The sequence below is a fragment of the Streptomyces sp. NPDC004788 genome, from assembly GCF_053601115.1.
This window is the reverse complement of sequence record NZ_JBSGBF010000011.1, coordinates 57,404-109,966: the sequence shown is the minus strand read 5'-3', so window position 1 is coordinate 109,966 and position 52,563 is coordinate 57,404. Positions and strand designations below refer to the sequence as shown.

Annotated in this window: 39 protein-coding genes and 1 pseudogene (1 of these 40 running past the window's edge); 8 read left to right on the top strand and 32 right to left on the bottom strand. The window is 73.4% G+C overall.

Translation table 11 applies throughout. The features are described 5' to 3' along the window. Nucleotides 1-284 precede the first annotated feature (284 nt). Nucleotides 285-2,597, top strand: a complete 2,313-nt coding sequence (locus ACWEJX_RS08160; RefSeq protein WP_451606702.1) for a SpoIIE family protein phosphatase — start codon at nt 285-287, stop codon at nt 2,595-2,597. On the opposite strand, the gene ACWEJX_RS08155 is transcribed toward ACWEJX_RS08160, so the two are convergent. Then, nucleotides 2,569-5,565, bottom strand: a complete 2,997-nt coding sequence (locus tag ACWEJX_RS08155) for a HAMP domain-containing protein (RefSeq protein WP_451606701.1) — start codon at nt 5,563-5,565, stop codon at nt 2,569-2,571. The two genes, ACWEJX_RS08160 and ACWEJX_RS08155, sit on opposite strands and share 29 nt — an antisense overlap. A 50-nt stretch (nt 5,566-5,615) precedes the next feature. Next, nucleotides 5,616-6,035, bottom strand: a complete 420-nt coding sequence (locus ACWEJX_RS08150; RefSeq protein WP_451606700.1) for an ATP-binding protein — start codon at nt 6,033-6,035, stop codon at nt 5,616-5,618. Between the two features lie 141 nt (nt 6,036-6,176). Here ACWEJX_RS08150 and ACWEJX_RS08145 point away from each other — a divergent pair, with 141 nt between their 5' ends. Further along, entirely contained in the window at nt 6,177-7,067 is an 891-nt protein-coding gene (locus ACWEJX_RS08145; protein ID WP_451606699.1) for a SigB/SigF/SigG family RNA polymerase sigma factor, read from the top strand. On the opposite strand, the gene ACWEJX_RS08140 is transcribed toward ACWEJX_RS08145, so the two are convergent. The 16 genes from ACWEJX_RS08140 to ACWEJX_RS08065 all read right to left on the bottom strand — a co-directional run bounded on the left by ACWEJX_RS08140 (nt 7,003) and on the right by ACWEJX_RS08065 (nt 21,756). After that, nucleotides 7,003-7,491, bottom strand: a complete 489-nt coding sequence (locus ACWEJX_RS08140) for an ATP-binding protein (RefSeq protein WP_451606698.1) — start codon at nt 7,489-7,491, stop codon at nt 7,003-7,005. The two genes, ACWEJX_RS08145 and ACWEJX_RS08140, sit on opposite strands and share 65 nt — an antisense overlap. Beyond that, the gene (locus ACWEJX_RS08135) at nt 7,488-7,892 is read right to left on the bottom strand and encodes an STAS domain-containing protein (RefSeq protein ID WP_451606697.1); all 405 of its coding nucleotides are present in this window, start codon (nt 7,890-7,892) and stop codon (nt 7,488-7,490) included. The genes ACWEJX_RS08140 and ACWEJX_RS08135 overlap by 4 nt, the downstream gene beginning before the upstream one ends. Before the next feature lie 154 nt (nt 7,893-8,046). Further along, entirely contained in the window at nt 8,047-9,081 is a 1,035-nt protein-coding gene (locus ACWEJX_RS08130) for a questin oxidase family protein (protein ID WP_451606696.1), read from the bottom strand. Nucleotides 9,082-9,214: 133 nt separating this feature from the next. Further along, the gene (locus ACWEJX_RS08125) at nt 9,215-9,997 is read right to left on the bottom strand and encodes a discoidin domain-containing protein (protein WP_451606695.1); all 783 of its coding nucleotides are present in this window, start codon (nt 9,995-9,997) and stop codon (nt 9,215-9,217) included. A gap of 335 nt (nt 9,998-10,332) precedes the next feature. Further along, complete coding sequence (locus ACWEJX_RS08120; protein WP_451606694.1) at nt 10,333-10,896, bottom strand: phage tail protein; 564 nt, start codon at nt 10,894-10,896, stop codon at nt 10,333-10,335. A gap of 6 nt (nt 10,897-10,902) precedes the next feature. Beyond that, on the bottom strand, nt 10,903-12,915 hold the full coding sequence (locus ACWEJX_RS08115; RefSeq protein WP_451606693.1) for a putative baseplate assembly protein: 2,013 nt from the start codon (nt 12,913-12,915) through the stop codon (nt 10,903-10,905). Beyond that, entirely contained in the window at nt 12,912-13,316 is a 405-nt protein-coding gene (locus ACWEJX_RS08110; protein ID WP_403789454.1) for a GPW/gp25 family protein, read from the bottom strand. Before ACWEJX_RS08110 ends, ACWEJX_RS08115 begins: the two co-directional genes overlap by 4 nt. A 20-nt stretch (nt 13,317-13,336) precedes the next feature. After that, entirely contained in the window at nt 13,337-13,624 is a 288-nt protein-coding gene (locus tag ACWEJX_RS08105) for a PAAR domain-containing protein (RefSeq protein ID WP_451606692.1), read from the bottom strand. Between the two features lie 36 nt (nt 13,625-13,660). After that, nucleotides 13,661-15,523 (bottom strand): VgrG-related protein, encoded by a 1,863-nt coding sequence (locus ACWEJX_RS08100; RefSeq protein WP_451606691.1) that lies wholly within the window; start codon nt 15,521-15,523, stop codon nt 13,661-13,663. Then, on the bottom strand, nt 15,523-16,323 hold the full coding sequence (locus ACWEJX_RS08095) for a CIS tube protein (protein ID WP_451606690.1): 801 nt from the start codon (nt 16,321-16,323) through the stop codon (nt 15,523-15,525). Before ACWEJX_RS08095 ends, ACWEJX_RS08100 begins: the two co-directional genes overlap by 1 nt. Before the next feature lie 5 nt (nt 16,324-16,328). Next, nucleotides 16,329-16,769, bottom strand: a complete 441-nt coding sequence (locus ACWEJX_RS08090) for a phage tail protein (protein ID WP_389207363.1) — start codon at nt 16,767-16,769, stop codon at nt 16,329-16,331. A 10-nt stretch (nt 16,770-16,779) separates the two neighbouring features. After that, on the bottom strand, nt 16,780-17,901 hold the full coding sequence (locus tag ACWEJX_RS08085; protein WP_451606689.1) for a hypothetical protein: 1,122 nt from the start codon (nt 17,899-17,901) through the stop codon (nt 16,780-16,782). Nucleotides 17,902-19,120: 1,219 nt separating this feature from the next. After that, entirely contained in the window at nt 19,121-19,264 is a 144-nt protein-coding gene (locus tag ACWEJX_RS08080) for a DUF6760 family protein (protein WP_403789459.1), read from the bottom strand. After that, entirely contained in the window at nt 19,261-19,719 is a 459-nt protein-coding gene (locus ACWEJX_RS08075) for a hypothetical protein (RefSeq protein ID WP_451606688.1), read from the bottom strand. The genes ACWEJX_RS08080 and ACWEJX_RS08075 overlap by 4 nt, the downstream gene beginning before the upstream one ends. Next, nucleotides 19,719-20,162 carry a phage tail protein gene (locus ACWEJX_RS08070; RefSeq protein WP_451606687.1) on the bottom strand — a complete coding sequence of 148 codons (444 nt, stop codon included), beginning with the start codon at nt 20,160-20,162 and terminating at the stop codon, nt 19,719-19,721. The genes ACWEJX_RS08075 and ACWEJX_RS08070 overlap by 1 nt, the downstream gene beginning before the upstream one ends. Nucleotides 20,163-20,175: 13 nt before the next feature. Then, nucleotides 20,176-21,756: a phage tail sheath subtilisin-like domain-containing protein gene (locus ACWEJX_RS08065; RefSeq protein WP_451606686.1), complete on the bottom strand. Its 1,581-nt coding sequence runs from the start codon at nt 21,754-21,756 to the stop codon at nt 20,176-20,178. 212 nt (nt 21,757-21,968) lie between these two features. Between ACWEJX_RS08065 and ACWEJX_RS08060 the strand changes: the two genes are divergently transcribed. Together ACWEJX_RS08060 and ACWEJX_RS08055 are read left to right on the top strand one after the other, a co-directional pair. After that, nucleotides 21,969-26,033 carry a hypothetical protein gene (locus ACWEJX_RS08060; protein ID WP_451606685.1) on the top strand — a complete coding sequence of 1,355 codons (4,065 nt, stop codon included), beginning with the start codon at nt 21,969-21,971 and terminating at the stop codon, nt 26,031-26,033. Between the two features lie 49 nt (nt 26,034-26,082). Continuing rightward, nucleotides 26,083-26,760 carry a hypothetical protein gene (locus ACWEJX_RS08055; RefSeq protein WP_451606684.1) on the top strand — a complete coding sequence of 226 codons (678 nt, stop codon included), beginning with the start codon at nt 26,083-26,085 and terminating at the stop codon, nt 26,758-26,760. Nucleotides 26,761-26,765: 5 nt separating this feature from the next. Here the strand turns inward: ACWEJX_RS08055 and ACWEJX_RS08050 are convergent, their stop codons facing one another. The 4 genes and pseudogenes from ACWEJX_RS08050 to ACWEJX_RS08035 all read right to left on the bottom strand — a co-directional run bounded on the left by ACWEJX_RS08050 (nt 26,766) and on the right by ACWEJX_RS08035 (nt 32,205). Continuing rightward, nucleotides 26,766-28,799, bottom strand: coding sequence for an ATP-binding protein (locus tag ACWEJX_RS08050; protein WP_451606683.1), 2,034 nt, complete (start codon nt 28,797-28,799; stop codon nt 26,766-26,768). A gap of 17 nt (nt 28,800-28,816) precedes the next feature. Then, nucleotides 28,817-29,392: pseudogene (locus tag ACWEJX_RS08045) on the bottom strand (DUF4255 domain-containing protein); the annotation flags it as partial. Between the two features lie 7 nt (nt 29,393-29,399). Then, nucleotides 29,400-31,418: a VWA domain-containing protein gene (locus tag ACWEJX_RS08040; protein ID WP_451606682.1), complete on the bottom strand. Its 2,019-nt coding sequence runs from the start codon at nt 31,416-31,418 to the stop codon at nt 29,400-29,402. 157 nt (nt 31,419-31,575) lie between these two features. Next, nucleotides 31,576-32,205, bottom strand: coding sequence for a response regulator transcription factor (locus ACWEJX_RS08035; protein ID WP_451606681.1), 630 nt, complete (start codon nt 32,203-32,205; stop codon nt 31,576-31,578). A gap of 248 nt (nt 32,206-32,453) precedes the next feature. On the opposite strand from ACWEJX_RS08035, the gene ACWEJX_RS08030 reads away from it, so the two are divergent. Further along, entirely contained in the window at nt 32,454-33,791 is a 1,338-nt protein-coding gene (locus tag ACWEJX_RS08030) for a COG1470 family protein (RefSeq protein ID WP_451606680.1), read from the top strand. A gap of 21 nt (nt 33,792-33,812) precedes the next feature. Here ACWEJX_RS08030 and ACWEJX_RS08025 read toward each other — a convergent pair whose 3' ends face one another. From ACWEJX_RS08025 to ACWEJX_RS07995, 7 genes are all read right to left on the bottom strand, one after another. Next, nucleotides 33,813-34,646: an eCIS core domain-containing protein gene (locus ACWEJX_RS08025; protein WP_451606679.1), complete on the bottom strand. Its 834-nt coding sequence runs from the start codon at nt 34,644-34,646 to the stop codon at nt 33,813-33,815. Between the two features lie 159 nt (nt 34,647-34,805). Beyond that, the gene (gene helR / locus ACWEJX_RS08020; RefSeq protein WP_451606678.1) at nt 34,806-36,986 is read right to left on the bottom strand and encodes an RNA polymerase recycling motor ATPase HelR; all 2,181 of its coding nucleotides are present in this window, start codon (nt 36,984-36,986) and stop codon (nt 34,806-34,808) included. A gap of 120 nt (nt 36,987-37,106) precedes the next feature. Next, on the bottom strand, nt 37,107-38,093 hold the full coding sequence (gene meaB, locus ACWEJX_RS08015; RefSeq protein WP_451606677.1) for a methylmalonyl Co-A mutase-associated GTPase MeaB: 987 nt from the start codon (nt 38,091-38,093) through the stop codon (nt 37,107-37,109). A 4-nt stretch (nt 38,094-38,097) separates the two neighbouring features. After that, nucleotides 38,098-40,272: a methylmalonyl-CoA mutase gene (scpA, locus tag ACWEJX_RS08010; RefSeq protein ID WP_451606676.1), complete on the bottom strand. Its 2,175-nt coding sequence runs from the start codon at nt 40,270-40,272 to the stop codon at nt 38,098-38,100. Beyond that, nucleotides 40,272-42,089, bottom strand: a complete 1,818-nt coding sequence (locus tag ACWEJX_RS08005) for a methylmalonyl-CoA mutase family protein (RefSeq protein ID WP_451606675.1) — start codon at nt 42,087-42,089, stop codon at nt 40,272-40,274. The genes scpA and ACWEJX_RS08005 overlap by 1 nt, the downstream gene beginning before the upstream one ends. A gap of 92 nt (nt 42,090-42,181) precedes the next feature. Beyond that, nucleotides 42,182-43,543, bottom strand: a complete 1,362-nt coding sequence (locus ACWEJX_RS08000) for an SMI1/KNR4 family protein (RefSeq protein WP_451606674.1) — start codon at nt 43,541-43,543, stop codon at nt 42,182-42,184. 56 nt (nt 43,544-43,599) lie between these two features. Then, the gene (locus tag ACWEJX_RS07995; RefSeq protein WP_451606673.1) at nt 43,600-44,748 is read right to left on the bottom strand and encodes a DNA gyrase subunit B; all 1,149 of its coding nucleotides are present in this window, start codon (nt 44,746-44,748) and stop codon (nt 43,600-43,602) included. A 339-nt stretch (nt 44,749-45,087) separates the two neighbouring features. Between ACWEJX_RS07995 and ACWEJX_RS07990 the strand changes: the two genes are divergently transcribed. Then, nucleotides 45,088-45,930, top strand: a complete 843-nt coding sequence (locus ACWEJX_RS07990; RefSeq protein ID WP_451606672.1) for a bestrophin-like domain — start codon at nt 45,088-45,090, stop codon at nt 45,928-45,930. On the opposite strand, the gene ACWEJX_RS07985 is transcribed toward ACWEJX_RS07990, so the two are convergent. After that, complete coding sequence (locus ACWEJX_RS07985) at nt 45,821-46,930, bottom strand: LacI family DNA-binding transcriptional regulator (protein WP_451606671.1); 1,110 nt, start codon at nt 46,928-46,930, stop codon at nt 45,821-45,823. The two genes, ACWEJX_RS07990 and ACWEJX_RS07985, sit on opposite strands and share 110 nt — an antisense overlap. Before the next feature lie 184 nt (nt 46,931-47,114). On the opposite strand from ACWEJX_RS07985, the gene ACWEJX_RS07980 reads away from it, so the two are divergent. Next, entirely contained in the window at nt 47,115-49,391 is a 2,277-nt protein-coding gene (locus ACWEJX_RS07980) for an RICIN domain-containing protein (RefSeq protein WP_451606670.1), read from the top strand. Between the two features lie 90 nt (nt 49,392-49,481). Then, nucleotides 49,482-49,697, top strand: a complete 216-nt coding sequence (locus tag ACWEJX_RS07975) for a hypothetical protein (protein ID WP_451606669.1) — start codon at nt 49,482-49,484, stop codon at nt 49,695-49,697. On the opposite strand, the gene mgtA is transcribed toward ACWEJX_RS07975, so the two are convergent. Both mgtA and ACWEJX_RS07965 read right to left on the bottom strand, forming a co-directional pair. Next, a complete protein-coding gene (gene mgtA, locus ACWEJX_RS07970) occupies nt 49,676-52,348 on the bottom strand; it encodes a magnesium-translocating P-type ATPase (protein WP_451606668.1) in 2,673 nt (890 codons plus the stop codon). The two genes, ACWEJX_RS07975 and mgtA, sit on opposite strands and share 22 nt — an antisense overlap. Then, nucleotides 52,332-52,563 carry the 3' portion of an ArsR/SmtB family transcription factor gene (locus ACWEJX_RS07965; protein WP_451606667.1) on the bottom strand. It continues 161 nt past the right edge of the window, so only the last 232 of its 393 coding nucleotides appear in the window; its start codon lies off the right edge, out of view — the gene reads right to left on this strand; it ends in the stop codon at nt 52,332-52,334. The genes mgtA and ACWEJX_RS07965 overlap by 17 nt, the downstream gene beginning before the upstream one ends.

Sequence of the window (52,563 nt, the reverse complement as noted above, 5' to 3'; positions counted from 1 at the left end):
GAACGGCGCCGCAGCCGCACGCTGAGGGGAGCGGGGGCCGTGCAGGGGGCCGCGTTCGGGACGGCCCCCGCGCGTCGGCGACGCGGTCGTGACGCGCGCGGGCCCAAGGGGCGGAGGCGCCCGCGTGGGCGCCGTCCCGTGGGCCCACCCGTCCCTGGCCCCAGGGCCCCGGCGGGACGATCGCCCACACGGGAGGCGGAGGCGCGAGCGGACCGGCAGGGCGATCGGCCGGACCCGCGGGCGTAGACTCCGAAGGGGTACGAGCGCCCGTTCCGGAGGTCAATGTGACCGGTCCCGTCGGCGTCTTCGCCGGGCTGGCCGCCGAGAACCGGCGGTTGCGGGCCGAGGCCGCCCGGCGGCATCTGATCGATCTTGCGACCGGGGTGCTCGCCGCCCAGCTGGGCCTCTCCACCGTCGACGCGAGCGAGCACCTGACCGCCCTCGCCGGTGCGACCGGGCTCTCGGTCGGCGATCTCGCCGCGGACGTCGTGAACAGTGTCGCGGGGCCCGGCGATCCCCGGGTCACCCCGGTCGAGGAACCGCCCGCCCTCGCCCGCCGGCTGCGCCGTACCGCCGCGGCGGCCGAGGTCGCGGACGACGCGCGGGACGCGGCGCGCACGCTTCTGGAGACCGGGCTCGCGCCGCTCGGCGCCGAGAGTCTGTGGCTGTGGCGCTGCTCCGAGGCCGGGGGCCTGCGGCTCGTCGGGCATGCCGGGGTCGGCGCGACGGAGGCCACGGCCTGGCAGTGGATCCCGCCGGCCGTCCCGGAGCCCTTCCGCGAGGCCCTTGCCGACGGCGCCCCGGCCTGGCTGGAGGCCGGCCCCGAGGGCGGCCTCGACCACGCCCCGCTGCCGGGCACCGCCCGGGCCGTGCTGCCGCTGCGCCGGCGCGGGGCGGCCGTCGGAGTGGCGCTGATCGGCTGGCCCGACTCGGTGCGGTTCGACGCCGGGCTGCGGCGCGCGGTCGGCGGCCTCATGGAGGTGGCGGTGGCGGTGCTCGACCGGCCGGAGCGGGCGGGGGCGGACGTGCCGGTGCTGATGGACGTCCTCGACGCGCTCGCCCACCCGGGCGTGCTCGTGCGGGCCGATCCGATGACCGGGGTGCTGCTCGCGGAGCACGCCAACGAGGCCGCGGCGGCGGCGGTCGGCGGGGCGGTGCCGGCGGACGACCGCTCGCTGGCGCGGCTGTTCCCGCACGCCCACGGCGAGCTGGCCCGGCTGGTGCAGCGGGCCCGCCGCACCCGGCACCCGCAGCACGCCGCCCACCTGCCGCCGGGGCGCGCGCCCGGCCCGCCCGGCCCGCTCCTCGACGTGCGGGTGGTGCCGGCCGGACCCGAACGGGCCGTCGTGGTGTGGCACACCTTGGGCGATCCGGGGATCGCGACCGGCCGGGCCGTGTCCCGGCTGCAGAGCGTCGCGACCTTCCAGGACAGCCTGACCGGCGGCGAGACGGTCTGGTCGGAACAGGCGTACGGCATCTTCGGCATGGCGCGCGACGAGGCGCCGCTGCCGCTGCTCGCGCTGCGCAGCCGGCTCCACCGCGAGGACGGCGACGCGCTCACCGCGCTCCTGCACACGCTCACGGCCCGCCGCTCCGGCGCCCAGACCGTGCTGCGCATCGTGCTGCCCGACGGTTCGGTGCGCCATGTGCGGGTGGCGGCGGAGCCGCTGCTCAAGGGCGACACGGTCACCGGTTTCGTCGGCGTCTACCAGGACGTCTCGGCGACCCGCCGCACCGAGCTCGCCCTCACCGCCACCTTCGACCACCTCACCGCCGTCCGTGACCAGGCCGAGCTCCGGCACCAGCTCGCCCTCCAGCTCCAGCAGGCCATCGTCCCCGAGGCCACCGCCCTGCGCGAGCTGCCCGGCGGTCTCACCGTCGCCGCCCGCTACCGGCCGGCCGCCGAGGAGTACCAGGTCGGCGGCGACTGGTACGACGTGCTGCCGCTGCCCACCGGCAGGGTGCTCGTCGCGGTCGGCGACATCGCCGGGCACGGCATCGACTCCGTCACCGGCATGGTCGCCCTGCGCAACGCCCAGCGCGCCCTCGCCTTCACCGGCCGCCCGCCCGGACAGCTGATGGGCTGGCTCAACGAGGTCACCCTGCGCACCGGCGGCGGTTCCACCGCGACGGCCGTGTGCGGGCTGTACGACCCCGAGGACGGCGAACTCGTCTGGTCCAGCGCCGGCCACCTGCCGCCGCTCCTCGTCCGCGACGGCCGGCCGCGGCTGCTCGAACCGCCGCAGGACATCCTGCTCGGCGCGGTGCCCTCGTACGCGTACGAGGAACAGCACACCGCCCTGCGCCCCGGCGACACCCTGCTGCTCTACACCGACGGCCTGATCGAGCGCCGCCACGACGGTCTCGGGGCCGGGCTCGGGCGGCTCGTCACCGCCGCCGGGCGGCTGGCGGCCGACGGTGGAAGCCTGGACCTGCTCGTGGACGGGCTGCTCGGCACCGCGCTGGGGGACACCGACGACGACACCAGCATCGTCGCGATCCAGGTGCGCGGCCCCGACGAGCGGCCGCCGGGCGGGGAGGACGAGCGGCAGCCGCCCGAGGACCTCGTCAACTCCCCAGGCAGTGACGGACCTTGACCATCAGCTCCGCCTCGTCCACCGGCTTCGCGAGATAGTCGTCCGCGCCCGCCTCCAGGGCCCGCGCCCGGTCGCCCGGCATCGCCTTCGCCGTCACCACGATGACCGGCAGCCCGGTGCGGCCGGGCAGCCGTCGGATCTCCTCGATGGTCTGGTAGCCGTCCATGCCGGCCATCATCACGTCCATCAGGACCAGCCGGACGTCCTCGTGTCCGGTGGTGAGCAGGTCGACGGCCCGCCGGCCGCCGTCGGCGGTGAGTACGCGCAGGCCGTGCGCCTCCAGGACCTGGGTGAGCGCGAAGACGTTGCGTCTGTCGTCGTCGACGACGAGGACGGTGGCGCCGCCGGACCGGTCGAGGACGGGGGCGGGTATCGCGTCGGTGGTCTGCGCCTCCGCCGTGGTCTGCGGCTCCGCCGGTGCCCGCGGCGCCGCCGGCTCCGGCAGGTGGAAGGTGAAGCTGCTGCCCTCGCCCTGCGTGCTCTCCACCTCGATCGTGCCGCCGAGCAGCGTCGCCACCTCCCGGCTGATCGACAGGCCGAGCCCGGTCCCGCCGTACTCGCGGGCGGTCGTCCCGTCGCCCTGCTGGAACGCGTCGAAGATGTGCCGCAGCCGGTCCGGCGCGATGCCGACCCCGGTGTCCGTGACCCGGAACGCGAGCACCGGCCGCCCCTCGCGCAGCGCCGCGTCCCGCAGCGCCGCCGGGATCTCGTCGGGCGGTGTGTGCCCGACGGTCAGGGCGACCCGCCCCCGCTCGGTGAACTTCAGCGCGTTGGAGAGCAGGTTGCGCAGCACCTGTCGCAGCCGCGCCTCGTCGCTGGTCAGGTACGCGGGTACGTCGGGTGCGACGGTCACGGTGAAGTCGAGGCCCCGCTCGTCGGCGACCGGTCCGAAGGTCGTCTCCAGGTACTCCAGGAGCTGCGACAGCGCGAACGGTTCGCGCCGCACCTCCATCTTGCCCGCCTCCACCTTGGACAGGTCCAGGATGTCGTTGATGAGCTGGAGCAGGTCGGAGCCGGCCGAGTGGATGACCTCCGCGTAGTCGATCTGCTTCTCCGTCAGGTTGCCCTCCGCGTTCTGGGAGAGCAGCCGGGCCAGGATCAGCAGGCTGTTGAGCGGGGTGCGCAGCTCGTGGCTCATGTTGGCGAGGAACTCGGACTTGTACATCGAGGCGCGCGACAACTGCTGTGCGCGGGCCTCCAGTTCCTGCCGGGCCTGCTCGATGACCCGGTTCTTCGACTCGATGTCCTTGTTCCGCTCGGCGAGCAGCGCCGCCTTCTCCTGCAACTCGGCGTTGGACCGCTGGAGTTCCTGCTGTCTCGCCTGCAACTCCTGGGTGCGGGAGCGTAGTTCGTCGGCGAGGCTGCGGGACTGGGCGAGCAGTTCGTCGGTGCGCAGATTGGCCACCAGGGAGCTGAGCGCGGCCCCGGCGCTCGCCACGAAGCGGTCGAGGAAGTCGCGCTGGAGCGCGCCGAAGGGGCGCAGGGAGGCGAGTTCGACGGCGCCGAGCAGCTGGTCCTCGACCACGATCGGCAGCACGACGAGCGCGGCGGGCTCGGCGGCTCCGATGGCCGAGGACACCGTGGCGTACCCCTCGGGCACCGGGTCGACGAGCAGAGTGCGGCGGTCCCGGGCGGCCTGCCCGACCAGGCCCTCGCCGAGCCGGTAGCGGCGCCTGCGGCCGGACCGGGCGGTGTCCGCGTCGACGACCGGCAGCCCGTACGCGGCGGCCATGGCGAGCACCGGGCCCGACGCCTCGGCATCCTCCCGCTCGCCACCGGCCTCGTGCTCCTCGACGACGAAGAAGGCGCCGTACTGCGCCGAGACCAGCGGCGGCACCTCCGCCATGATCAGCTCGGCGATCTCGTCGAGCCCGCGGGTGCCCTGCAGCAGCGCCGTGATCCGGGCGACATTGGTCTTCAGCCAGTCCTGCTCCTCGTTGGCCCGGGTCGTCTCCCGGAGCGACTCGACCATGGCGTTGATGTTGTCGCGCAGCTCGCCAACCTCGCCGGGCGCCTCCACGGTGATCGAGCGGGTCAGATCGCCCTCGGCGACCGCGCTGGTCACCTCGGCGATGGCCCGCACCTGCCGGGTCAGGTTCCCGGCGAGCCCGTTGACGTTCTCGGTGAGCCGCATCCAGGTGCCGGAGACGCCCTCCACCTCGGCCTGACCGCCCAGCTTGCCCTCCGTGCCCACCTCGCGGGCCACCCGGGTCACCTCGGCGGCGAACGACGACAGCTGGTCGACCATCGTGTTGATGGTGGTCTTGAGCTCCAGGATCTCGCCGCGCGCCGACACGTCGATCCGGCTGGTCAGATCGCCCTGCGCCACCGCCGTGGTGACCTGGGCGATGTTGCGGACCTGGTTGGTCAGGTTGTCCGCCATCGAGTTCACGTTGTCGGTGAGGTCCTTCCAGGTGCCCGACACCCCGCGCACCCGGGCCTGGCCGCCCAGCTTGCCCTCGGTGCCGACCTCGCGGGCCACCCGGGTGACCTCCTCGGCGAAGGAGGACAGCCGGTCGACCATCGTGTTGATGGTCTCCTTCAGCTCCAGGATCTCGCCGCGCGCGTCCACCCGGATCTTCTGCGTGAGGTCGCCGCGGGCGACCGCGGTGGCGACCTGCGCGATCGAGCGCACCTGCGAGGTCAGGTTGTCCGCCATCGTGTTCACGCCGGTGGTGAGCTCCTGCCACACCCCGCGCGCCCGTGGCTCGTGCACCCGCCCGCCCAGCAGACCCTGCCCGCCGACCTCGCCGGCCACCCGGGTGACCTCGGAGGTGAGCAGCGTGAGCCGGTCGACCATGTCGTTGTAGACGGTCGCGATCTCGGCCGGGAGTCCGTTCGCGCCCTCCGGCAGCCGGACCGACAGATCCCCGTCCCGTACGGCGGTGAGCCCCGCGAGCAGGCGCCGCAGCGCGTCCGGGCCGGGCGGCGGAGCCCCGGGGTCGGGGGGTGGCGTGCGTTCTGTCATGAAGGACCTCGTGGGCAGGACCTCGCAGGGGGTCTCCCTTCCCGTCCACTCTAGGACCGGCCCGTTCGGGCGGCCTGCGGGAGTATCTCCATCTCGAACCACACCGTCTTGCCCTCGCGGCCCCTGGGCACCGAGCCCCACTGGCCGGCGAGCCGCTCCAGGAGATAGAGCCCGTGCCCGGAGGGGCGGTCGGCCCGGTGCGGGCCCCGCGGCCGGGGCTGGCGCGGGCTGGTGTCGCTCACCTGCACCCACAGCGCCCGCGCGGAGCGGTCGAGCCGCAGCTCGTACGGGACGCCGCCGTGCCTGCGGGCGTTGGCGACCAGCTCGGACACGAGCAGCAGGGCGTCCGCCACGGGCTCCCGGTCCGGCGCGCCGGCGGCCCCGAACCAGGCGCGCAGGGCCCGTCGGGTGTGGGCGCGGCATTCCGCGACGACTCCGGGCCCGTCCGTCAGGTCGTAGCGCAGGGTCATAGGCGGCGGCTTTCCGCCTGCTGGTGGGGTAAACCGCATGATGTCCAGACAAATCGAACGAATCAGTGTCAAAGAGGGCGGGGCGGGAATGCTTCTACCAGGACGTTCCTCACGGGACGCTCGCACCGTCGAAGGAGCGATATGGCTACCGCGACGGTCGGCCAGGACGCGTCCACACGGCGCGCCGCGCTGGCCGGCCTCCCCGAGATCGACCGCCCGACCCGGGTGTCCACGGACGACGCGCAGACGCTGTCCGCCGCGCTCCTCACCAGGCTGCGGGAGCTGGAGCCGGGTACGCCCGAGCACGCGTACGTACGCAACACGCTCGTGGAGCTCAACCTCAGCCTCGTCCGCTTCGCCGCCCGGCGCTTCCGGCACCGGCCCGAGGACATCGAGGACATCGTCCAGGTCGGCACGATCGGCCTGATCAAGGCCATCGACCGGTTCGCGCCGGAGCGGGGCATCGAGTTCTCCGCGTTCGCGCTGCCGACGGTCGTCGGCGAGATGAAACGATTCTTCCGGGACACCAGCTGGGCCGTACGGGTGCCACGCCGGCTCCAGGAGCTCCGCATCGACCTCGCCAGGACAGCCGACGCCCTGGAACAGCGCCTCGGCCACCGTCCGACCCGCGCCGAACTCGCCGAGCACCTGCAGGTGAGCGAGGCCGAGGTCGCCGAGGGCGAACTCGCCGCCCGCGGCTACACCGCCCGCTCCCTGGAGGGCGCCCTCGACGAGGACAGCGAGACCCCGCGCACCTATCTGCGGCTGCTCGCCGCCCCGGACTCCTCGTACGAGCTGATAGAGAACCTCGCCTCGCTGCGGCCGCTCATCGCCCGGCTCGGCGAGCGCGACCGGCGCATCCTCTCGCTGCGCTTCGGCGAGGAGCTCACCCAGGCGGAGATCGGCGAACGCCTCGGCCTCTCCCAGATGCACATCTCCCGGCTGCTCGCCCGGATCCTGGACGAACTCAAGGCCGGACTCCTGGAGGACCGTGCGGCGGTACGCGCCACGGCGGCGGCGTCGGACGGCTGACCTCCAGCCACACCACCTTCCCCGGCGCGCCGTTCGCCTTGTCCACCCACCCCCAGGCCCCCGCCAGCCGGTCGAGCACCATCAGACCGTGACCGCCCGGGAGCCCGGGGGAGCGTGGTGCGTGCGCGTGCGGATGCTCCGGGCTGGGGTCGGACACCTCCACCCGCAGCCGCCCCTCGGCACCCGAATGGCGGAGCACCAGTTCCTCGGGCCCGCCCGCGTGCAGACACGCGTTCGTCACCACCTCCGACACGAGGAGGAGCACGTCCTCCGCCCGCTCCCACCCCTCCGGCGTCGCCGCGGGCAGCCAGCCCCACTCGGCGAGCGCCGCTGCCGTGAAGTCCCTGCACCGCGTCACCGCCCCGCCCGTGCCTTCCAGGACCAGCCGTCTGACCTGGTCCTCGGCGGGCCGGGGCGTCGTCATGACCCCTCCGCCGCGGACGCGTCGGCGAGCGCGGCGGCGGTGTTCTCGTACACCCGGAACACCGACCGCGCCCCCGTGATCTCGAACATCCGGTCCACCGGCGGCCCGAGCCCCGCCAGGTCGAGCCGCCCGCCCGCGTCCAGCAGCCGCAACCGGGCCCTGAGCAGCATGTTCAGGCCGGTCGAGTCGCAGAACCGCAGCTCCGCACAGTCGACCACGACCCTCCGCGTCCCGCTCTGCCCCGCCAGGGCCTCCTTCAGCGGCGCCGCCGTGTCGTGGTCCAGCTCCCCCGTCAGCGCGAGCACCACGGTCCGCCCGTCCGGCCCGCCCTCTTCCCGCGGCGGATCGAGCACCCGTACCGCCAGCCGCCCCGCGTAGCCGTCGTCGGCCATGGCTCCCATGGGCAGGGCCTCCCTTCGTCCCTCCGCGTCCCCTCTGCAGGTATCCCCATCGTCGGCCGAAGGCGGGGACGGCGCGATCCTGGAATGGTGCTGCCTTTCGGGCGGTTGCCCCGTACCGAGCCGCTTATGCGACGGACAGCCCCGTGAGGCACCCCTATTTCAGCGGGTCGCTGAGTTCGATAGCGCGCAGGGCCGCCGCGAGGGCCTGTTCGTCGCCGACGTCGAGGGCCGTGTCCGTGAGCTTGATGACGTGCTCGTCGCCGTGGGCGAGGGCGCGGGCGAAGACCTCTTCGGGGGTGAGGGAGCCAGGCGGGGTGGGGGTGACGGCGGTGGTGGGGGCGTACATGGCGGTGACGGCGGCCGAGGCGGTCCACGCGGCGGCGAGGCTCGGGGCCCAGAGGGCGCGGGGGAGGGCGGGGAGGGTGCGGAGGACCGCGTTGGGGGCCGTGGCGGCGTGGACCAGCATGGTCTCCTCGCCGTGGCCGTGGGTGGCGTAGCGGTGGGTCGCGGCCCGGACGAGTTCGGTGAGGTGCTCGTACGCCGCGTCCGGGCCGGTCACCGACGGCGCCCACACCGGGAGGCGGCGGACCCGGGCCAGCCGGTCGGGGAAGCCGCCGGTCTGCTCGGCGACGAGCGGCACCGCGTCGAGGGCGTCGGCCGCGCGGACGGCGCCGGGGAGCGGCGTGATGCCGGTGACGGGGCGGTGGCGGGCGGCCCAGTAGCCGAGACCGTGCGCGAGTTCGGCGAGGCGCGGCGCGGTGGGGTCGGCAGGCCCGGCGGCCAGCAGGGTGCGGACGGCGTGGCCGACGCGGATCACCGGGTGCGTCGAGCCGCCGTACATGCCGGGCAGCAGCCGCGGCCACCACTCGGCGAGCACGTCGCGCCAGGGCCGGTCGGCGAGTTCGCGCCCGAAGTGGGCGATCCAGTCGGCGGCACGGCGCGGATCGCCCAGCGCCGCCCGCCAGTTGGCGGCCGTGACCGGTTCGACGGCGGACGGGAAGTCCTCCAGGCGCGGCGCGTACAGGTCCAGCCAGCGGTGCACCGCCCGCGCCTGCCCGTGCGAGGCGAGCGCCTCGACGGCCATCGGGGCGTGGTTGGTGAGCCGGCCGAGCCGCTCGGGGCCGTGTGCGTGGAGTCGCTGGAGGGCTTCGTCGAGCGTTCCGGTGGTGTCCGATCCTGTCGTCGTCATGACCGCGACCGTACGAGAGGGCCCCGGGCGCGCGGAACGGGCGGAGGGCCTAGGTCCGGCGTCCGGGGCGCCCGGGGGCCGGCCTAGGTCCCCGGGCCGCTGAGAATCGAACCGCTCGTGTCGCTCGCACCGGTCAGCCGCGGTGGCCGTAGAACTCGACCTCGGCCACCGCCAGTCGGTGCCCGTGGCCCGTCCCGTACCAGCTCTCCGGGGTGATCCGGACCTTCGTGACCTTCGAGCCGCGCAGGTCGAAGGTCTGCTGGCCAGGCTCGTCGCCGAGGGTCACCTCGTGGGTCGACGTGTCGCCGTCCGCCGTGACCAGTTCCACGCGGAGACGGGCCGGGCGGGCCTGGGTCAGGAACTCGTCCTTCTTCGCCGACGCGCCCCCGAACACCAGGAGCTTGGTCATCTTGACGCCCGGCGCCCCGAACTCCGCCTCCAGGGTCGCACCGGGCCGCTCCGGGGCCCAGTAGCGGTTGTTGAAGCCGTCGAAGGCCGCGCTCGCGGGATGGTCCTTCAGCGCGCTGGACGCCCGGACGGTCGTGGGCACCAGCGACTCCGGCGTGCCCGTCTCGTCCCGGGCCAGGCCCAGCAGGCTCCGGACGTGCGGCAGGCCGAACCAGACGGCGCAGGCCAGGGCCAGCAGCGTCAGCGGCAGCGCGACCCGCGGCCGGCGCCAGGCCGGTCGCGGGCGGGTCCCCGCGACCGGCGCCTGCCGGGGCCTGCGGCGCAGCAGCCGGCGCCACCACGGCGGCCGGGGCGCGGGCGGCGGCCCAGGGTCGAGGAGCAGCGCACACCGCACGCAGAGCGTGCGGCCGGCCGCGTTCTCCGTGCCGCAGTTGGGGCACCGCACGGTCGCCGCCGGGGGCGGTACGGGATCGGGCCGGCGCTCCGGCTCCGGCGGCGGGCCCGGCACGTCGGGCCCGGTCTCCTCGCCGGGCCGCCGGAGCCCGGCCTCGGCCGCCGGAGGAGTGCCGGTCGCAGGGGGCCGGGTCGAACGGGGTTCGGCCGGACGGGCCTCCGCCCGTGGCGGTACGGCCGGCCGCGGGGGTACGGGCGGAGGCGGGGATACGGGAGGGGGCGCGGGCGTCCGGCGTACGGGCTCCGGCGGCGCGGCCTGCTCCTGGCGCCCCCCGGCCCCGGCCCCGCTGTCGTCCCCGTCCCCGTCCCAGTCCAGGAACGCGCCGCACGAGGCACAGAACGGCGTCCCCGCCGCGTTCCGCTGCCCGCACGTCGGGCACACCATCCCGCTCATCTCGCACCCCCGGCGGGCGGTTCGAGCAGCTCCAGCGTGAACCCGACGTGCGCCGGGATCTCCGCCCGGATCAGCTCCTCCAGGCGCGCCCGGCTCACCCGCCCCTGGTCCGGCACGGTCAGCCGGACCGTCACCCAGGGCCGCCGGGCCCCCGGCAGGGCGGTGCCCGGAGTGGTGGACCAGATCGTGCCGCCGCTCTCCGTGATCTCCGGCTCCGCACCGCCCGTCTGCACGCGCAGCGCCTCCGCGAGCCCGGGCAGCGTCCCGCGCGCCCGGTGCCGGGCCACCGCGCCGCGCACCGCGGCCCGCCGCCGCTCCACCGGAGCGGCGTGCGGGTCGGGTTCGACGGCGACCCAGGACGCCAGCCACTCCAGGAAGTCCTCCGGCGCGGTGCGCGGATCGAGGTGCGCCGGCAGGTTGTCGAGGCTGAGCAGCACCGGGGCGAGGACGTCGTCGAGCGCCGCCAGGAACCGGGCCAGGAAGTCGTGCTCCAGATAGACCGCGGGCAGCAGGTCCATCAGCGGGTGCGGGCTCGGGAGCCCGGGGACGGCAGTACGCACGGCGGTTCAGACCTCCCGGACTCTCAGCTGGTGCTCGTACGAGAAGACGAGGGCGTGCCGGTCGAGCGCGATCCGCCCGTCCGGCACCTCGGTGCGCTGCCCGGTCAGCGGGTCGGCGCGGTAGAGCCGCACGTCGTCGACCAGGTCGACGCCCGGGACCCGCTGGAGTACCGCGTGCGCCTCGCCCGTCTGCACCGGCCGCCCGAACGGCCATCCCTCGCCGGACGGCCCGCCGGTCAGCGGGTTGAAGTAGCCGTTGAGCGCGGTCAGGGCCGCCTCCCGGACCCGCTCGGGGGCGGCGCCGCGGCTCGCCTGCACGGTCGCGACGAAGGTCACGCCCTGGTAGTACGGCGGCTCGACGACCAGGCGCGCCCCGATCGGCCGGCGGGCGTCCAGGTGCTGCGCGATGCGTTCCAGGGTGCGCGGCGGCGGGATCAGCTCGTCGAACGCGATTCTCCCGTGCGCGTCGCCGCGTCCCGACGGCACGAGGAGCAGCCGCACCCCGGCCTCGCCGTCCTCGGGGACGCAGTGCACCCGGGCCGCGTCCGGCGCGACCTCGCGGGCGAGCAGTTCGTAATCCCTCGGTACGACGGCCCGTTGGAGCGTACGGAGGGTCAGCGGGCCTCTGATCCGGGCGCTCTCCACGCTCTCGCCGTCGACGCCGCCGACGGCCGGGCGCCGGTTCTCCACCCGCGCCACCAGCGGCACCGTGCCGCGCAGCACGCGCAGCGTGGAGCGGGCCACGTTGCCGCGCACACCGCCGCCCGTACGGTACGAACGGACCTGCACCAAAGAGCCCTTGGCCGGCACGGCACCGAAGTGCCGTACGGAGCCGTCGCGTTCGCGGACGGCCGGGCCGAACTCGACGCGCCCCGTGCCCTCGTCGAGCGTGAAGTGGCGGTCCTCCGGACCGGAATGGGCGAAGTCGTCGACGCGGGTCCACGGCGCGGCGGGCGCGGCGCCCGCGTCGAGGGCTTCGGGCTCGGTGACCTCCAGGGCGAACTCGCCCGGCACGACGGGCGGCCGGGCGACCGTGAACGCCTGCCCCGCCACGCCCTCCGCCGTGCCCAGGATCTCGTCGGTGATCCGCTCGGCGTGCTCGGCGCCGACGGTCGCCCCGATGGTGAAGGCCGTGATGCCCCGGACCACCGGCGGCGCCACGTACGTCGGCTGGTCCGGAGCCGCCTCGACGAGCCGGCAGCGCAGCCAGCCGCCGGTGCGCCGGACGACGCTCGCCGGGGTGTGCGTCGCGGGCAGGTGCAGGATCAGCTCGCCGGCCCGGTTGAAGCCGCCCGTGTCGTCCTTCTCCACCTCGCAGGCCGCCCAGCGCCGCCCGTCCCACGCCTCCCACACCAGCGGCGGGCGCAGCGGGTCGACGCCCACGCCGTGCACGGAGCAGTCCAGCCGAAGGACCACGACGCCGGCCGGGACGGCCGCCGACAGGCCGAGGTACAGCGCGTCGCCGGGAACGGGGGAGGGCGAGAAGCAGGGCACCTCGCGGCCGAGCGCCAGCTCCTCGGTGCGGTCCACGGCCGTGCGGTCGGCGGCGTCGCCCGCACGGGGATCGGGGCGGGCCGCCCCGGATCCGGTCGCGGCAGCAGGCCAGGTCGCGAGCGCCGCGTACCCGCACGGCACGATCGTGAGGTCCCGGGTGGTGGTGAAGACGACCGCCGGCTCGGTCTCGGTGCGGACCGTCGCCACCTCCGTACCGGCCCGGACGACCACCGGCTCGGGCTGCGGCGCCGAGAGCCGGAACGTCACGTCCGTGCCGGCGGCCGTCGGCGGGTGCAGCCGCACGCCGATGAGGTCGAGAAAGGTCAGATAGCTCTTCTCCGGCACCCGGTTCACCCGGTAGACGAGCTGGTCGACCATGGTCGCGAACGCCTCGATCAGCGTGACCCCGGGATCCGACACGTTGTGGTCGGTCCACTCCGGGCAGCGCCGCTGGACGTGCCGCTTGGCCTCGTCCACCAGGCCCTGGAAGCGCCGGTCGTCCAGGTTCGGGCTCGGCAGCGTCATCCGCGGTCCTCCTCCGGGATCACATAGAACGGGAAGACGAGGTTCCGGGGGTCGTTGGCGCCGCGCACCGTGTAGCCGATGTCGATGTAGAGCACCCCGTTGTCGGCCTCGTCGAAGCGGACCGCGACCTCGGTCACCTCGATCCGCGGCTCCCACCGCTCCAGGGCGAGCCGCACCTCGTAGGCGAGCTGCCCGGCCGTACCGGCGTCGGCCGGCGCGAACACGTAGTCGTTGACGGCGCAGCCGAACTCGGGCCGCATCGGGCGCTCCCCGGGCGAGGTCGCCAGGATCAGCCGGATCGACTCCTCCAGCTCGCGCTCACCCCGTACGAGGGCGATCGAACCGGTCGCGTCGGTGCGCGGCGGGAACGCCCAGCCCGCGCCGATGAACTCCTGTCCCATCCCGGAACCCCCAGCCTTCCTCAGCCGCCGATCAGGACCGTCGGGCACCCGCTCACCACGGGCGCGCCGCAGCCCGCCAGGTCGCCGACCCGGGCCGCCGGCGCGCCGCCGATCAGCACGCTGGTGCTGCCGGGACCGGCGACGGCGGACGGCGGGTGCGGGGGCGGGCCGGGGAAGGAGCAGACGTGCGGGGTGCCGACCGTGGCGGCGGGCGCGCCGCCGATGAGCACGGTCGGCACTCCCGGCGGGCCGATCACCCCGGGATGACCGGTGGGGTCGCCGACCCGTGCGGCGGGTCCTGGTGCCATGACCGTTCTCGCTTCCTGTCCTCGATTGATGGAGCGTCAATTGATCTTCACGAGAGCAGCGTTGAGGGAGAGCGACATCCCGCCCTTCACCTCCGTGCGCTGCGTGCCGTCGACCGAGACCGACATCCCGTGCACGTCCACCGCGCCGGCCGACGACACCTCGACCTTGCCCGTCCCGCCGTCGACCTTCACGCCACCCGAACGGGCCGTCAGGGACACGCTCTCGCCCTTGAGTTCGACCGCGCCGCTCTCCGCGTCGAGGGTCACGCCGCCCTTCGCCGTCACCTGCACCTTGTCCTTCGCGGTGATCTTCACGCTGCCGTCGCTGCTGACGGCGATCGTCGTGCCCGTGCGGTCCAGGTCGATGGTGAGCTTGCCGTCGCCGGTCGTCAGGCGCACGCCCTTCGGGCCGTTCGCGGTGTCGAGCAGTTCGAGCCGGTTGCCCTCGCGCGAGGTCAGCGCCTTGCGCTCGACCGCCCCCGAGGTCTTGTCCACCGGGCTGCTCCGCTGCGGCCGGTCCTTCCCGTTGTAGAGCCCGGCCAGGACGTACGGACGGTCGAGCCGCCCGTGCTCGAAGCCGACCACCACCTCGTCGCCGACCTCCGGGATCAGCGGCTCGCCGCCGCTGGTGCCCGCGGCCTGCGCCGTGCGCGCCCAGTCGCTCGCGTACTCGTCCGACAGCCACGGGAAGCGCACCTTCACCCGGCCCGAGCCGTCCGGGTCCTGGGTGTCGGTCACGGTCGCGTTCACCAGCCCGGCCGTGCCGGGCGCCGTCCCCGAGCCGGAGCTCCGGCCCGGGCCGCCGCCGGTCAGTCCGAACAGCGACCGCTCCTGCTGGCCGGAGACCGTCAGCCAGGTCTCGTACCCGCGGTGCGGATCGAAGACGTGCCGGGAGGACGTGACCGTGTACCGGCCCTCGAACGGCGCCCCGACCGCGTTCAACGCCACCGCCGCGCCCGCCCGCACCTCCGGGTTCCCCCGGATCACCGCCTCCAGCTCGGCGAACGACCCCGCGATCCGCTCCGCCAGCGCCTTCGCCGCCCGGTCGACCCGCTCCTGCGTGCCGTACCCGCCGTCCGTGACCACGTGCCGCGCCGACCCGAACGGCCGCGTCACCTGCGCCGCCGTCACCCCGAGCTTCAGCGTCGACGAGTTCCCCGCCGGCGCCCGCCCCACCAGGGCCCGCTTGCCGGTCACGTCCCAGCCGCGCACCTCCACCTCGGACACCTGCTCGGCCGCCGACACCGACGCCCGGCAGCGCAGCAGGTTCGCCCCCAGCTCCAGGACCAGCGGCTCGCGCTCGGCGCGGGCGGACGCGTCGGGCGCACCGGTCGCCTCGGTGGGCTTCACGATGTGCAGCTGCCCTTCCCGTACGTACGCCTGGGCGCCCGCCTCCTCCGCGAGCGCGCGCACGAACTCCCAGTCGCTCACGTTGGGCTGGGCCACATGGTCGAGCACCGGACCGGCCACGTCCATCGTGCCCGTCTTCAGCCCGGCCCGCCGGGCCACCTGGGCGCAGATGTCGGACAGCGTCATGTTCTGGTAGCTCGCCACCCGCACCCCGCGCAGCAGCCGGTACGTCTCGTCGAGACCGCGGACGACGGTGAACGTGCCCGAGTCGTCCAGCTCCAGTTCGAGCGCCGTCACCACCCCGGTCAGCAGCGGCCGCGGCGCCCCGCCGCCCCCGCCGCGGGCCGAGAGGCGCGCTTCCGCGCCGACCTCGATCCCCGCCTGCTTGAGCAGCGTCCGGTCCGGGTCGCGGAAACGCAGCACGAACAGGTCGGGCAGCGTCCGGCTGTCGTCGACGTACCCCTCCACGAGCTGGTTCGCGAGCCGCGCGGGCAGCGGCGTGCCCCCGAACTCCACCACCAGCGCCGACGCGACCCCCTGCCCCGCCATCAGCGCTCCCTCCCCGAGTCGCTTTCCTGCTCCTGGAGGCGGCCCAGCTCGTCGAGGGCCGGAAGCAACAACTGCCGCCCCGTCGCGAGCCGCAGCGGGTCGTCGATGCCGTTCGCCTCCGCGATCACCCGCCAGGCCGCCGGATTCCCGTACTCCCGCTGCGCGAGCGACGGCAGCGAGTCCCCGGCCGCCACCCGGTGGGTACGACGCGCCGCGAGCGCGCCCGAGGTCGGGTTCTGCCCCGGCGTCTCCCCGCTGATCTCCTCGACCGTCACCTGGCAGACGGCCCGGATCGGCACCCCGGACGTCGTGAACAGCGTGTACTTCGCCTGCACCTGGCTGACATAGCCGGGAAAGCCGGTGAGCCCGCCCCAGTGGAACACCACCCAGGGCGGTGAGGAGCGCTGCTGCTGGCGGCTCTCGCTCGTCGGCACACAGCACGCGAAGAGCTGCTCCACCGCCGTCACCACGCGGGTGTCCTGCGTGTCGGCCGCGTCGAAGAACATCTCCACCGTCAACTTGCTGGGCTGCGGCCCCTGGTACTCGGGCGGGCCCGCGCTCTTCGCGCCCTTCGCCGGCGTCCGCTTCCAGGCCGCCGCCTTGGTGAGGCTCAACTCCTTGGGATTGAACTGGAACTCGATCCGGCCGCACGGCGCACCCGGCGTCAGACCGCCGCCCGTCGGCGGCGTGCGCAGCTCCAGGTACGCGTGTTCCAGCTTCGGCCGCGCGGAGCCGGCCGCCCGGCCGGCCGAGGCCACCCCGGCGGTGCCGGCCGCGCTGAAGGCGATGGGTGCGCTCATCGGGCTCAGCCCTCCATCACATAGCCGTGGTGGGCGATCTCGATCGTCTCGATCGCCACCTTGGGCGACTCCGGGGAGAAGGACGGCCCCGTCCAGCGCACCGGCACCACCTCAAGGAGGCCCCACCGGGCGACCTTCCGGCCGTCCCCGGTCCTGGCCTCGATGTGCGCGGTCTTGCGGGTGAAGCCGGTGGTCATGCTCGCGAACCAGCGGGCCACCTTCTCGGTCTCCCGGGTGAGCGGCCGGGACAGCTTCACGTTCGAGTACTTGAGGCGGGTGGGCAGTTGCCACACGTGCCCGTTGTTGCCGCCCTCCTCGCGCGTCTCCAGGACGACCTCGCAGCCGAGGCCCTCACAGGTGTTGAAGGAACCGAGCTCGATCTCGTCGATGGTGACGACGAAGCAGACGCTGACGGCGGGGTCGTCGCCGCGGTCGGGAGTGGTCATGACCGTTACGTCACCTCTTCTCGATCAGAAAGCCGGCCCGCTCGCGCTCCAGGCGCAGATCGGCCTTGAGGAGGCGGGCGAGCGGGGGGTAGAGCGCGCGGACGAACTCGTCGGTGACGGGCGGGGTCTGCTGGTGGGCCGGGGAGCCGTGACCGGGTCCCCCGGCGGGCGCCGCCGTCGAGGCTGTCGTCTCCGCCGTGGCTGCGGCGGCGGGTGCGGGCTCCTCCGGCGCGGGTGCCGGTGGGGGCGCGGGCTCCGGCGGCGGGGGCGGAGGTTCCTCGGTGGCGGTCTCGCGCTGGACGGGGAGGCGGTGCACGAGGGGGACGTCGGTGTACGAGGGGAGGGTCGGCGTCGGAGCCGACACCGGACCCGGGGCCGCGCCGGGCTGCGTGAACACCACGCTCCCGTCGGCCATCCGCTGCGCGACCCCGGCGGCGACCGCCACGGCGCCGGCGTCGAACACGGGCGCCCGGCCGGGCACGGCCAGGCGGGAGACCGGGAGGGGCGCGGGGAGGGGAGTCGGTGGGTATGCGGGCGGGGGAGCGGGCAGCGGAGAGGCCGAGGGCAGGGGGCCGGGGGCCGGCGTGCGGGACGGCGCGGTCTGCGGTGCGGTGCTCCGTTGTACGTGCGCGGGGCGGGGGCCGGCCTGGGGCGCGGTGTGCCGCGCGGTGCGCTGCACGGCTGCGGGGCCGCCGTCCGCCGTCACCCAGCGCACGGGCACGGCGGTGGGTTCGGCCACGGGCAGCGGGGAGGTGGCGGGCGCCGACGGGTCGGCCGCGGTGCGCTGGACCGGGGCTGCCGGTGGACTGCTCTCGACGGTACGGAGGGTCAGCGGGCGCTCGCCGAGGAGCGGGGCCACGGGGCCGGGGTCCGGGTCGGGGCCGGAGTCGGGGGAGGGGTGGTGGACCTCGGAGACCGGGGTTTCCGAGACGGTCTGGAGGTCCTGCGCCGACTGGATGTCCTGGATGTCCCGTGTGGGCTGGACGGTCTGGAGGTCCTGCGCCGGCTCGACCTGGGCCGGGGCCTGGGGCGGAGGCGGGGCTTCGGTTCGTTGCACCGGCGGCGCGAGCGGCGCCGTCTCCGGGGCGGCCGGAAGCTGGATCGGCATCGGCATCGGCATCGGCATCGGCATCGGCACCGGCGTGGGCACCGGCATCGGACTCGGGGCCGGGCCTTCGGCTGACGGGGACGCGGGAGCGGCCTCGCTCCGGACCGTGGGCGGCAGCGCGGGGAGCGGCGCGCCGAGCCCGGGAGTCCGCTGGACCGGCCGCACCGGCGGTGACGGCCGCGCTGCTTCGGCGCGGGCGGTCGGCGGAAGCCCGGGCAGGGGTGCGCCGAGTCCCGGCGTGCGCTGAACGGACGGCACGGAAGGAGGCGTGCCGGGCGCGTTCGCCGCGGGCGTCGACCGCTGGACCTCAGGCAGCGAGGACGTGCCGGCCTCTGGAGCGGACGGCTGCGCGGGCGGCTGCGCAGGCGGCTCGACGAGGGGCTCCCGCTCGCCGAGGAGGCTCCGTACCGGCGGTTCGTCCTGCTGCGGGGCCTCGGGCGGCGGAGCGTCCGCCTCCGCACGTACCTCAGGAGTCGTTTCGGTCTCGGCGTCCGAGCGCTGGACGACCGGCTCGGGAGCCGCAGGGGCGCTTCCTCGCCGCTCCACTGCCGAGGGCGGCTGGGGCGGCTGGGGCGGCGGGGCGCTCTCCGCCGCTCGCTGGACGACACCGGGCGTCGCCGCCGACTGCGGCAAGCCCTCACCCCGTACGGGCGTCAGCGGCACGGCAGTGGGCGGCGCCGCATCCAACGGCGGTACCACTGACCGCTGCACCACCGTTCGCGGCCCCGACGCGCCAGGCGCGCCATCTGCTCGTACCGAAGCACCCGGAGAAGCACTGGGAGAAGCACCCGGAGACGCCGAAGCGGCCGAGGCGGCCTCGGGAGGCTCCGTCGCCGGCTGCCGCGTCAGTTGCGCTGTCACGGCCGACGGCCCCGGCCCGCTGAACCCCCGTACCGGCGTCGTGACCCCGTGCACCACCCCGCTGGGTGCCTCCGCGCTGACCGCGTGCCCCAGCGGGGCCGTGAACGCCGTCGGCTGCCGGGTGGGCAGGGCGGCCTCGAAGGCGGTCGGGTCGGTGACGAGGGACGGCGCCGTCAACGTACGCTGGAGCGGCGGGAGTTCGGGGATGTCGAAGCGGTCCTCGCGGGGTGCGGCGGCCGGTTCCGGCGGCGGCGCTGCCGCGTCGCTCCGACGTGACCGATCCCCGCTTCCGCTTCCGCCTCCGCTTCCGCCTCCGCTTCCGCCTCCGCTTCCGCCTCCGCGCAGCCAGGACAACAGACCCATCGGTGCCCTTACCTCCCCCTCATCCTCCGTTGAGGCGGGCCACTTGGGCGACGAACCTCAGACGTTCCGGGTGCTCCAGGTCGAGGAGCTGATCGAGCGGCCAGTGGAAGTGGTAGGCGAGGTACGCGACCTCCTCGTACAGGCGGTCGGCCGCGTACGTCACGATTCCCCCAGGCGGCCACCGGCGAGGTCCACCGCGAACTCCTCCTGACACGACGGGCAGGTCACGGCGGCCCGGGTGTGGCCCTCGGCGTTGATGCGCCGGTAGAAGTCCTGGAGGAAGGCCAGGTCCGAGGCGAACAGGTCCTCGATGACGCCCGGGTGGATGTCGTCGACCGTGCCGATCCTGGTCACGACGCGGGAGATGAGGACCACCGACAGATAGGCGGAGTTCTCCCGGACCCGGTCGTCGCGCAGCGGTACGAGTTCGTCGCGGGCGGTCGCCAGGCGCATCACGCCGTCCCGGTGCACGGTGCCCGCGTCGTCGACGTACCCGCGCGGCAGCCGGAAGGCGAACTCGGTCCGCATGCCGCCGCCTTCGGCCTCGCCTTCGGAGCTTCCGAAGGAGGGGGCCGGAGCGGCGGCGCGCGGCGGTGCGCTCGGCGCCGTACGACGCATCACTCGACTTCCATGCTCTCGTACGTGATCACCAGCTTCTCGGTGAGGACCGAGGTGTCGCCGGCCTTGAGGGTGCCGATCTCCAGGGACTTCGGCCAGGCGTTGATGAGCTTGTAGCGCTTGATCGGGATGCCCTCGTAGTCGTACACGATGATGGCGCCGTGGCGGCGGGCGCCGGTCATCTTGCCGAAGCGGGACTCCTTGACCCAGCTTTCGAAGCTGTTGTCCTCGGTGAGGCCGCGGCTGACCGTGACCTCGCCCGCCTTGGGGCGGCCGGGCAGCTTCTTGATGGCGTACTTGCCGTCGGCGGTGTTCTGCTTCAGCTCGATGACGTCCTGCTCCATCTTCAGACCACTGACCTCGGTGATCTGCTTGATGACGACGCTGTCGAACTCCAGGCCGAAGGAATGACCGACTGAACTGTCCAGATCGGGAAGGGGCACGGCGTACTACTCCTCACTCGTCGACGGCACCAGAGCCGCTGGTCAGCTGGGAGAGGCGGAAGACGACGAACTCGGCGGGCTTGACCGGTGCCACACCGATCTCGCAGATGACCTGGCCCAGGTCCACGCTCTCCGGCGGGTTCGTCTCGCGGTCGCACTTGACGTAGAACGCCTCGTCCGGGGTGAGGCCGAACAGGGCTCCCTTGCGCCACTCGTTGACGAGGAACGCCGCCACCGTCCGGCGGATCCGGGCCCACAGCGCGTCGTCGTTGGGCTCGAAGACGACCCACTGGGTGCCGGCGAGGATCGACTCCTCCAGGTAGTTGAAGAGCCGGCGGACGTTGAGGTAGCGCCAGGCCGGGTCGGAGGCGAGCGTCCGGGCGCCCCAGACGCGGATGCCGCGGCCGGGGAAGGCGCGGATGCAGTTGAGGCCGACCGGGTTGAGCCGGTCGTGCTCGCCCTTGGTGAGCTGGGTCGCGAGGGCGACGGCTTCGCGGACCACCTCGTTCGCCGGGGCCTTGTGCACGCCGCGCTGGCTGTCGTTGCGGGCCCAGACACCGGCGATGTGGCCGCTCGGCGGGACGAGCGAGATCCGGCCCGACGAGGGGTCGGCCACCCCGATCCACGGGTAGTAGAGCGTCGCGTACTTGGAGTCGTAGTTCGCCCGCTCGGTGCGCCAGGTGTGGATCTCCTGGGGGCTGAGGCCGGGCGGCGGGTCGAGCACCGCGACCCGGTCGCCCATCAGCTCGCAGTGGGTGATCAGGCTCTGCTGGACGGCGATCACCCCGTCGAGGTCGATGAGCCCGCGCTCGTACGCGCTCATCAGGTCCGGCACGGCCACCATCGTGACGTCCTCGACCGCCTCAAGGCCGCCGATGCCGGAGCGGCGGTCGGCGTCGCCCACGTACACGTCGGGCGTCAGAGCCCCGGTCGGCACCGCCACCGGTGCGCCCGCGGGCGCGGGCACGGCGAGGGTGACGGTCTGGGCCGCGGGGCGGGCGGGGGCGGCGCCGGTGCCGGGCTCGGCGATCTCGATGAGCGCGGAGCCGGCGTTGACGCGGGTGACGACGTTCTCCTTGCTGCGCTTGGTGGTGACCGACGGGTACGTCTCGACCACCTCGTCGTCCCGCCGCACGATCAGCCGGAACGCGTCCGAGGGCGGGTCGTCGCCCTCGACGTCCGCGATCTCGACGCTGATCCGGCCGGTGACGCCGGGGCGGGCGGTGATGGCGTACGGGCCGACGGTGACGGCGGCGGGCTGCCCGGCCACGGTCGCGGTGGGCTCCTGGCCGGCAACGGCACCGGCACCGGCACCGGCACTGGCCCCGGTCCCGTCTTCGATGCGTACGACGTAGCAGATCCCGCCGCCGTTGGCGAAGAAGCCGTAGACGGAGCGGGCCAGGTACGTTCCTTCGACGAAGCCACCGAAACGGCTCACGAACTGGGTCCAGTTCGTGATCAGGGTCGGCTCGTCGAACGGCCCCTTCTCCGCGAAGCCGACGAAGGCGGCGACCGAAGTGCCCACCCCTTCGATGGGCCGGGACCCCGATTCGACCTCTTCGACGTAGACGCCGGGGGACAGGTACGACGGCATACGGCGCGCTCCCTCCTGGAATGACGGCCATTCTTGTGACGCGGACGATCACCGGGAACGGAGGGAGGGCCGCCGGGCGGGCATCGAGGACTGCCCGATCGTGCAAGGCGCCGGGTCCGGTCGTCCGCACGCACGGCCTGGGTACGGGGCGGCCGGCCCCGGCACGCTGACGACACCGCGTACGCCGTCAGCACGGGCCTCCGGGAGGACGGATGAAGGAAGTCCCGGAGAAGAAGCCCTCGACGCAGCAGTCCTCGACGCAGCATCCCTCGACGCAGCAGTCCTCGACGCAGCGTCCGGAGCGCGGGTCGGCGCCGCCCGGCGATTCGGGCGTACGCAGCCTCCAACGACTCCAGGGTGCGGCGGGCAACGCGGCCGTGGCCCGGCTCGTGGCGCAGCGGTACACCGCCCCGGTGAAGACGCCGCCGTCGGCCGCGCCCGGCTTCCGCCGGGTCGGCGCCGACGTGGCCGCCAAGAAGCGGACGCTGGCCGCCCACGCGCCCGCCGCCACGGAGTCGAAGTCGGCGCAGGACGCGGCGGTGGCGCCCCCGGACGACAAGGAGGCGCAGGGCAAGGCCGCGAACGCGGAGAAGATGAACGCGGCCAAGCCGGGGGAGTTCAACAAGGCGGCGTTCATCGAGGCCGTGAACAAGGCCATCGACGCGCAGGCGCCGAAGAACCTCGACGAGGCGGACAAGTTCTCGTCCTCGGGGAAGGCCGAGAAGGTCAAGGGCGAGGTCGACGGGAAGGTCAAGGACGGCAAGAGCGCCTCCGCCAAGGACATCGAGACGACGACGAAGGCCCCGCCGGACACCTCCGCGGCGAAGGACAAGCCGGTCACCCCGATGGTCCCGGACCGGCCGCCCGCCAACCCGGGTGCGCCGAGCGCGGCCGACGCGGTGCCGGAGAAACAGCCCGCCGCCGTGACGGACTTCTCGCAGGGCCCGGCCGAGAACGACAAGGCGATGGCCGACGCAGAGGTCACGGAGGAGCAGCTCGCCAAGGGCAACGAGCCGGAGTTCGACCAGGCCCTGAAGGCGAAGAAGACGGCGGAGGCCGATTCCGCGCAGGCGCCGGGGAAGGCCCGCGCGGGCGAGCAGGCGCATCTCTCCACCGCGAAGGCCGGCGCGGCGGCGGCCGGCGCCCAGGCCATGAACGCGCTCACCGCGACCCGGGCGGCGGCCGGGAAGGCCGTCGACGGCGGCAAGGGCGACACCAAGTCGAAGGACGAGCGGAAGCGCGCCGAGGTCACGGGGAAGCTCCAGAAGGTCTTCGACGCGACGAAGAAGGACGTCGAGGCGACGCTGACGGGCCTCGACAAGAAGGTCGACGACGCCTTCACGGCCGGGGAGAAGGCGGCGCGGGACGCGTTCACCGCGGACCACAAGGCGCGGATGAAGAAGTACAAGGACAAGCGCTATTCGGGGCTGATGGGCAAGGCCCGGTGGGTGAAGGACAAGTTCGCCGGGATGCCGAAGGAGGCGAACGACCTCTACCAGGAGGCCCGCAAGCTGTACGTGTCCAAGATGCAGGCGGTCATCTCCTCGGTGGCCGACCTGATCGGGGCCGAACTGGGCCGCGCGAAGGCGAGGATCGCGCAGGGCCGGGCGGAGCTGAAGGCGGAGGTGGACAAACTCCCCTCGGACCTGAGGCAGTTCGGTGAGGAGGCGGCGAAGGACTTCGCCGGCAAGTTCGACGACCTCGAGTCGTCCGTGAACGAGAAGTCTCAGCAACTGGTCCAGGACCTCGCGAACAAGTACACGGCGGCGCTGAACGCGGTCGACGAGGAGATCAAGAAGCTCCAGGAGGCCAACAAGGGGCTGATCGACAAGGCGAAGGACGCGATCGTCGGCGTCATCAAGACCATCAACGAGCTGAAGAACCTGCTGCTCGGGATCCTCGCGAAGGCCGCCTCGGCCATCATGAAGATCATCAAGGACCCGATCGGCTTCCTGGGAAACCTGGTGCGGGCGGTCGGCGCCGGCCTCCATCTCTTCATCACCAACATCGCCGACCACCTGAAGAAGGGCCTGGTCTCCTGGCTCCTCGGCACCGCGGTCAAGGCCGGCCTCACCCTCCCGGAACGCTTCGACCTCCGGGGCATCATCTCCCTGATCACCTCCCTCCTGGGCCTGACCTGGGCCAACCTCCGCACCCGCATCACCAGCAAGGGCGTCCCCGACCAGGCCCTCACCGCCGTCGAGTCCTCCCTCCCGATCGCCCAGGCCCTGGCCAAGGAGGGCCCGGCGGGCGCGGTCAAGGAGATCGAGGCGGAGGTCGGCGACCTCAAGTCCACGATCCTCTCGAAGCTGACCGAATACCTGATCCCCACGGTCATCGTCGCGGGCATCACCTGGATCCTCTCCCTCCTCAACCCCGCCTCGGCCTTCGTCCGCGCGGTCAAGGGCATCATCGACATCGTCTCGTTCGTGGTGAACCAGGGCGCCCAAATCGCCGCGTTCGTGAACTCGGTCCTGGACGCGGTCATCGAAATCGCGAACGGCGGCGCGGCGGGCGTCCCGAAGATGGTCGAAACCGCCCTCGCCGGCAGCATCCCCGTCCTGATCGGCTTCCTGGCTTCACTGCTGGGCATCGGCAACCTGGCGAACAAGGTGAAGTCGGTGTTCCAGGCGGTGGCGAAGCCGGTGAACAGGGCGATCGACAAGCTGGTCGACTTCATCGTGCGGAAGGGCAAGGCGCTCTGGCAGAAGCTGAAGGCGAAGGTCCGCGGCGGCGACGACTCGCCGGCCGGGAAGCAGCAGCGTCTGGACAAGGCGCTCCAGGCGGGCGCCGCGGCGGTGAACAGGTTCGCAGGTCGCGCGGTGGCCGGCAGCGTGCTGAGGCCTCTGCTCGGTGGGATCCGGGCGAGGTACGGCCTGCGGGTGCTGGAGCCGGTCGAGACCGGAGGCAAATGGGCCGTCCGAGGCAAGGTGAATCCGGAGGGCACGGTGCCGACGAATGCCGTGGCCGGTCACGACGACTACGCGAAGAACAAGAAGGATGACCGAGAAGGTCAGGGCACTGATGAAAAGACCCGGGAATACGTGAAGGACATCCCGGTGCAGCTTCCTCCCTACGGGGAGAAGCTCTCCGTCGACATATCCGACCGCTGGTGGAGTTCATACCTCCAGGGCACGAATGCGTGGGACAGCAAAGGGGCGTTGGGGAAGTTCAGCGATTCGGCTGTCCGTTACCTCGGTACGGCGGAGGCGCAGAACAGTCTCAAGGGGTATTTCGATCCGGCCAGGAACGGTGGCACGAAGCGCCGGGAGGGGCCGTCAGCTGGAACGTTCAAACACTATGCGCTGCATGACCTCTCGCCGAAGCCGCCGCATTCGGTCCGGCAGAAGTTTTATGACGTACTCGGTGAATCGGCGGTTGCGGAACTCAAGAAGAACGCCAAGGAAGAGATCAAGCAAGGTGGTCTGAAGGAGAAACTCGCCAAGCTCAGTTTCCGTTACAACAGCCAGTTCGGATCCTTCTCGTCCCTGCCTACCCCCACGCGGGAGGTCGACCCTCAGCTCAAGGATGCGGCAGGCGGCAGGGTGGTCGAGTTCCTGAAGGACATGGCATCGCGGCAGGAGTCCAAGGGGCTGACATTCGCGCGGTTGAAGGAGCTGTGGGACGAGAAGGGGCAAGGCGAGAATCCGCACAGGAAGTGGCTCAAGGCCGAGTTCCGCGGGGACGGCAAGCTCCATGAGTGGATCCCGACGAACCAGATGGTGAAGATCGTCGAAACGGCGATATCGCAAGGCTCGACCAAGAAGTCCGTGGGATGGGTCGTGCTGCAGGACGCTTTGCGCTCGTTCACCACTGACGTCATCTGGGAGATCCGGCTCACGGACGACCTGACCGAGGTAGGACGCTACGACCTGGATGCCCATGTCGGCGCCTTCGCCAACGACGAAGGCAACCCGATATTCAACGGTAGGGACATGAAGTGGCACGAGTCGCTGCGTGACTACTTCACCGACTTCCTCAAGAAGAGTCCCGACGGAGGGCCCCTGGAGTACCTGGCGATGCTCAGGGGTCTCCTCGAGTCCGGGAAGCTCATGTGGAAAGCGGATGATGCGTCAAGGTTTAGCAGCAAGCAACTCAAGCTTGAGGTGCGTGCCACCTACAAATCCGTGCACCACCGGGCTACGGTGACCGACGAGGCGATCCGTACGAAGCCTCTGACGGTGGAGGAGCTGATAGGCGATCAGCAGCGCGCATACGAACGCGTCAGGGAGAACTTCCTGGAAGCAGAGGCAACGGTGAGGGCAGCCATCCGCTGAGCGGACGGCTGGCGCGGAGCGAGCGAGAGACGACATCGAGGAGATGGTCGTGGTCAGCCGTGTCGATTCCAAGCTCAACCAAGCGGTGCAAAGGGTACTTGGTCACGAGTATCCGTGGAGTCCTGAGGAATGTGCGTCGGTTGAGGAGCTGAACGTCCGCCAGGCGCGTAGTCTCGACGGCCTCGATCAGTTCGGATCACTGCGGAGACTGATTCTCAGTGGATGCGACCCGGTGTCACTGGACGACGTGAAGGTTCTGAGTCGGCTACGCATCTTGCGGGTCGAAGACAGCGCCCTGCGTGAACTTTCCGGTATCGAATCACTGCCTCTGCTGGCCGCCACGCTACGGCGTGACTTCATCACCGACCTGACGCCGCTGCTCCGGGTGTCATCGCTGCTTGAGGCCGACGTCGTAGGCAATCCGCTCTCGGAGTACTCGTATCGGGAGGTGATTCCGCAACTCCTTGCGGCCGACTGCCGAGTGACCTTCTCCGGAGAGTTGGAGTGGCGTACCACCGCCCGCCTGCATGCCGAAGGCGTGCCCGTGTCCGTGTACTCGGACGGATCGGACTTCCGGCTCTGCCGGCCGGGGCTCGCGCTGACTGACGCCCCTCAATACGAGCATCCCCTGGTTTCCGAAGCCGAGGTGAGGAGTCTTCTGACCGGAGATCCGCAAGCGGCATACGTCCACTTCGAGGAGGAAAGCCAGGACGCCGGCTCTTCCTGACGCCGCTACGGCTGCTCGGTCGACGCGCCTGTAGCGAAGGGGGCTGCAGGCGCCAGCAACTCCGCGTACCGCCCGAACTCCGACTCCAGCGTCAGCCGCCCCAGCTTCTGGTACTCCCGCTGCACCGCGTGGATCAGCATCCCCATCGTCACCGCCCCACCCGCCTCCGCCGCCAGATACGCCGCCGTCACCGCGATCGACCTGATGTTGCCGCCCGCCAGCTCGAACGCCTCCGCGCAGAACTCCAGGTCCAGGTCGGCCGCGCGCGGGAGGTGGGGGCCCAATGACCGGTCCCAGAGCAACAGGCGCTGAGGGGCGTCGGGGACCGGGAAGTCGACGATCAGGTCGAGGCGGCGGGTGAAGGCGTCGTCGAGGTTGGCGCGGAGGTTGGTGGCGAGGATCGCCAGGCCGTCGAAGGACTCCATACGTTGGAGGAGGTACGCGGACTCCACGTTCGCGTAGCGGTCGTGGGCGTCCTTGACCTCGGAGCGTTTGCCGAAGACGGCGTCCGCCTCGTCGAAGAGGAGGACGCCGTTGACGCCCGCCGCCTCCGTGAAGATGCGTTCCAGGTTCTTCTCCGTCTCGCCCACGTACTTGTCGACCACCGTCGCCAGGTCCACCGTGTACAGGTCGAGCCCCAGGTCCGCCGCGATGACCTCTGCCGACATCGTCTTGCCGGTGCCGGAGTCGCCGGCGAAGAGCGCGGCCACGCCGCGGCCGCGGCCGCCGCCCGGGCGCATGGACCAGGTGCCGAGGACGTGGTCGCGGTGACGGGCGCGCGAGGTGAGTTCGCGGAGTTGCGCCGAGGTGTCGGGCGGCAGGACCAGGTCGTTCCAGCCGACCGTCGGTTCGATGCGGCGGGCAAGCCGGTCCAGGCCCGCCGCGTTCTGGGCGCGGGCGCCGGCGCGGACGTGCGCGGCGGTGACCTCGCCGCCCTCCAGGCGGGCCGTCTGGACCGCCGCCCTCGCCGAGCGGACGACCTGCTCGGGGGTGAGGAGGAAGGGGGCCAGGAGGGACGGGACGTCGAGGGGCACGGGGACGCCCGCGCTTCTCGACCACAGTTCCGCCCGCGCCCCTGGCTCCACCCTCGGCGCCCGGACCAGCAGGGGCGGTCCCGACGACCAGCCGGCGTCCCACGGTATCCGGCCCACCAGGAGCAGCGGTACGGGCGCCTCCGTCAGGGCCCGCAGCAGCGCGGGCCGTTCCCGGGCCACCGCGTCCAGCGGCGCCGCCACCAGGCCCGCCCCGGTCAGCCGGGCCTCCCGTACCAGTGACCGGATCGCCTCCGCGGGCGCCGGGTCATCGGCGAGCCGGGCCAGGTCGACGCCGAGGGTCCGCCGCCCGGCGGCCTCCAGGGCCGAGGCGGCCAGCGCCGTGCCCGCACCGCCCTGGTCCTCCTGGAGGTACACGAGCCGGACCCCGTCGTCCAGGACCCGGGCGAGGGCCGCCGGCTCGCCCACTCCCGGCAGGGCCTGCCACGGCGCCCGTACGTCCGCGAGCCGCGGGTCCGGGGTGTCGTCGCCGAGGAGGTGCGCCGTCACCCGGTCCGGCACCCGCAGCGCGCGGCTCAGGAACGGCCGGTCCAGGTCCTCCACGAGCAGCAGCCCGCCCGCCCGCAGCGGCGCCCGCGCCCCGAGCCGGGCCCGCGCCTCCCGGTCCGCCGCCGGCACCCCGCACAGCCCGAGCGCGAGCCCGGTCGACGGCCGCCGCCGCGTCACGTCGTCGTTCAAATAGCCGTAGAACGATTCGAAGCGGTCGTCCAGGTCCGGCAGCAGGGCGATCAGGAGGATCTCGACGTCCAGGGGCGTCAGGCCGAACTCCTCCGTCAGCCTCGCCAGCAGGCCACCCCGCGGCGGCGGCAGCGGCGGCTCCACCGGCAGCACGCGGGGTCCCGCGAGCAGCCGCTCCACCGCCTCCTCCGTCAGATACAGACCCCGGAACGCGTCGTCCGGATCCGGGTCCACCGCCCGCCGCGCCTCCACCGCGCCGCGGATCCGCAGCTCCAACCTCTGGGCACGCGCCAGCAGTTCCGCCGTCACTGAGAGGTTCCCCCACGTGGTTTCTCGCCGACCCGCACGCTCATCCCGTCCTCGCCGACCGGCGGCCCCGCCTCGTACCGCGGCGACGCCGTCAGCGGCACGCTCACCACCAGGTCGAGCGAGGGCTTCAGCTCCCCGCCCAGCGCGCTCCACACGTCCGCGAAGGACCGGTCCTCCGGCGGTGGCAGCGCGATCGACATGGGCACGGGCGCGCCGATCTCCTCAAGGGTGCCGGTCAACCGGGCAGGCGGCAGCGCGTCATAGCGCAGCAGGCACGCCAACAGGGAGGAGAGCAGGCGGTGTTCGTCCTCCGGGCGCTTCGTCCAGGCGGTGATCAGGTACGAGAGCTTGAAGAAGCGCGGCGGGCGGTGCCGGGCCACCACCGTGCCCCGTTCGTCGTACTCGTTGTGCAGGCCGCGCGAGCGGCGCTTCATGTCCTCGCGGATGTCGTACAGGTACAGGTTGACCATCGGCGCGTTGACCTTCGCCGCCCACTCGCGGGTGGGCGCGTCGAAGACCACCGCCACCTGGCCGCCGCCCAGGACCTCGGCGCGGATCAGCGACCGCAGCACGTCGTCGACCTCGTGGATCATCGGACCGTCACCCCCGCTCCGCGAAGTCAGGTGGCTGCAGGGCGTGTTGGACGACGAGTACCGGGGCCTTCAGCCGCGGCAGCCGCGGCACCTCCGCCCACAGCTCCCGCGGCCCGAGCCGGTCCCTGCGCAGCACGAGCACCTGTGCCTCGAAGGTGCCGTCGGGGCCGACCCGTACCGGAGACGTGTCCGCGGTGAGACCCACCGACCACACCAGGCGGACGGTCGCGCCGGGCGGGTAGTCCGCGCCCCGGACCACGACGGTCTCGCCGGGCCGGAGGACGCTCGGGGTGACGTCGAGCCGCGGCTGGAGCACCTGCAGCCGTGCCGTGGCCGTGTTGTTGCCGCGCCTCGGGTCGAGCAGGATCCCGCGCACGCTGCCCTGCACGGAGCCGGTCAGCGCCGCCCCGTACACCGCCGTCTGCGTCACCGTCAGGCGCCCGCCGGGCGGGATCTGGCAGGGTGCGACGGCGGTGCAGTCGGAGACGGCGCCGAGCTGCCGGCCCGGAGAGTCCGGCCAGGTGGAGTCGAGGACCACGCCGCGCGCAGTGTCGGGGCCGGCGTTGGTGAGCGTGTACGTGGCGACCGCGGCGCGGCCGGTGTACGCACGGGCCGGCGCGAGGCGCAGGGTGACGGCGAGGTCCGCCGACGGCGGCACCGGCGGCGGCAGCACCCGGAAGACCGCGGTGTCGGTTCCGGTGTTGCCCGCCTTGTCGGTCGCGGTGCAGGTGACCGTGGTCTCGCCGACCGGGAACAGCGATCCGGACGCCGGGGTGCACTGCGGCGTCAGCGGGCCGTCCACAGCGTCCACGGCGGTCGCCGTGTAGTCGATGTGGGTGCCGGAGGCGGAGATCGCGCGGGCCGTGCGGTCGTCGAGGGTGACGACCGGCGCGGTCACGTCCTTCACGGTGATCGAGATGGACTCCGTGTACGCCGGGTCGGCGGCGGCCGCGGGACCGAGGTTCGGCGAGTTCGGCGGCCGGGTGCCGAGCAGGAACTCGACCGTGCAGGTCAGGGTCCGGCCCTGCGGCGCGTCCGGGTGGACGGTGATCGTCTCGTCGAAGCCGGCGACCTGTCCGCTGACCACGTCCCGCACCGGCGGGTCGAGTGCCACGGTCAGCCCCGGGTCGCAGGCGGTGAGCTGGTGGCCGACGCTGGTGGGCAGGTTGGTGAGGCCGCGGACGACGGCCTCGGCGACCTGGTCGGGCACGATCCCGGAGAGCTTGGTGCCGCCGGTGGCCTCGATGATGCGGGTGGCGTTGTTGGGAGTCGTGTGGTCCTGGTAGTTCGGGTCGCCCGCGTCCCCGGTGCCGTCGAGGCCGTCGCCGATCTTCGTGTCGACGTCGACGCCGACCACCCGGATGTTCTTCTCCTGGAGGGCGGAGATCGTGTCCTCGAGGGTGTGCCCGTTGCTGGGGTTGTGGCTGGAGGCGTCGCCGATGAGGACGATGACGGGGCTGGAGTTCTCCCGGAACACGGTCTTGCCCTCGGCGCCCTGGGAGACGTTCCAGAGCCCGTTGATGAAGTCCTCGGTCGGGCCGGGGCCGCCGCCCATCGTGTGGTCGAGTTTGTTCACCCCGGCCTGGATCAGGTTGTCGTCCTGTGTGAGCGGGGCGGTCACGCTGAATCCCGCGTTCGGCGGGTTGCCCTTCTGGTCGCCGTAGGTCGCCACGGCGAACCGGGCGTCCGGCTGGGAGTCGCGCACCCTCTTGACGATCTGCGGCAGGCCGCCGCGTACGTCCTGGATGGCGTCGCCCATGCTTCCGGTGCCGTCCACCAGGAGCACCACCTCGGGCATGGGCGGCACCGGCGGGGTGAGCACCTGTTTGGCCACGGGCAGCGACTGGCCCGGGGCGAGCTCCGCGGTGACGACGGCCGGCGTCACCGGACCCGCCGGACCGTCCTCGGCCGGGCGGAGCGCCGGCACGGTACCGGCCGTCCCGGCGGCGACCAGCAGCAGCGCGAGGGCGACGATCCGCCCCCGCCGCGGTTCCCCGTTCCACCGGAACGGCGGTGACCAGCGCACAGTGCAGCTCCCTACGCCTCGCCCACGACGACCCTTGCGACCACGCGAGGATCCACCCGCACGCCCTGGATGTCACGGCCTCCGCGTCCCCCGCGGGGGAAGGAAGGACTGCCCCAAGGGGCAAGCGACGAAAGCAAGTTGCTCGCAGACGGCCGATTCAGATGAGTCCCTGACGCATCGCGTACGCCACCGCGTGCGAGCGGTTGCGCAACTGCAGCCGGGTGATCACCGCGTGCAGCACGTTCTTGATGGTGCGCTCCGAGTACGACAGCTTCGCGGCGATGTCCGCCGTGTCGTACCCCTCCGCGACCAGGCGCAGCACGTCCACCTCGCGCGCCGCGAGCCCCGTGAAGTGCAGCCCGCGCGGCGCGAGGACCTGGCCCTGGAGCCGGCCGACCTCCTCCAGGAGGCGTCCCACCAGGTCGGCGGGGAGGTGTCCGGCGCCCTTCGCGACCGTGCCGATCACCTGCACGAGATGCTCAGGGGTCGCCTCCGCCCGCCGGATCACCCCGGCGACCCCGCACTCCGCGGCGGCCACCAGCTTCTGCTCGTCGATGTCCCGCGTCACGAGCACGGCCCGCGCGGTGCTCGTTCGCCTGATGTGCCGTAAGAGGCGCAGCAGTTCGTCGTCGACGGCGTCCACGACGAGCACCACGACCTCGGGTTTCGGGTCCACGTCCGTGCCCCAGTCCGTCACCAGGATCTCGGGCCGGGTCCTGAGCTGACTCGTCACCCCCGCCTGGGATATCGGGTCCTGGGCCCGTAGTGCCACGGCTGTCCGCTCCATGATCTCTCCCCCCGGAGATAGAGACCGAGCCGGTGTCACAGGGGCCCCGGTGCACTCGGTCGCAAGAGTGAGAACGCGATAGAACGCAGGCAACGCCTGCTGACGTCAACCTCACACGTCGTCAGGTGGCTTGGAAATGCACCTACCCACCCCGGCGGAAACGGAATCGTCGCGAGGGCACGGTATCTGCCCGAAAGTGTTCCTCCCCGGTCGCTGCTGCACGGGCGGGCCGCTTCTACGGTGCGCCCATGAGTCTTACGGCACACCTCGACGCCGCGTCCGTCACTGCCGCACCGGGCGAGGAGACGCGCCTGCCCCTCCAGGTACGCAACTCCGGCTCCACCGTGGAGGAGTACCGCTTCGAGGTGGTCGGGGCCTGCGCCACCTGGACGACGGTGGAACCGGCGACGCTCTCCCTCTATCCCGGAAGCTCGGAAACCGCCACCGTCATATTCCAGCCACCCCGTGATCCCTCCGTGCCCGCCGGCGAGACGCCGTTCGGCATACGGGTGGTCCCGACCAGCGACCACGCGGAGCCGGTCGTGCCCGAAGGCCGGGTCACCGTGTCGCCGTTCACGGAGGTCACGGCCGAGCTGGTGCCCCGTGGCTCGCAGGGTGCCCGGGCCGGCCGGCACAAGGCCGCGGTCGACAACCGCGGCAACGCTCCCCTCACCGCGATCCTCTCGGCCGTGGCCGCCACCGAGCAGACCCAGGTCTCCTTCACCCGCAAGGAGCTGCGGATCGAGCCCGGCCGGGCCGCCTTCACCGAACTGCGCGTCAAGTCCACCAAGCGTCTGTGGCGCGGCACGCCCCTGACGCACACCTTCCAGGTGCTCGTCACCCAGGCCGTCCCCGAGGGCGAGGAGCCGCCGGCCCCGGTCGTCCTCGACGGCACGTACCAGCAGCAGCCGCTGCTGCCCCGCTGGCTTCCCCGGGCGCTCGTCCTGGCCTGTGTGCTCGCCCTCGCCCTGGTGGGAGCCTGGTACGGGCTGCTGCGGCCGGCCGTGAAGTCGGCGGCCCGCGAGGCGATCACGCCCGAGGTCATCGCCTCCGCGACGGCGAGCGCGAGCCCGGGCAAGGGCGGGGGCGGGGCGTCGGGCGGCGGCGCGGGCGGCAAGGACGGTGCGCCGACCACGGCGCCGCCCACCTCGGCCGCCCCGACCCCGTCCGCCACGGGCAGCGCCAAGCCCAAGCCCGCGGCCAAGCCGCCCGCCCCGCCGGCGCCGACCAGCGCCCAGGTCCTGGTGCGGGACGCGGTCGGCGGCGGCGCCGAGAGCGGCACGGCCCTCACGGTGGCGGACGGCAAGACCTTCCGGCTCACCGACATCGTGGTCCAGAACCCGCAGGGCGACGCGGGCACGGTCGTGGTCCGGGCGGGCGACCGCCGGATCCTGACCCTCGCCCTGGAGAACTTCCGTGACTCCGACTACCACTTCGTCACCCCGGTCCTGGTGTCCGCCGGGGACGCGGTCACCCTGACCGTGGACTGCCGCAAGGTCGGCCGCCCGGTCGGCGCCCCGCAGCCCGACCGGTGCTCGACCTCGCTGTTCCTCGGCGGCACCCTCCAGAGCAACAAGTCCTCGTGACACTCGGAGCCTGACGAACCATCAGGATTCGGGCGCCGGCTCTTCCTCCTCGGCGCCCGAATCCGCCTGTCGCTGCACGAACGAGCCCTGCACGTCCGCCGGTTGCTCGTCCTCGTCCTCCGTCGCCGCCCGCTGCACGGAGGGACCCGCGGGGGCCGTGGGAGCGCCGGCCGGCGCCGTCTCGGCCGCGGGCGCCGGGGCGGCCAGGACCCGGTCCGCGTTGGCGACCGCCTCCCGCTCGTGACGGTCCGAGGGATCGCTCACCCGGATCCCGCCCGGCGCCTCGGTGCCCTCGACCGGGCCGCTGCGCTGCTGGATCACATGGGTCAGCTCGTGCGCCAGCGTCGTACGGCCCTGCGGCGAGGCCGGGTCGTACGCCTCCCGCTGGAACACCACGTTGTTGCCGACCGTGTAGGCGTGGGCCCCGATGCCCTTGGCGGAGGCGTCGGCGGCGGTGTCGGTGTGGATCCGTACGTCGGAGAAGTCGGCGCCCATCCGGGACTCCATGTCGGCGCGGGTCTCCGTGTCGAGCGGCTGCCCGCCCGAGGTGATCACGTCGTGCACGGGGGAGCGCTCGTCGGCCCGCTCCTCCGTCTCCCCGGCCGCCGCCCGGCTGCGCTGCACCATCGCCCCGACGGCCCCGTTGCCCACGGCCCGCTGGAGCGCCCCGAGCCCCGACGCGCCGACGACGTCGGTACGCCCGGCCGCCGCGGCCTCGTACAGCCGGGCCGTTCCCGGGCCCGCGCCCTCCTGTTCGTGCTCGTGCCGGTGCTCGTGGTCGGCGTGCTCCGGCTGCTGGTCGCGCTCCGGCTGGTGCTCGTGCTCGTGGTCGTGTTCGAGTTCGTAGGCGCTCATCGTCGGCTCCCCGAGGACAGAGGACAACGGAAGGTGGTCACCGCCGGGGCCGGCCGGCCCCGGCTTCCAGCCTCGCCACCCGCCGCTGCCCCGTCCAGGTCCCTCCCGGGCCGCCGGGGGCAGGAAGCGCTGCCCGTTCGCGCACCACCACTCGCGCGGTCAGGCGCTGGTGAGCACGACCAGCCGCTGGGTGGCCCGCGTCATCGCCACGTACCGGTCCACCGCGCCCTCGATGCCCGTGCCGAAGCGCTCCGGGTCGACGAGCACCACCAGGTCGAACTCCAGGCCCTTCGACAGCTCCGGCGTCAGCGACCGGACCCGCGGCCGCTCCCGGAAGTCCGGTGCGCCGATGACACAGGCGACGCCCTCGGCGTGCTCCGCCAGCCAGCCGTCGAGCACCGCGTCCAGGTCGGAGACCGGGCCGTGCGCGACCGGGATGCCGCTGCTGCGCACGGAGGTCGGCACGTTGGCGTCGGGGAGCGCGGCCCGGATGGCCGGCTCGGCCTCCGCCATGACCTCTTCCGGCGTACGGTAGTTGATGCCGAGCGAGGCCACCTCGATCCGGTCGAGGCCGACCCGGTCGAGCCGCTCCCGCCACGACTCCGTGAAGCCGTGCCGGGCCTGGGCGCGGTCGCCCACGATGGTGAAGCTGCGGGACGGGCAGCGCAGGAGCAGCATCTGCCACTCGGCGTCGGTGAGTTCCTGCGCCTCGTCGACGACGATGTGCGCGAACGGGCCCGCGAGCAGGTCGCGTTCGGCGTCCGGCAGCTCGGAGTCGTCGACCAGGCTGACCTTGGCGTCCTCCCCGCGCAGCATGGTCACCAGGCCCTCGCCGTCGTCACCGTCGGCGCCGGAGGAGGACACGGCCTGGATCAGGTTGTCGACGACCTTCGCCATCTGCTCGCGCTGCGCGGCCAGGGCCGCCGCGCGCCGGCGCTGCCGCAGCCCCGCCTCCGGGTCGCCGAGCCGCTGCCGCGCCGCGTCCAGGAGCGGCAGGTCGGACACCGTCCAGGCGTGCGGCTCCGCGCGCTGCAGCTTCCGTACGGCGTCGGGGCCGAGCCACGGCGCGCACAGCCGCAGATACGCGGGTACGGACCACAGGTCGCCGACCAGGTCGCGCGGATCGAGGACCGGCCACGCGGCGTGCAGGATGCCGGCCAGCTCGCGGTCGGCGCGCAGCGCCCTGCGGAAGAGCGCCTCCGGCACCTCCACGTCGGGCCCGGCGAGGCCGATCTTGTCGAGCAGGATCGTGCCCAGCTCCTCCCAGATCCGCTCGCGCGCCTCGTTGTGCGGGGTGCCCGGTTCCGGCGCCCCGAACGCCTCGGCCCAGTCGTCGGCGGTCACCCGCACGTCGGACCACGGGGTGCTGACCGTGATCGTCTCGGTCGGCGGCTCCTCGTAGAACCGCACGCCCACCTCGATCGCGTGCACCATCCGCGCGTCGGCCTTCAGCCGGGCCACGTCCGGATCGCTCTCCGGCACCGCGTCCGCGCCCTCCGGCACGAGGTCGCGCACCGTGCAGGTCCGCACGCCCTCCTCGCCGAGGCTCGGCAGGACGTCGGAGACGTAGTCCAGGTACGGCTGGTGCGGGCCGACGAACAGCACGCCGCCGCGCCGGTGGCCGAGCCGCGGGTCGGAGTAGAGCAGGTACGCCGAGCGGTGCAGCGCGACCACCGTCTTGCCCGTGCCGGGGCCGCCGTCGACGACCAGGGCGCCGCGCGAGCCGGCCCGGATGATCGCGTCCTGGTCGGACTGGATGGTGGCGAGCACGTCCCGCATCTTCGCCGAGCGGTTCCCGCCGAGGCTCGCGATGAAGGCCGACTGGTCGTCGAGCGCGGCATGCCCTTCGAGGCCCTCGGCGGTGAACACCTCGTCCCAGTAGTCGGTGATCCGCCCGCGGGTCCAGCGGTAGCGGCGGCGGCTGGCCAGGCCCGACGGCCGGGCGTGGGTGGCGGCGAAGAACGGCTCGGCGGCCGGCGCGCGCCAGTCGAGCAGCAGCCGTCGCCCGGTGCTGTCGGTGAGCCCGAGCCGGCCGATGTAGACGGGCTCGCCGCCGTCCGCGCCGACCACGCGCCCGAGGCACAGGTCCAGGCCGAAGCGGCGCAGGGTGCGCAGCCGGGCGGAGACGCGGTGGATCTGCTGGTCCCGCTCCAGCGCCTCCCGGCCGCTGCCGCCCGGCGCCCGGCGCAGGACGTCGAGCTGCTCGGACAGCTCGGCGACGGCCTGCTCCAGGCTCTCCGCCACGGCGGCGAAGTGCTCCTCGTCGGCGGCGATCAGAGCGGGGTCGTTCTTGGCGGAGAGGTCGTCGGACAGGGCGAAAACGCTGGTGAGGGCGGTCATGGTCGTTGATTCTGAGCCACGAGGGGGGCCTTGCGGCAAGGCCCCCCATGCGCTATACGTTAAGAAGGGCGAGGAACGGTGGACCGTTCTCGCCCTTCGTGTTGTCGCGCTCGCACCCGGCTACGACTGCCGGTCCCCGAACGCCCCCAGGATCCGCTCCGCCGCGAGCGTCGCCGTCAGCTCCCCGTCCCGCACCTGCCGCTCCACCTCCGGCGTGAGCGCCCGGACGGCCGGATCGGCGTGGAGCCGCGCGAGCAGCTCGTCGCGGACCATCTGCCAGGTCCAGTCGACCTGCTGCTCCCGGCGCCGGGCGGCGAGCCGGCCGGTTGCGTCGAGCAGCGTACGGTGCTGCTCCAACCGGGCCCACACCTCGTCGAGCCCGGTCGACTCGCGGGCGCTGCAACTGAGCACCGGAGGCGTCCAGATGGCGTCCCGGCCGTGCATCAGCCGCAGCGCGCCCGCCAGTTCACGGGCGGCGGCGCGGGCGTCGGGCGCGTGCGCGCCGTCCGCCTTGTTCACGGCGACCACGTCCGCGAGTTCCAGGACACCCTTCTTGATGCCCTGCAGCTGGTCGCCGGTCCGGGCGAGCGTGAGCAGCAGGAAGGAGTCGACCATGTCGGCCACGGCCGTCTCCGACTGCCCGACGCCGACCGTCTCGACGAGGATCACGTCGTACCCGGCGGCCTCCATCACCACGATGGACTCGCGGGTCGCCTTGGCGACGCCGCCGAGCGTGCCGGCGCTGGGGGAGGGCCGCACGAAGGCGGCCGGATCCACCGCGAGCCGTTCCATCCGCGTCTTGTCGCCGAGGATCGAGCCGCCGGTGCGGGTGGAGGACGGGTCGACGGCGAGGACCGCGACCCGGTGCCCGAGGCCGGTCAGCATGGTGCCGAAGGCGTCGATGAAGGTCGACTTGCCGACGCCGGGCACGCCGCTGATCCCGATCCGCCGGGCCCGGCCGCCGTACGGCAGCAGCCGGGTCAGCAACTCCTGGGCGAGCACCCGGTGCTGGGGCCGGGTGGACTCCACGAGGGTGATGGCGCGCGCCACGAGGGCGCGCTTGCCGTCCCGTACACCCTTCTCGTACGTGTCGATGTCGATGGCCATGGGATCAGGCGTCGTGCCCCAGGTCGGCCGCGAGCCGGCGCACCAGGTCCGCGGCCGCGTCCGGGATGACCGTGCCGGGCGGGAAGACCGCGGCGGCGCCCATCTCCAGGAGGACCGGCACGTCCTGGGGCGGGATGACCCCGCCGACCACGATCATGATGTCCTCCCGGCCCTCCGCGGCCAGCTCGTCCCGCAGCGCGGGGACGAGCGTGAGGTGACCGGCCGCCAGGGAGTTGACGCCCACGATGTGGACGTCCGCCTCGACGGCCTGCCGGGCCACCTCGGCCGGCGTCTGGAAGAGCGGGCCGACGTCGACGTCGAAGCCCAGGTCGGCGAAGGCGGTCGAGACCACCTTCTGGCCGCGGTCGTGCCCGTCCTGGCCCATCTTGGCGACCAGGATGCGGGGCCGCCGGCCCTCGGCCTCCGCGAAGGCGTCCACCAGGGCCCGGGTGTCGTCCACGTTCGGGGACGCGCCTGTCTCGTTCCGGTACACGCCGGAGATCGTACGGATCTGCGCCGCGTGCCGCCCGTACACCTTCTCCAGGGCGTCCGAGATCTCGCCCACCGTGGCCTTCGCGCGGGCGGCGCGCACGGCCAGTTCGAGCAGGTTGCCCTCGCCGCCGGCGGCCCGGGTGAGGTCGTCGAGCGCGTCCTGGCAGGCGCGTTCGTCGCGCTCGGCGCGCAGCCGGCGCAGCTTGTCGATCTGCTGGGCGCGCACGGAGGAGTTGTCGACCTTCAGCACCTCGATCTGCTCGTCGCCGTCGACGCGGTACTTGTTCACGCCGATGACCGGCTGCCGCCCCGAGTCGATGCGGGCCTGGGTGCGGGCCGCGGCCTCCTCGACGCGCAGCTTCGGGATGCCCGCGTCGATGGCCTGCGCCATGCCGCCGGCCGCCTCGACCTCCTGGATGTGCTGCCAGGCCCGGCGCGCCAGGTCGTACGTGAGCCGCTCCACGTACGCGCTGCCGCCCCACGGGTCGATGGTCCGGGTCGTGCCCGACTCCTGCTGGATGAGCAGCTGGGTGTTGCGGGCGATGCGCGCGGAGAAGTCCGTCGGCAGGGCGAGCGCCTCGTCGAGGGCGTTGGTGTGCAGCGACTGGGTGTGGCCCTGGGTGGCCGCCATCGCCTCCACGCAGGTGCGGGTGACGTTGTTGAAGACGTCCTGGGCGGTGAGCGACCAGCCGGAGGTCTGCGAATGGGTGCGGAGCGAGAGCGACTTGGGGTTCTTCGGGTCGAACTGCCTGACCAGCTTCGCCCAGAGCAGCCGGGCCGCCCGCAGCTTGGCGATCTCCATGAAGAAGTTCATGCCGATCGCCCAGAAGAACGACAGGCGCGGCGCGAACGCGTCCACGTCCAGGCCCGCCTCGCGCCCGGCCCGCAGGTACTCGACACCGTCGGCGAGGGTGTACGCCAGCTCCAGGTCGGCCGTCGCGCCGGCCTCCTGGATGTGGTAGCCGGAGATGGAGATCGAGTTGTAGCGGGGCATGTTCCGCGAGGTGAAGGCGAAGATGTCGGAGATGATCCGCATCGACGGCTTCGGCGGGTAGATGTAGGTGTTGCGGACCATGAACTCCTTGAGGATGTCGTTCTGGATGGTCCCGGCGAGCTTGTCCGCGGAGACGCCCTGCTCCTCCGCCGCCACGATGTAGAGCGCGAGCACGGGCAGCACCGCGCCGTTCATCGTCATCGACACCGACATCCGGTCCAGCGGGATGCCGTCGAAGAGCTGGCGCATGTCGTAGATCGAGTCGATCGCCACGCCCGCCATGCCGACGTCGCCCGTGACGCGCGGGTGGTCGCTGTCGTAACCGCGGTGCGTCGGCAGGTCGAAGGCGACCGACAGGCCCTTCTGGCCCGCCGCCAGGTTGCGCCGGTAGAAGGCGTTGGACTCCTCGGCGGTGGAGAAGCCCGCGTACTGCCGGATCGTCCACGGCTGGTTGACGTACATCGTCGGGTACGGGCCGCGCAGATACGGCGCGACGCCCGGATACGTCCCGAGGAAGTCCAGGCCCTCCAGGTCACGGCCGGTGTAGAGCGGCTTGACCGGGATGCCCTCCGGCGTCTCCCACGTCAGGTCGGCCCCGCCCGACGCCCGCTTGAGGGCGGCCCGCCACTCCTCGGCGCTGCCCGCCGCGGAAGGGGACCCGAGGCCGATCCCGGTGAAGTCGGGGATTCCCATCACGACACTCCCATGCGGTCGAGGGCGGCGGAGAGGACGGCGACGGCGTCGCACCCCGCGAAGACGTACGAGTCGACACCCGCGTACGAGGCGGGGCGGCCGGCCAGCGACACGTGCCCGGCCCCGGCGGCCCGCAGCGCGGCGGCCTCGGCCTCGGCGCGCTCCTCGTACAGGGCGTCGCTGGAGCACAGGCACGCCTCGGCGGCACCGCTGTCCGCGAAGGAGCCCTCGGTGACGGGCTCGATGCCGCCCGCCTGGAAGAGGTTGGCGGCGAAGGTGAGCCGGGCGGTGTGCGCGGCGGCGGAGCCGAGCGCGGCGAGGTAGACGCGCGGGCGGGCGCCGGTCGCGGCGAGATGGGCGTCGGAGCGGGCGCGCAGCGCCTCGTACGCCTCGTCGCGGCGGACACGGGGGAGGCCGCCCGTCGGTGCGGCGGGGGCGGGTTCACGGACCACCGGCTTCTCGCCGAGGTGCGGGAACTCGCTGACACCGGTGACGGGTTCGCGGCGCTTGGCGAGCCGCTTGGTGCGCGCCTCCCAGGTCGCGGCGAGCCGCTCGCCGACCCGGCCGGAGCGCAGCGCGGCCGCCTGGCCGCCCGAGCCCTCGATCTCTTGGAAGAACTCCCAGGCGGCGTGGGCGAGTTCGTCGGTCAGCCGCTCCACGTACCAGGATCCGCCGGCCGGGTCGATCACCCGCGCGAGGTGCGACTCCTCGACGAGGATCGTGGAGGTGTTGCGGGCGATCCGGCGCGCGAAGGCGTCCGGCAGGCCGAGCGCGTGGTCGAACGGGTGGACGGTGACGGACTCGGCGCCGCCGACCCCCGCGGCCAGCGTGGCGACCGTGGTCCGCAGCATGTTCACCCACGGGTCCCGGGCCGTCATCATGACGGACGAGGTCACCGCGTGCTGCAGCTGCGCCCCGGCCGCCGGAGCGCCGCAGGCCTCCGCGACGCGCGCCCACAGCCGGCGCGCGGCGCGCAGCTTGGCGATCGTCAGGAACTGGTCGGCGGTGGCCGCGTACCGGAACTCCAGCTGCCCCAGGGCCTGCTCGACGCTCAGCCCGCCGTCGGTGAGCGCCCGGAGGTACGCCACACCGGTGGCGAGCGAGCAGCCGAGCTCCTGCGCGGCCGAGCCGCCCGCCTCGTGGTACGGCAGCGCGTCCACGGTCAGGGCGCGCAGTCCCGGGTACGACTCGGCGCTCAGCCGGGCCAGCGCGACCGTGGCGGCGAACGTGTCGCCGTCGTACGCCGAGCCGGTCCGCGCCTCGGTGCCGAGCGGGTCGGCGCCGAGGTTGCCCCGGGCTGCCTCGGGGGCCACCCCGCGCCGCTCGTAGAGGCCGAACAGCTCCGCGGCCGCGGCGGCGGTGTCGGCTCCGGCGTCCAGGACGACCGGCGCCAGGTCCAGGTACACGCCGCGCAGCGCCCGGTCCAGGTCGGCGACGGGGATCCCGCCGGCGCCGACGGCCAGCCACAGCGACGTGACCCCGTTCTCCAGGTCCGTGAGCACCGCCTCGCCGTCGGCCACGGCGTGCCGCTGCCGCACGTCCCAGCCGCCGGCGGTGTTGCCCTCGGCGCGCCCCGCCCGTACGAACGGGGCGAATCCGGGCAGCCCGGCGTCCGGCGCCGCGTCCCCGGCCGTGTACAGCGGCCGGGCACTCAGCCCGTCCTCCAGGGCGCTCGCCAGCGCCTCTTCGGCGTCGCTCTCGGGGACGTCCCTGCCCGACCTGCTCAGCACGCCCGCCACGAGGCGCTGCCACTGCGCATGGGTCGCTGCGGGGAAGTCGGCGGCCAGCGAAAGGCCGTCGTCAGGCAGCACAGTCATGTCCGGATGCTAGCCAGACGCACAAAGGAGCAGTACGCCGATCAACTGTGACCTTGACCTCCTTGATTGCGCGCGGCACTCCATGCATGGGGTCAGGCCGCGGGGCCCAGGTCGCCGTCGAGGAGCGTCTGCGCGATCCGGGGCCGGTCCCACAGCGCCAGGATCTCGTTCGCGAGGTCCACGACCGGCAGGTGGTCTCGGCCCCGCTCCGCGATGGCGGCGGCCTTCAGGCCGCGGGGGACGGCTCCGGCGTCCAGGAGGGCGCGCCACTCTCCCGCGCCGAGCTCCAGGAACTCAAGACCGGTGAGGCCGGCGACCTCAAGGGGGTCGGCCAGCGCGCCGGGCGAGGCGGTCAGTGTACGCAGGCGGGGCAGCCCGGCGACGGGCGCGAGACCGAACGGCGCGCCGTCACCGTCCGGGGCCGCGACGGTCAGCACCTCCAGGGCGGGATGCGCGGCGGCCTCGACGCTCGCCAGACCTCCGGTGCCGACCCTGGCCACGGCCGGCTGCTGGTCCCGGCGGCTGCCAGGACCTTCCTCCCGCAGCCGGCCCAGCACGAAGTCGGTGAGGGAGTCGGCGACGAGCTCGGCGCCGAGGCTCTGCTCGTGGTCGACCAGGACGACCTGCCCGAGGTGCCCGCCGGGGCCGGGTGTCAGGTCGACCGCGAACGTGTCGCCGCCGTTGCTGCCGAAGCCGATCCAGCCCGGTGACCCGGCCAGAGCCTGCACCGCGGCGTCGGGTGCGGCGCAGACCGCCCGCGTCGCGCAGAAGCCCCAGCGGGAGTGTCGGAGCGCGCCGTCGATGCTGAACAGGTCGTCCAAGCCGCACAGTTCGCAGCCGACCGCACCTTCGACGCGGACCGCCGCGTCGAAGTCGTCGCCCCAGTCCACCCGCGCCACCCGGTAGAGCACCTTGAGCTCCTCGGACAGCGTCACACCGAGCCGCGCCTCGGCGGCGGCGATCTCCTCCTCCGTCACACCGACGGCTCCGGGCAGCCGTTCGCGCAGCGTCCGCTCCAGCAACTCAGGATCCGCCGAAGGCGCGGGCACCGCCCCGGGCACCGGATCGGGACGACGGAGCCAGGGCTCGGGAAGAGCGCCATCCACCAGGACGAGCACCCCCTGGTCCGGGTAGCCGACAGCCGCTTCCACGGCCGGGCTCGGCCAGACCAGCCCGAGCCTGGTCCTCCCGTCCGGCCGGACCTCCGCCCGGAACGCGACCTCCTCGACGCCGCCGCGCGCGAGCTCCCGCTGTATCTCCCGCACCGCGGCCCGCGCCGTCGCCGACATGGCTCCCGGGTGGGCAAGGCTCCAGCCGGTCCGCCGGATGCGTCCTGCCACCCGCGCCGACCGGCCTGCACGCCGCTCCGTGTCCTGGCCCAGCATGAGCCGCAGCACGGGCTCCCAGGTCGCGAAGGTGTGCAGCGATGACGAGGGGAGTGTCTGATCCACCATGCGGCAGACCGTACGCGGAGCCACTGACAGTGGGATGCGTGACGGCCGTATCGGACCTAGCCCTGACGGGCGGCCCGAACGATCCGGCCCACGAGGGCGGCGGCCTGCTCCGGATGCCGTCCCAGCCATGCGCCGAGCCCCTCCCGCACGGCCTGCTCGACGCAGCGGCGCACCGCGGTGCCGCCGAGCACCCCACGCGTGGCGCCGTGGAACTCGGGAGTGTCCAGCTTCACCGACACGACCGCTGTGAGGCCCACGCCGACGTGGGCGGCGCCCGGGTCGGGGTCCGCCGGGGCGAGCAGCCGCTGCTCGCGCGCGTACGCGCCGACCGCGGCGGCCATGCCGTCGCGGAACCCCTCCTCGTGCGTGCCGCCGTGAGGGGTGGGGCAGCTGTTGGCGAAGCTCCGGAGCTGTTCCTCATGGGGGTCGCTCCAGCGCAGGGCCACCTCGACGGAACCCGCCATGCGTGGGTCCTCGTGCTCGAAGGCGACGACGTCCAGGTGTGCCCCGATCCTCCCGTCCAGGAACGCCACGAAGTCCCGTGCCCCGCCCGGATACCGCAGCCGCTCCGAGCGCGGAGCGCCGCCCGGAGCGCGTTCGTCGGTCAGCGTGATGTCCAGGTCCCGGTTCAGGAAGGCCAGTTCCCGAAAACGCTCCGCGAGCGCGTCGTAGCGGAACTCGACCGTCTCGAAGATCTCCGGGTCGGGGCGAAACGTGATCTCGGTTCCGCTTCCGCTCGCCGGACCGGCGGCGGTGGGCGGGGCGAGCGCGACGCCTCGCGCGTATTCCTGGACCCAGCGCGTCCCGCCGCGCCGCACCTCGGCCCTGAGGCGGCTCGACAGGGCGTTGGTGACGAACGGCCCGACACCGGCGAGTCCCACCGGTACGTCTCGGCGGCCGTACGGCCGCGCCCCGGCGTAGAACGTCGTCAGCAGGGCTTCGAGACCCCGCCCGTCGGAGTCGCCGTCGGTGTCCGCGTCATCGGCCACGCGTACGCCTCCGTCGGCCAGGAGGGTGACGGCGACCGAGCGGGCGCGGCCCGCCACGACCTCGTTCACGGCCCGGTCGGCGACCTGGAACACGAGCTGATGCAGCCCGTGTCGGCCGGTCGACCCGACGTACATGCCGGGCCGCTTCCGAATCGCCTCCCACCCCTCCAGCACCTGAATGCGGGTGGCGTCGTACGTGTGGGCGTCCTCGCTCACGAAGTCCCCTCCGACAAAGTCCGGTTGTGCCGGCCAGCCTAGGTCGAATCGAGAAGAACAGCAGGTCAGGGAGGTTTCGCCGAGGGGATGAGGCGCAGCGGGAGGGCCTGTCGGCGGTCGCTCGGCGTCAGGACCCGCACCCCGGTCCCGCAGTCCGGCCGAGAGCCCGTTCTGGCCCTGCCGGCCCTGTTCTCCGGCGGTCCCGACGCCCCGAATCGGACGGAATCCGCACGCGGGCGGCAACCTCGCGTTCCCCCACCCACACGGGCGAGTGACGCACAGCCGCAAGGGTCCGCGGGAGCGCTCCACCCGGGCCACGCGTACCTAGACTCCGGCCACATGTCCCTCTGGCTGCTCAACCACTTCAGCACCTTCACCCTGACGGTCTTCACCGTCGGTGCCACGGTCGTCCTCGCCGTCGTCGGCAGCCTGCTGCTCCGGCGCCGGTACCCGTCGCTGGCGCAGGGGGAGCACAACGACATGGTCGGGGTGACGCTGGGGATGTTCGGGGCGATCTACGGGATCATCCTCGCGTTCGTCATCGTCACGCTCTGGACGCAGCTGGACAGCACGCAGACGATCGTCGCCACCGAGGCGACCGACGTCGCCCTCATCGCCCGGGACGGCGCCGCCTTCCCGGCACCCGTCCGGGAGGACCTGGACAGCGCGCTCAGTGGTTACGTGCACGCTGTGGTGGACCAGCAGTGGCCCAGGATGCGGGCGGGGCAGCCGAGTTACGGGGCCACGGAGAGCCATCTGGTGAACGCCTTCGAGGTGCTGCAGGGGTACGACCCGAAGGGGCCGCGCGAGGAGGTGTTCTACGAGCAGGCCGTCGGCCACCTCAACGACGTCGCGGGGCAGCGGCGGGCCCGGCTGAACATGGCCGAGCAGGAACTCCCGCCGCTGCTGCAGCTCCTGGCGTTCGGCGGGGCGATCGTGCTGATCCCGCTCACCTTCCTCTACGGCATGCGCAAGCTGCGGATCCAGCTGCTCTTCGTCGCCTCGGTCGCCGGGCTCATCGGCTTCAGCCTGCTCCTGGTCGTGGTCCTCGACCGCCCGTTCGCCGGCGACCTCAGCGTGAGTCCGGCGCCGTACAAGGAGGGAGCGCTGGCCCGCTACTGGGATCCGGCGCAGACGGGTGTGGGGGCGGGGCCTGCGGCCGGGGAGCCCGCGCACCGGTGACCCGGGGCGCGGCGGCCGTGCTGTCGCCCGGCACCAACTCCGGCAGGAGCAGCCGCGGTTCGCGGCCCGTGGGCGTTCCGTTCCTGGTCGCCCGCAGGAGCAGCTCCACGGCCTGCCGGGCCATCTGACGCTTCGGCAGCACCACGCTCGTCAGCGGGGACCGGGACAGCAGGCCCTCGGGCGTGTCGTCGTAGGCCACGACCGACAGGTCGTGCGGCACGCGCAGTCCCGCCGCGCGGGCCGCCTCCACGGCCGCGGCCGCGAGCACGTCGTGGGTGGCGAAGAGGGCCGTCGTGTCCGGGGCCGCGCGCAGGGCGGCGCGGGCCGCCGCGAGGCCGCCCTGGAAGGTGGGTGCGGCGGCGGTGTGGACGGCGCTGTCTGGCACGGCGATGCCGTCCTCGGCGAACGCCCTCCGGAAGCCCTCCACCCGTACGGTGTGCGCGGGGCTTGCCAGGACCGCCACGCGCTCGTGCCCGAGCTCGCGCAGATGGCGGCCGGCCAGGCGCCCGCCGTGCGTGTAGTCGAACGTGACGACCGGGAACCCCTCGGGCGGCGCCGCCTCCCACGCGCACAGCACCACCGGGAAGCGGGCGCCGGCCAGCAGCGGCAGATGGCCCGTCAGCCCCTGGTCGCCGGCGATCAGGAGGGCGTCGACGGAGCGGCTGGTGAGGCTCGCCAGATGCCGGCGGGCCCGCTCCCCGTCGAGCCGCGTGGTGCACAGGAGCAGGTGGTGGCCGCGCTCCTCCAGGGCGTCCTCGACCTCCTCGACCACCTCCGCGTAGAACGGCGTCGAGACGGTCGGCACGAACAGGCCGACCGTGCGGGTGCTGCCCGTCGCCAGCGAGCGGGCGACGAGGTTCGGCACGTAACCGAGCTCGGCGATCGCGGCGCGCACCCGCGCCTCAGTGGCCGGGCGGACGCCGACGCGCCCGGTCACGACGTTGGACACGGTCTGCTTGGTGACACCGGCGCGCTCCGCCACGTCCTGCATGGTCACCATGGCCCGCCCCCGTCCTGCCCCCGTCGAACCGCTCGCACGGGCTCGCAACGTAGCCCCGCCCGATCTCGTGGTCAAGGACGCCCGCCCCCTTGTTTTACCGGTCAAAGAACCCCTAGGGTCCGTGCCACCAACGGCGCCGCGTGGTCCGCACGACTTCGAACACCCCCTCCGACAGGGAGTACTCGTGACACTTCCGCGCAGCACATTCGCGGGCAGACTGACCGGTGCGCTCGCCGCCGCGGCGCTCGCCCTCGCGGCCGGCGGCACGCTCGCCACGCCGTCGTCCGCCACGGCCGCGTCCGCCGGCGCCGGCAACACCGCCACGACCGGCACCGCCACGTACACCGTCACCGTGGGCGCCAAGGGCTCCTGGACCCACCCCGACGACACCCCCGCCGCCCCCTACGTCGACAAGGACGGCACCTTCTACTTCCAGCAGTCCCACGCCCTCTACGGGGCGAACGACTCACGCCAGTGGAACTTCTTCACCGGCGGGAACATCGACACCGCCGCCCGGTCCGGCACGATCAGCGACGCGGTCGACCCGGCCAACTCGAACGACCGCAACAACGACACCACGTGGCGCTGCAACAACAGCCCCACCGGCGTCGAGTCCACCCAGGCGCCCGCCGGCAGCGGCTACGCCCACCGCAACTACTGCGACCTGGCCGGGGTCTGGGTCGACCCGGACACCGGCGACTGGTACGGCCTCGTGCACAACGAGTTCACCCCGCAGCCCTTCGGCGACGGCGTCCACTACGACGGCATCGACTACGCCGTCTCCACCGACCAGGGCCGCACCTGGACCGTGAAGGACCACGTCATCACCTCGCCGTACAGCACCAGGCGCGGCGACACCACCGCCTTCCCGCAGCAGACGTACCACTACGGCACCGGCGACCCGCGGCTCTTCGTGGACACCGCCTCCGGCTACTTCTACGCCTTCTACGGCTCCCGGATCGTGAACAAGGGCGGCGGCTGGGCCGCGTTCTACGGCCATGTCGCCCGCTCTCCGATCTCCTCGAAGATGGCCCGCGGCTCCTGGCAGAAGTGGTACGGCGGCGCCTGGACGCAGCCCGGCGTCGGCGGCCGCGAGAGCACCATGGTGCCGGTCGGCGCGAGCAGCACCACGGGGTACGTGCCGACGGCGAAGGAGTACGACCCCGCCAACGCGGGCACGGTCAGCCAGCAGGTCGCGGCCGGCCTGACGCCCCCGACCTCGCCGCTGTTCGTCATGGACATCACGTACAACGCGTACCTCGGGCTCTACATCGGCGAGCCGCAGGCCGTCGACCAGAGCGGCAACGCGCCCCAGGAGCTCTACGCCACCGACGACCTCACCACCCAGAAGTGGTTCAGGCTCGGCGACACCGGCAGCTACAAGACGGCCTCCTGGTACCGCTGGTTCCTCGACAGCGGCAACCGGACCGCGTCCGGCATCGTCGGCCGGAACTTCCGCGCGTACTGCTCCTTCGGCTGCTCCGGCGGCTCCAGCAGCGAGTACGTCAACCTGAGCATCGACACCAGCGCGCCCGCCGCGCCCGTCGACACCACCAAGACCTACCGCATCGCCAACGCCGACGGCCGCGTCCTCGCCCAGGCCGCCACGGGCAGCCCGGCCACCACCTCGCTGCCCGCCGCCACCGGCTCGGCCCTGGAGTCCTGGACCTTCACCGCCAAGGGCGACGGCTCCTACCGCATCGCCAACGCCGCCAGCGGGCAACTGCTCGGCGTCGACGCCTCCGGCACCGGCGGCCGCGCCTGGGGCGCCAAGCCGACGGTGGGCCCGGCGGGCGCGGGCGGCTCCACCGTGGGCCAGGAGTGGTTCGTCGTCCGGGGCGCCTCGCCGACGGACAACGCCGCCACCGGCACGTACAAGCTCGTCAACCGCTACAGCGGTCTCGTCGTCGGTCTGTCCGCCGACACCTCGCGCACCGCCGAGACCACGCCCGTGCGCAGCTGGACCAACAGCACCGGCAACGCGGTGGGCGGCAGCCGCACGGCGGGGGAGCAGGCCCTCACGCTGACGGTGACCGGCACCGCCACCACCGACCTGAACGGCGTGCACACCCTCACCACCGGCGGCAAGGCGCTCGACGACCCCAACAGCAGCACGGCGGACGGCACGCAGCTCATCACCTGGAACGCGAACGCCGGCGCGAACCAGAAGTGGACCTTCACCCAGCAGTCCGACGGCACCTACGAGCTCAGGAACGGCGCCTCCGGACTGTGCGCCGACATCGACGGCGGTTCCACCAGCGCCGGCGCCCGCGTCATCCAGTGGCCCTGTCACGGCGGCACCAACCAGCGCTGGACCGTCACCCGGCTGTCCTCCGGCGCCTACACCCTCGCCTCGGCGAAGAGCGGCCTGCTCCTGACCACGGCGTCGACCGCGAACGGCGCCCTGGTCACCCAGCAGCCGGACACGGGCAGCGCGTTGCAGCAGTGGACGCTCGGCTGACGGGCCGGTCCTCCCCGGCTTGAGCGTCGACACCCCTTGATAGTTCAATAGTTGCGCAAGCTTTGAAGTCGCGACGCGGGGGTGGACGACATGACGGACCAGGAGAGCGCGCTGCTCCTCGGCGGCCCCGCGAGCGGCATGCGCGTGACGGTGACCGGCCGTCCGCGCATGCTGCTCGTGACCTACCCCTGCCCGGTCGACGAGACCGACGCCGCGGTGCGGGTCGACGCCTTGCACGTCTACCGGCTCGACCCGCACCCGGTGGACGGACCGCCCCGGTACGGCTACGACCCCGCCAGCCCGTAAGGGGCCTCGCGGCGCCGCGCGACGCGCAGCGCCACGGCGTACAGCGCGAGGACGGCGGCCAGCAGCACGTAGGACGACGACGGCAGCGGGGCCATCGCCAGCATCGGCCCCAGGGGGGTCAGGGGCAGCACGAGGCCGACCGCCGCGAGGGCGGCGGCCGCGCGGCGGACCGGGCCGGGCGGCGCGCCGTCGCCGCGGATGCCGCGCAGCACCACCATGACCAGCGCCTGGGTGAGCAGGTTCTCCGTGAACCAGCCCGCGTGGAAGAGCTCCTGGGCCCGGTCCGACGTCCAGGTGCTGAGCACGAGCACCGCGAAGGTGGCCACGTCCGCGACCGCGTTGAGCGCTCCGAAGCCCGCGATGAAGCGCAGGAAGCCGCGGTGCCGCAGCCGGACCGGGCGCCGCAGCGCGGCCGGGTCGGGGCGGTCGTAGGCGAAGGCGAGCTGGGCGGCGTCGAAGCACAGGTTCTGCACGAGGACCTGGGCCGGCAGCATCGGCAGGAACGGCAGCAGGAGCGCCGCCGCGAGCATCGCCGTGACGTTGCCCAGGTTCGACGACAGCGTGACGCGCAGATACGTGGCGATGTTCGCGCCACAGAACCGGCCCGCCGCGACCGCGTGGTCGACCGCCGCCAGGTCCTTCTCGGCGAGGACCACGTCCGCCGTCTCCCGTACGACGTCGACGGCGCCCTTCGGACAGATGCCGACGTCCGCCGCGTGCAGCGCGGGCACGTCGTTGGCGCCGTCGCCGAGGAACCCGGTCACCTGGCCCGCCGCGCGCAGGGCGGCCACGATCCGCGCCTTGTGCTCGGGGGCGCAGCGCGCGAAGACGGTCGTACGGGAGACGGCCTCGGCGAGCGCGGCGTCGTCGAGCCGGTCGACGTCCCCGGCGGTGAGCACCCGGCCCGGATCGAGGCCGAGTTCACGGCAGGTGTGGGCGGCGGTGCCCGGATGGTCGCCGGTCAGGATCCGCACCGCGACGCCCCGCTCGGCGAGACTGCCGAGCGCCGCGGCCGCCGTCGGGGCGAGGGCGTCGCGCAGCACGACGAAGCCGAGGAAGGCGAGGCCCCGCTCGTCGGCCGGTGTGTACTCCCGGCGGCGGGCCGGGCGGTCGGCGAGCGCCACCGCGAGCAGCCGGGCCCCCGTGTCCGCCTCCCGCGCCGCCCACGCGAGCAGCCGCTCGCGCTCGGCCCCGTCCAGGACGCACCGTTCGAGCACCTGCTCCACCGCGCCCTTGACCACCAGGATGTCCGTGCCGAGCCGGCCCGGCCGGCGCACGACGGCGGTCGCCAGGCGCCGTACCGGATCGAAGGGCAGCGCGGCCACGCCGTCGCAGTCGTCGAGCGGGTCGTCCAGCGGGACCGCACCGCCCGCGCTGCCCGCGACGGCATCGGCTGCGTCGAGGACCGCCTCGTCGAGGGCGTCGGGAGCGGGCAGTTCGGCGAGCTGGAGCGTCCACCAGGCGTTGACGCCGGCCCAGCGCAGCACCTCGGGCGCGTCCCGGCCGTGCGCGTCCACCGCCCGCACGACGACCGGCCGGTCCTGGGTCAGGGTGCCGGTCTTGTCCAGGCAGAGCGTGTCGACCGCGCCGAGGTCGTGCAGCGCGGGCAGCCGCTTCACGATCACCTTGTGGCCGCGGGCGAGCCGGGCGGCTCCCCGGGCGAGCACGGTCGTCACCACGACCGGCAGCATCTCCGGCGTCAGCCCGACCGCCACCGCCACCGCGAAGGGCAGCGTCTCCAGGCCGCGCCCGTGCAGCGCGGCGCCCGCCATGAGCACGAGCGGCGGGGTGAGCAGCATGAAGCGGATCAGGGTCCAGGAGATGCCGTGCACCGCCTGCTCGAAGGCACTGTCCCGGCGCCGCCCGGCGGTTCGCTCCTGCCCGTGCCCGTGCCCGTGCCCGCGCCCGTGCCCGTGCCCGTGCCCGTGCGCGGAGGCGAAGCGGGTGCGGGCGCCGGTGGCGACGACCACGGCCGTCGCGCTGCCGTACGCCACGCTGCTGCCGAGGAAACACAGGTGCGGCCGGTCGAAGGGGCCCGGTCCGGCCCCGTCGGGCGCGTCGAGCGGATGCTTGGCGACCGGCGCCGACTCGCCGGTGAGTGCCGCCTCGTGCACGCGCAGACCGCTGGCGCGTAGGAGCCGTACGTCGGCGGGCACCAGGTCGCCGGGGCCGAGCCGGACGACGTCGCCCGGCACCAGCTCCGTCGCCGGGATCTCCCGGGGCGGCGGCGCCGGCCCGTCGGGCGCCGGGCGGCGCAGCACCGTCGCGGTCGCGGCCACCGACTCGCGCAGCGCGGCCACGGCCCGGTCCGCCCGGTGCTCGCCGGTCGAGCGCAGCAGACAACTGACCACGACCAGGGCGAGGATCACGCCGCCCGTGCCCCAGGCGGCGACGGCCGTCGATATCAGGCCCAGGCAGAGCAGCACCGCGGTGAACGGGTCGCGCAGCGCGCGCAGGAAGCGCCGCGGCCGGGACACCGGACGTAAGGCGGGCAGCACGTTCTCCCCGTGCCGGGCGAGCCGCCGCTCGGCCTCCTCGTCGGTCAGGCCGCGCGGTCCGCTGTCGAGCCGGCGCAGCAGCTGGAGCGCGGTGAGCGAGGTGAGCGCTTCGGGTGCCGGGGCCGGTGCGGTCGTCTCAGGCACCGGTGCCATGGCGCCGTACCGGTGTGCGGGTGCTGAGCCGGCCCACCATCACCCGTACCACCGCCACCACGTCGGGATCGTCCACGGAGTAGACCTGCCGCCGGCCCTCGCGCCGGGAGCCGACCAGGCCCGCCAGCTTCAGCTTGGTCAGGTGCTGGCTGACGGCCGGCAGCGCGCCGCCGACGCGTTCCGCGAGCCCCGTCACGTCGCTCTCGCCCTGCGCC

What these genes read in the sequence shown, in the direction of transcription:
- ACWEJX_RS08000 (WP_451606674.1), bottom strand. Translation starts at nt 43,543, where the DNA reads ATGGTGGATCAGACACTCCCCTCGTCATCGCTGCACACCTTCGCGACC.
- ACWEJX_RS07985 (WP_451606671.1), bottom strand. Translation starts at nt 46,930, where the DNA reads ATGGTGACCATGCAGGACGTGGCGGAGCGCGCCGGTGTCACCAAGCAG.
- ACWEJX_RS08150 (WP_451606700.1), bottom strand. Translation starts at nt 6,035, where the DNA reads ATGACCCTGCGCTACGACCTGACGGACGGGCCCGGAGTCGTCGCGGAA.
- ACWEJX_RS07990 (WP_451606672.1), top strand. Translation starts at nt 45,088, where the DNA reads ATGTCCCTCTGGCTGCTCAACCACTTCAGCACCTTCACCCTGACGGTC.
- ACWEJX_RS08110 (WP_403789454.1), bottom strand. Translation starts at nt 13,316, where the DNA reads ATGGGACAGGAGTTCATCGGCGCGGGCTGGGCGTTCCCGCCGCGCACC.
- ACWEJX_RS08140 (WP_451606698.1), bottom strand. Translation starts at nt 7,491, where the DNA reads ATGACGACGCCCCGGCCCGCCGAGGACCAGGTCAGACGGCTGGTCCTG.
- ACWEJX_RS07975 (WP_451606669.1), top strand. Translation starts at nt 49,482, where the DNA reads ATGACGGACCAGGAGAGCGCGCTGCTCCTCGGCGGCCCCGCGAGCGGC.
- ACWEJX_RS08005 (WP_451606675.1), bottom strand. Translation starts at nt 42,089, where the DNA reads ATGACTGTGCTGCCTGACGACGGCCTTTCGCTGGCCGCCGACTTCCCC.
- ACWEJX_RS08085 (WP_451606689.1), bottom strand. Translation starts at nt 17,901, where the DNA reads ATGCCGATGCCGATGCCGATGCCGATGCCGATCCAGCTTCCGGCCGCC.
- ACWEJX_RS08145 (WP_451606699.1), top strand. Translation starts at nt 6,177, where the DNA reads ATGGCTACCGCGACGGTCGGCCAGGACGCGTCCACACGGCGCGCCGCG.
- meaB (WP_451606677.1), bottom strand. Translation starts at nt 38,093, where the DNA reads ATGGCCATCGACATCGACACGTACGAGAAGGGTGTACGGGACGGCAAG.
- mgtA (WP_451606668.1), bottom strand. Translation starts at nt 52,348, where the DNA reads ATGGCACCGGTGCCTGAGACGACCGCACCGGCCCCGGCACCCGAAGCG.
- ACWEJX_RS08130 (WP_451606696.1), bottom strand. Translation starts at nt 9,081, where the DNA reads ATGACGACGACAGGATCGGACACCACCGGAACGCTCGACGAAGCCCTC.
- ACWEJX_RS08065 (WP_451606686.1), bottom strand. Translation starts at nt 21,756, where the DNA reads ATGCCGTCGTACCTGTCCCCCGGCGTCTACGTCGAAGAGGTCGAATCG.
- ACWEJX_RS08115 (WP_451606693.1), bottom strand. Translation starts at nt 12,915, where the DNA reads ATGACGCTGCCGAGCCCGAACCTGGACGACCGGCGCTTCCAGGGCCTG.
- ACWEJX_RS08095 (WP_451606690.1), bottom strand. Translation starts at nt 16,323, where the DNA reads ATGAGCGCACCCATCGCCTTCAGCGCGGCCGGCACCGCCGGGGTGGCC.
- ACWEJX_RS08030 (WP_451606680.1), top strand. Translation starts at nt 32,454, where the DNA reads ATGAGTCTTACGGCACACCTCGACGCCGCGTCCGTCACTGCCGCACCG.
- ACWEJX_RS08100 (WP_451606691.1), bottom strand. Translation starts at nt 15,523, where the DNA reads ATGGCGGGGCAGGGGGTCGCGTCGGCGCTGGTGGTGGAGTTCGGGGGC.
- ACWEJX_RS08025 (WP_451606679.1), bottom strand. Translation starts at nt 34,646, where the DNA reads ATGAGCGCCTACGAACTCGAACACGACCACGAGCACGAGCACCAGCCG.
- scpA (WP_451606676.1), bottom strand. Translation starts at nt 40,272, where the DNA reads ATGGGAATCCCCGACTTCACCGGGATCGGCCTCGGGTCCCCTTCCGCG.
- ACWEJX_RS08135 (WP_451606697.1), bottom strand. Translation starts at nt 7,892, where the DNA reads ATGGGAGCCATGGCCGACGACGGCTACGCGGGGCGGCTGGCGGTACGG.
- ACWEJX_RS08035 (WP_451606681.1), bottom strand. Translation starts at nt 32,205, where the DNA reads ATGGAGCGGACAGCCGTGGCACTACGGGCCCAGGACCCGATATCCCAG.
- ACWEJX_RS08075 (WP_451606688.1), bottom strand. Translation starts at nt 19,719, where the DNA reads ATGCGTCGTACGGCGCCGAGCGCACCGCCGCGCGCCGCCGCTCCGGCC.
- ACWEJX_RS08060 (WP_451606685.1), top strand. Translation starts at nt 21,969, where the DNA reads ATGAAGGAAGTCCCGGAGAAGAAGCCCTCGACGCAGCAGTCCTCGACG.
- ACWEJX_RS08105 (WP_451606692.1), bottom strand. Translation starts at nt 13,624, where the DNA reads ATGGCACCAGGACCCGCCGCACGGGTCGGCGACCCCACCGGTCATCCC.
- helR (WP_451606678.1), bottom strand. Translation starts at nt 36,986, where the DNA reads ATGACCGCCCTCACCAGCGTTTTCGCCCTGTCCGACGACCTCTCCGCC.
- ACWEJX_RS08090 (WP_389207363.1), bottom strand. Translation starts at nt 16,769, where the DNA reads ATGACCACTCCCGACCGCGGCGACGACCCCGCCGTCAGCGTCTGCTTC.
- ACWEJX_RS08155 (WP_451606701.1), bottom strand. Translation starts at nt 5,565, where the DNA reads ATGACAGAACGCACGCCACCCCCCGACCCCGGGGCTCCGCCGCCCGGC.